Origin of the sequence: Paenibacillus agilis (assembly GCF_007786455.1) — a bacterium.
GTDB classification, from domain to species: domain Bacteria; phylum Bacillota; class Bacilli; order Paenibacillales; family Paenibacillaceae; genus Paenibacillus_B; species Paenibacillus_B agilis.
The window spans coordinates 519,041-576,711 of the sequence record NZ_VNJK01000001.1 but is presented as its reverse complement, the minus strand read 5'-3'; the positions used below and the strand labels follow the sequence as shown (position 1 = coordinate 576,711).

Sequence of the window (57,671 nt, the reverse complement as noted above, 5' to 3'; positions counted from 1 at the left end):
TCGGGCTCCACTGCGACATTACAGTACGGACAGATGCTTCCGTGCTTGCGTGTGCTAAACATGTGACCATTTGCGCATCTTCTCAAACTCATTGTGCTCATTCCCCCGTCTATTTCATTTGAAGCCGTGTATTTGCAATAAAAATGATATCTCCTTGCTCAAGCTTGTGAGGATGATCCTTCTCCAAACGCTGTTTACTGCCTGCTCCACGATGTTGGATGCCTGTTCCATTACGGGACTCAATATCCTCGATATACCAAACGCCAGATGCATAGTTAAGAACAGCATGTTCTTTACTAATCAGCGAGGCGTACTCAGATTCCGTCAAATCTATATCAACCTCACTCTGATTCGATCGTTTCCCAATCAGCAAGGACGTTTCCCCATTTATGTACCATTCCTTGACACTGTCTCCATCCTCATTTAGCAGTACAAGCTTCGTAATACCTACAGGCTCTACGATTGCTGATGTTGGCGGCTTCTGCTGTGCATACCTCCAGCCAACTCCGATCGCCGTACCAACGAGCATAACTCCTGCAGCTATCATGACACCCTGTGTCTGATTCATAACGAAGGCATAGTAGACAATACCAAGCATAATGACAACCAGCATTGCATTAATCACTTGAATCCAAGCGCTGCGTGAACGGGTTGACTCTTTCACATGGACTCCTCCTATCATTACTTCTCTCGTAGTCCTCAAGGATGTGCAACCGAATTAAGGATTATTTTTATCGCCCAAATAGAATCACTGATCTTGTGCTAGAAACCACAAATGATTATTTCTATATAGGGAAATAAAAAATCGCTCCAAATCTGGCTTTGTCATCACATCGTCGTTGTTCCGCCAAGAGAAAGAGCACTGCACTCCTCCCAATGGAGAGAAAGTCTAGTTGCCATATTTATTTTCATCTTCATTAACCAAAACTGATTAACTACCGTTTGCGTCCCCCGAAATAGCGTTCAAACAGCTCCGAAGTATCAATTGGATTGCTTTTCGTATTTCGATTTGGTTTTCCTTTGCCTTCCTTCGTTTTCGGATCAAATCCGAAAACCCGCTCAAAGTTCTGATGCATTTTCTGCATATCGAACTCCACTTTGCCAGATGCCGCATTACTGCCTTTTTGTCCGCCTGCTTGAGAAAACGATGACGATCCCGCCTGTGATTTTGCTGTTGCTCCAGTTCCTTTTCGAGTCAATTGCTCGTCGTAAGCTTGCCGTGACGTTTCATCCGACAGCACTTGATAAGCTGCTGCCAATGCTTTGAATCTAGCTTCGGCTTGCTCATTTCCGGGATTAACATCCGGATGATATTTTTTCGCCAAGCGACGATACGATTTCTTAATTTCATCTGCGGATGCAGTTGTTGCTACTTCAAGTCGTTCATAATAGTTTAGATTCATCGTATAATTCCTCGTTTAAAGGATTGATGTGGATATGAAAAAATAATCAAGATAATGGATGCACTCTTATTCACCAATGCAGGTGCACATTAAGGGGCATTGCGCCCCTTAACATGCGAATTCCCCATCGGGAGGCATCGTTACGCTTATACAGCGTAGCCGCCTTCGATTTTTGTGAATTCTGTTTTGTCTTTCTTTTGTTTGATATAAAGAGTGAATTTACCTACGCCCTCTGTATCGCCGAAAGACTCTGTGTAATCTACTACGAAAGCATTCGGAAGGTGGATTTTGCGAACCACTTGATCCGCAGCGATCACTTCCAATGTTACTTTGCGGTAGCAATCCGCTTTCTCAGCAGATACGAGCGACCAATTAGCCAATTTCAATGTGTCGTCAGCACTTTCACCGTCAACTGCTGTGATGATTTTTCCAGACAACTTGATTGTTGCACCTACGTCTGTGGAGCGAGCATTGGAATCATCCGGAGTGTCTGTTTCGTATTGAACAGTTTGGATGTTGTCCATACCCAATTCGATTGTTTCTGCACCTTCAACTTTTAATCTGAAGCCCATGAAAAAACCTCCTCTTAAATTAAATAATGGCTGTTCGAGGATGACCCTCGAAATATATGTGAAGAAATGTGACAATTAGTCACATCCCATGCACACGAATTAGTGTGCAGCAAAGAGAAGTGCTGCCTGTTATAGGCCCGTTCAGACTCTATTCCATTAAGCTTTGACTGGAGTAGTCGCTTTTGTAATCGACACTTCCAAGTTCTTCACATTGCCGTTGAATACAAGATCGATGTGACATAGATTGCTCTTCTCATCGATGATATAAGTCATGTCATCGCCTTCTTGAACGATAGAGTTCACAAAGCCTTTGGCGTTAAGCCACTTGCTCTTCTGACTGCTTGGATTGTTGCTGAAAAACTTAGCAATATTATCGTGCTTGAAGTCACCTGTCTGGAAGCGGAGAATGCGCTCGATGTATGTACTGACGAGTGTTTTATATAAAGAGTCGAAGCCTTCTTCAGCCGAAGCTAAGCTGCGAGCTTTATAGACTGTAATGCGTTTAATATCTTTTCCTTGCAGCTGCGCATTCTCAGATGAGAAGACGAAGCCAAAGTTTCGCTTATTGATGGCATCCTTAATGTTGTTCGTAAATCCGGAAATTTCTTTAGCCATCGTTGTAACGGTACGTAAACTATTGTCTGCTGCCTCTATATCGAAGCGCACACCTGGATAATCTTTGCTGACATTTTTGAATGATTCCTTCAAATAGTCAGGACATTGAGAAGCTGCAACAATCCCTGCCGCTACGTAAGATGCGCCCACGTAGACACCTTCAATCCAGAGCTTCAAGATATCTTCTTTTTCCTTGGAAAGCTGAACACCCTGCTCCGTTTGAAGCATACGGCTGTCGATAATGACACCCGATTTGTCCTTCGGAATAATCGTAAAGTTCGGAATACAAGGCACAACGAATTCACTGTAGTCTTTGCGAGTAAGAACACCGCACTTGTCGATATATTTTTCAATACCGGCTGTAGACATACTGTTGAACGTCGTCTCTTCACCAGTCTCGAAGCTAAAGAACACTTGCACTTTATAAGCTTTGATCGTATCGAGCAGGACAGACAACGATTCCATCGTATTACCATCCTGCTTAACCGTCTTCTCGTTTCCTCGGAAACGCTCACGGCTAACTCTCACTGCACTGGATGACCCCATATCAACAGAAGGCACAATACCGAACCAGATCGTCTCAGAGAAATCGTTTTTGGAATTAACCGTATTTAAGTACGCTTCGAGACGAGGCATATTACTGCTCTTTACCGTCATATCCAGCTTGCTGTTTGTAATGAGCATGGCAGGCAGCATGCCGCGATTTTTGGTCGTATATTGATCAAAGAACAACTTAATGCCTAATATTTTCTCTACGAGCGGCTTCACCGTTTTCACGAAGTCGTCTTTGGCATTTTTGTAGAATTCCAAATATGTGTTATAGTTCTGAACTTCCTTCTCAACGTTAATGTCTGATTGCACAGCAGGAAGCGGACAGAAGGTACGCACAACCAAATCCTTCACGTATGAAGAAGGCGACTCAGTAACCGAATCATAGTCATCTTCAAACACAGTAGCGAGTTCGTTATTGCCATTGTCATCTCTCAGCATGAGAGCCGTGCTGTCTACCTTCGGTGCTTCAATGATTTTCAACTCACCGTTATCACCGATCATCAACGTACCAATCTGGATGTTCTCGGATTGGTTCTCTTCTTGTGAACCTCCAAGTAGCAAACGAGTCTTAATATCTTCAATAGCCAAGGGCAGCAAAGCCATAACGTTGTTATAGTTTCTGCTCGCATCCTCGAACAGGCAGTTCAATTTGTCACCGACATCAAGCTTCTTCGGATCATGTTCATCCAGTTCTTCATACTGGTTGTACACATAATGAATTTCTTTGCGAACCTGACGAATATCATCCATCACTTTCTTTGGTGAGATCATATCGAGCAAGTTCTCAAACTTGAAGTCCACATTGGTAATGCCTTGACTTTTCTTCGTGTCAATTAACGTAAACAGCATTTTCAAAAAATCATTGTTTTGGTCAATACAAATTTCAGAAATACAATCATCGGAGATACCTTCAGGCTTACGCAGTGTATACAAAACACGTTGGTTCGAAGCGTTGTAGAATGAGTACACCGTTGGGGAAAACTTAGCAAGAAACTCGTCAAAGTTTCTAACTAGCAAATGCTGATTAATCTCTTTTATTTTGTCATCACTTAGGCTGTCGATTCCTCTTACATCGCCAACAATGGTCAAAAGGTCTAATTTCTCAGGATTAATCTCTTCGAATAGCATCGTTCGATTCGTCTGGTGAATGATGTCCACGGCTCGTTGCTATAAACGTGACAGATTGTAACCACAATGCCATAACGATAGAACAGGGCATAAAGCTGTCCGTTTACAGCCCCCTCCTCTCAACAATCTATTAGATTTAACAATACCTATTAGTCAATTCGTACATAGGCCTCCATAGTTCTTACTAAACATGGAAGACCATTTGTAGAATAGTTCCAATTACGCTTCCAACATCTTACATCGACCTAAATTATTTTGTCAAATACTTACTTTTGTATGACTTTATTCCTAATTAAGACCTATAAAACCCTATATTTCGACCTATTTTAAGATTGATTCTTTATTTTTCCAATTTACTATTATATGCTGGAATAATATTACCTTTAGCCTAAAATAATGTTATTTCATTCTATTACGTTCATACTAAAGGCCGCATTACTCATGTACACGGACGTTTAGCCTATCAGCTATCGGCTAGCTCTCTCTTAGTTGCAAACGCTCCTAGCGTAAGAAAAATCTGTAGAAAAGGGTGATAACGTATATGATTCATGCTCGTCATACTAGCAAATGGTTATGGCGAACTATCGCAACAGCGTTCCTACTATCGCTAGTCTCCATCCCAATATCCTCATCTAACTTGGATGCAGAGCCTATACGACCGCGAAACACCGACGCACTAATCGTATGGGATACGAGTTATTCAATGAGGAAGGCAGATCCTAACCAGAGTATTGCTGCATCGATTCCGATCCTGCTCGATCTGCATGAGCCTGGAAGTTTCCGATTAGGGATCGTAGCTTATAATCATCTTGCGAGTGACGCTATCTCGCTCTCAGCTTTTACTCCGACCATGAATAAGAAGAAATTAGAACAGCAATTACGAGGAATTTCTTATAGTGGGTACTCTGACCTAGGATTAGGGTTAAGCAGAGGGGTAAATCAACTTTCGGGACTTAAGAATCAATTTCAAAAAAATTCCTCAAATCCATATTTGATCGTTATATCTGACGGGAATATCGATCTTCCCACATCTGGGAAACGGCAGCTTAGTGACTCCCATCATGACATTCAACTCGCCGTGGCCCAGGCAAAAGAACATCATATTCCTATCTATACAATTACAATAGCTCAGAATGGAAATGCCATGAAGCAATTAGAACAAGCTGCTTCATCCACAAAGGGCACATCATTCCTTGCCCATTCTGTAGATGAGCTTCCTAAGTTGCTTGCGCAAATAGCAGCCGCTGAGCAACAGGCCTACGACATGACAGCGTCTCTCACAACTCCTTACACGACAATCAGTGAGCATATTCCGGTCACTTGGACAGCTCAGCTGTTAAGCGCGAGCAAAGAAGTCGTGACAGATAAGAGCATGTATACGGATCTACAGGCTGAACTGAGCGTAACTAATGAGCTTAGCAATAAATCTCGTACGATACCGCTAGAACATGCTAACAACGGTTGGTCCGCTTCTATTGTGTTCGAGGAGACAGGCACACACACGCTGCAATTAAAGTTGACAGGTGCAGAGTTCAATACTACCTATGTAAAGAACATTGATGTAACAGCGCATCAACCTATTACATCTTATGTCGGATCTATTTCCGTCATGAAGGAGCACGGCAGCATAGAGCATGACATCGCATCCTATTTCAAGCAAGATGCTACTAAGTACGACCATTATTATTTGTCACCAGGGGAGGACCTTCCGGAAGCAATAGGAGAAGCAGCATTGAAAAATGGGAATTTGTCATTCGTCCCACAAGCAACAGGAAGCTATCCGCTGTATATTGTCGCAGTAAACGAAGATGGGCGTGTTTCGAAGCTGCAATTAGATGTTCATATCGATACCATCTGGACACGATACGAACTTATTTTTGTAGTTGTGCTAGCCTTAATAGCTGCTGCGGCAGGATTGTGGCTGCGCAATCGCTCTCGCCAACCATTTTCAGGCCGAATCGAGCTGTGCTTCCTCTCTACTGCCAGCGGTGCCACGTATCCAGAGAAAGTATGGTCGCTTGCATCCTTTAACAACCAGGCTCGTATTGACCTACATCAACTGTTGATGCGCCTGGATACGAATGAACCTATTCCAGAGACGTCTCGTATCTTTTTTGAGCCAGGCAGAAATGGTCAATTACACTTTATTCATCAGACTAATTGTCGTGTTGTCTTTGGTATGAACACGATACCTGCACATACAAAAATAGCCCTCAACGCGAATGATCGAATCTACATCACGTTTGAGGACGCTAAGACTGAAGTGGAAATAAGTTATGTAAACAAGAGCATGAATTCAACATCCAGCTCTTTCACTGCACCTGCCGCAAGTTAAATTTAAGTTTGTATTTATGTAAGAGATGCTCCGCTTGGAAGGCGCAACGAAACCATCCAAGAGAGGAGCATCTCTTGTTAGGTTCAAGCGCCAAGCCCCAGCGTATGACGAACGACAGCAATCGTGTCATGTTCTTCTGTTCCAGCTTCTTACCCAGATGATCCTCGAATAATCGATCTGCCACATCGTCTGGAGCAGTACCATTTATAATAAAGTAGACGATCGCTGCCAGACTGTATATATCCGAAGATACGCCTTGCTTGGACTGCAAAGAATACAATTCTAAGGCTGAATAGCTGCGGCTTGTAAATATACGACGCTGTATCTGATCTTCGATATGGATAGCTGAGCCGAAGTCAATCAGTTTGGCGTGCCCATTGCTATTCACGATAATATTTTGCGGCTTCAAATCCCTATGTATGATGCCATGCTGGTGAATAGCTGAAATCGCATCCAGTAGAGGAAGCATGGTATGTGCGAGCAGCTCTCTAGAAGCTGTTGGCGTAAGATCTGTAGATTGAACAAGCTTATCCAGCGTCTTACCTTTGCACAATTCTGTCACTAAATAAGCCGTTCCATTGTCCTCAAAATGATCCAGCAGCTTCATAATGTTAGGGTGATGAACTTGGGACAAGATTGCTGCTTCCTGCATAAATGCTTGTTTTAATACATGAAAGGAAGATTGTTGAGCGGGCAAGCGACATAGGACCGTTCGTCGGTTCAAGTCGCGAATGGCTAACGATTGAGGGTAGTATTCCTTTATAATAACAGAATTACCTGACTGCATATGAACGCCTACATAAACATGAGACAACTCGCTGCTAGATACGTGGCGTTTAATCTTGTACGTTCGTCGCAGCTTCATATTCGTAAATAAGCCATTGTAACTTCGCAACGTTGTTGTCATAAGCCTCTCCTCTTATTGATGAGCCCACTGATTAACGATGTAGCAGGCTCACTATAATCCCCTCTATTGTAACATAATATTCCAACAGAGGAACAAGAGGCTCATCCTTCATGTCTTATGCGTTCGACAATGCACGTACTGCGTGGCGCCCGAACTCACGGCATACTTCTCTCTCATCTTGAGACGGAGAAAGCTCAACTTTAAGCCCTTCATGTACAAGCGTACAGCCGAGCTCACGCAGCTTGTTCGAGAGAATATCTACAGCAGCACCATATTGTGTATAGCTGGAATCACATGACCCAAATACAGCAGCACGCTTTCCTTCCAAATTCAGATCATTCATCTCATCATAGAAATCAAGGAACTCATCTGGAAGTTCGCCATCTCCCCATGTATAAGCACCAAGCAAAATCACATCATATGCCTCTAAATCAGAGCCTTGTGCATCCATAACATCCTTAACCGTTACATCTGCACCTAATTCACGGATCCCTTCTTCCACAGCATCCTTCATTTCCTCTGTATTGCCTGTCATACTTGCATAAATCAAAATAATCGATTGACTCATTCCATATTTCCCCCAATCCAAATATACAGCAAACTAGCTGTCAGTCATCCCTTATGAGAAAGATTATCATTATCACTAAAAAATGTCCACTACAACATTTTCTGAAGCAATAACTTCCAGCGATTATCGTTCTGCTTATTTTAAGCTATGCAGCTTATCCTAGATTTTTTCCTGATTATTTTTTGGCATATTCATCACTTTTGTATCCTGCATAAACATAGGGCGAAAATAAAAAATAGAGCTACATATGCAGCAGCTCTAGTGTTTGACCACAACTCCATACTCGCTCTAAAGAAAGTTGATTGGCTCTATATCGAATCACAAATACATCCATATACGATGTACCTTCCTCTCGGACATCATCCTCTTTGCCAAAATGATTCAAAAGGTGTGATACTTCATGGCCATTTGTCATAACGGCAACATTGTCAGCCTGCGTATCCAATGCATTGCTGAGTATGGATAACCCGCTAACTGATGTGGCCCCCTTAGTTGGCTCATCTATACGCTCGAACGCTGAATATGTAAACAGCTGGGCAAGCTGCTCCATTCCCTCTGACGAATCGCAAATAGTAAGCAGCCGTTCTTCTATTCGTTCATCGATCACAATCGGCTTGCGCAATTGTGCTGCAGTTGGCTTTAAACGATGTATCGCATGTAAAGATGGACTTGAAATTAATACATCAATGTCCAATTCACTCATGCAAGATGCTAGTTTGTTAGCTTGATTGTACCCTTCCGCTGTCAGTGGGATTAACGGTTCTTCACCCGCTCCTTGACAGTGCCTTATCAAAAATAGGTTCTTCATTCAGGATCCCCTTTGCCTGATTGTTGCTCTCTACATCAGCACGCCAACACTTCAAACTATGGCCTCGCAATCATTTCCGCCAACTCGACGATAACCCGCTCCCAATGCTGCTTCATCCCCTCACGACGATGTACATCTTCCAAATTCTCCTGATGGAAGCTTATTGTTGTTGTACCTTTCTTATTCGAGATCAACCGAATTTGAAGGGTAGAAGGTGAATTCCATGCATGTGGCTGCCAAGTCAGCCGCAACTGTTGAACAGGCTTAACAACGCGAAGTTCGCCTATTGTTCCATTCTCGCAGTGATACTGCTCTCCAGCTTCGGCGACAATTGACTCAATCGGACCCAGCCAAACATGCAGACCTTGCTTCGAGAGCAGTAGATTCCACATTTGCTCTGGCTGAACAGACAATGTCCTTCGAACACCTACTTGATATCCAGATGAAGCCGTAAGACCGGTTGGCTTATCGTTGCTGCGTTGTGACTGCACCATAACAAATCCTCCTAATTGTATTGAGCTCTATATCAATAAAGCACCATAACTTCCTTCACTGAAGTTATGGTGCTGCTCATGTAGATGCATCTCTTGGCATCGAAATCCACTATGAATGATTACGCTTACTTTTTTACAGGTATCCAAAGCTCAACTTTTTCTTGATTGTTATCATCATCTACATGGAACAACTCGATACAACTAGCTCCCCATTCTCGATCTAAATGCTTCTGGCCTATCCAACGGTATACAGCTTTGTACGCGTCCGATATCGATTCTCTTTTCCCTTGCACAATCGCATACAGCTGGGACGGTAAACGCAGTCCCACCATTCCATCTGGTACAGCTTCAAGGCTATCCACTTGCAAACAGCCCCAGTATGTCATAAATTGATCATTACCATAATAAGGGCTAACTATGAAATCCGTATGTGTAGCAGAAGCAATCTCATCTCTTCGCTTCCAAAATCGTTCATGCAGCTTAATGGACTCTCCTGGAAAACAATCTTTCGCAGGACCAGAGTAACTTATCCCAACCAGCTTCAACTCATCCTTTTGCATCAATTGACACTCATACATAAACATCGTCCTCCATTCGTGAAATGTGCTTGTTCACAAAACTGGTAGTCATGTTCTTGCCATACGATGTCTCTTGTTTCAGCCTTTTCTTATAAAATGGGCTACGTATGCTTCAAAAAAGAACATCAAGATCGTTGTCCTGATGTTCTACTTAGATGGCGTCGAATTTGGTTTTGTTTAACATTATACACAGGTTACTTAGAATCGGAAAGGTATTTTTGAACTTCCTTTCCAACACGAAACCGTTATTCTATCGTTCCCGTCCGAATTAGATTCACAGTGACTTTTGTATTAAACTTGGCTTTTGGGAACATATCCTGCCATCGGTCTTTCGTTAAGCGAGAATTTCTGACCGAACTTCTGTATACTTCACCAAACCCCACTGCATCCGACTTCAAACGCTTCAATTGATTAAGCGCATTCAATAGATCAATGCTCATCTGCTTGCTTAGTTCTGTCTCAAGCTGCTGGACAGCTCCTTTTTCCGTGAAATCGTAATCTTCAGATATTTCTTGCAGCTCAACATTCATTCGTATATGTATATCGAATTGAAGTTCATCCTTTGAAATAAGCTTAATGGATGACTTGCTTCCAAGATTACCAAGTGCTGTCTTAATCGTTTCGAACGGATGGTGTACATTTTTTACATACTTCGCCATTCCATCCTTCTGCATTTTTACTTCAAGCGATTCAGGCTGTTCTCGATCCAACAACAGCTTAATATACACCGCTTGCTCGGGTTCTATTTTTCCAACCATTACATCTTTTTGAAACAGCGCCAGCGCCGTTACATTTACCTCATTATTCGTTCTTTCTACGATCGGAAGCACCGCTTCCTTTCCTGCACTATAGAAGTCATTGCGAAAGTCATGCAATGTGCATGAAGGAACCCAGCTATCCTCGATATTATGTGCAATCAATCGTGTCAAATAGTTCCCTACATTCGAAATATTCGGGTACTTATAGGCCAATATATCTCTAATCGGCTTCTCCGTTACCGCCAAATACATCATATCTCCATAGGAAGGATCTCGACTGAGCGTATCAACGATACTAAGAATTCCATCTCGCGCTAGTTCCCCTTCATAAGCAATAAACCGGATCTGACCGCTAACTACCTTGTATCCCAGTTTCTGATTTAAATTCAGGCGGGCTCCTTTACTTGTTTCGCCCTCAACCGTTATCACTTGTGAACTTTCTTTCCCTTCTTTACTGGTCGCACCGTAAAGTACCGAGCTCGTCTGAATTTTTCCTTCTCCGATCTTATCGTATCCGACCGCTACACTTATAGAAGTACGTTCTAGCACATTGGAATGGAAGCAGCCTGACAGAAGAACGAGCATGATCACAACAGATATGGACTTAATTTGAAGTTTGTTCATGCTGACTTCCACCTTCACCCTTATTGGCTTGGCGTTGACGCCACGACCATACAACCGCCACAGCTATATTTAAAATAATGGGATACACAAAGCTGATTATTAGAGACATTTTACTAATCAGGTTATTCAACATATCGATTTGCTGCCTATTATGAAAAACAAGCGAAACAACGAAGACACCGATACTAAAGATAATCAGCACCTTCTTATGCTCGAAATTAAACAATCTTCGCATTCCCCTGCTTATGACCCAGGTTAGAATAATAATGCCAGGTACAACTGCAAACATCCACACTCCCATCGCAAGAACCTCAATCCGCTCCAAAAAAGGATATTTGACGATTTTGAGCATGTTAATCGAGCTCCATACCGAACGCAGCAATTGATCTTGACTGAAAAAGATCGTTGTCACAATCATGATGAATAAATACAGCGCATTCGTAAGCAGCATACTTAGCTGCATATACTTTTGCGACTTTTCTTTATCTTTGAGATACGGATATAAAAAGAACACAATCTCAAAACCCGACAAAGTGAAACCCATTGCAACGGCTCCATTAAACAACTGATAAGGTGAAGCCTCTGCGATTGGAAGCAGCCTGTTCCATTGTCCGTACTGGATCGGATTGTAGTACAACATCGAGAAGGCGAATATAACTAAGAAACCCATGAAACTCACACCCGCAATGACTCGCAAGCCGCTTATCCCTGCATACCATGACAAGAATAGCAAGACAACCGCAAGCAGCCATGTTGGAAACTCAGGAAATATCCATGATTGTACCGCCTCAATGTAAGTACGCAATATAGTAACCGTTACAATTACGTAGTACAGAATCAATACAATACTTAATGCCCCGCCTATCCAACGCCCAAATAGATCCTGATGTATCCCATACAAATCAGCAGACTCATAACGCCGCAGCACACGCAGAATCATCCATCCGGAAAAATGACAAACCAATCCTGCCAACAGCACAGAAATCCAAGCATCATGCCCCGCTTCGCGAGCTACGTATCTTTGAAATCCAAATACACCGATTCCAATTTGAACATTGCAGATGATAAACAAAAGGGCAAACGATTGTATCCTCTTGTTGGGTCTCGGTTTAATCCTTACATCCATGAGCTTCCCTCGTTCTACACTAGATTACGTTTCATTACTTGAAGAACTATTGCTGCTTGCCGTATCCGACTGTTGGTTATTTTCAGTCTCGTTGCTTTTTAGTCCGCTTTTTGTAGGCGTCACTCTATAGCTGTAATGCGCCCGAGGTGTTAACAGCATATCGACTGTCAAATCCTTGCCACGAAACGGAAAGATGGGAAACAAATAAGGTCTTCCGAGACTGGTCTGTCTCAGTAAGTGGATAAATATGACCATTGCCACAAATACAATGCCTAATATCCCCCATAAGCCAGCCATAAAAATCATAGGATAGCGAATCAATCGAATACTGGTGCCCATTAAATAGTTTGGTGTCGTAAAGGAACCTAATGCGGCCAAGGCAACTAGCATGATTAAAATATTACTTGTAAATCCAGCCTGTACAGCAGCTTGACCAATAACGATACCACCAACGATACCGATGGTTTGACATACTTTCGTCGGCAGCCTTACACCTGCTTCACGGAGTAGTTCCATCGTAATCTCTAACAACAACGTCTCAATTAGCGGTGGAAATGGAACTTTGGTACGAGTTTCAATCAGTGATACAATTAATGCCGGCGGAATCATCTGATAGTGAAAGGTTAACGCGGCTACATATACCGGCGTCAAAAAAACCGACATCATTAGTCCTATGAACCGCAGCATCCGGATAAAAAGACCTGTTCCCCAGCTCATATACCGATCTTCTACCGATAAGAAAAAATCGATAAAGGAGCTGGGCCCGATGATAACATGCGAATCTCCTTCCATGAAAATAACAACTTTCCCTTCCATTAAAGCCTGCACCGTTCGATCGGGACGCTCTGTCAGTGTCATTAAAGGGAAAATGGTATACGGATGATTTTGCAGCTTCTGCACAAGAAGTGCATTGCCTAACAAGCCGTCTGTTTTAATTTGCTTCAGCTTTGATTTTACATAGTCGACATATTGTTGATCTACATATTCGGACATGTAGGTGAGCTGAATACGCGTCTCCATTTTTGTACCGAGCATATGGGGCTCTGTCACTAGATCTGGGTCTTTTATGTAAGAACGAAGAATAGCGATATTAGAGCTTAACGATTCATTAAATCCTAATACAGGACCAAATATGACCGTTTCATTTTCTGAAGCGGAAATCGCTCTAGTTGGAAAGTTCGCTATGTTGCATAGCAGGCCCTCATACTCGTCCAAAACGGCAATATATACATGCCCTTGCAGCAGCTTCAAGGCGACTTGATCCAGATTGCCTTCCCGCTCAATTTCACAAATCGTTATCGTTTGCCTAATAAGCTCCGTATTCACTTCATCTTCATCGAGCATCGTCAATACACTAAGGATCGAAGAACTTAGAACCTTTGTATCAACTAATCCAGAAACGTAGCAAACTGCCACAGAAGAATTAATACCATGGACCACCAAATCTGAGCAGTTCGGCAGTAGCTGGTTGAGCTCTAATTTTAAATAAGAGGCAATATCTGAAAAGGCCATGTTTGCAGTTGTCATTATCACTGCTCCTCCTTCCAGTTGGCATTACCGGAAATTATCCCCCATTCGTTACAAAACCATGCAGATTATTGTGTTTGTAATGAAGTTCGTCAAAAAGAGCAGTATACTAAGAGCAGCATCTAACATCGAACGCTCATACATACAATTGCCAATCTATATAGATATAAAGAAATACGGAGGAACAACATGTTTAACCAACTGGAATCTTATAGTGATGTGGAAGACATATGCGGCAGAACTTCCTATCGCAGAGGACTTAAATATTACCTTTCTCGTCGCATCGTCGAATTTAAGCAAATAACCGAGCACCTATACGCAGCTCTCGTGCGCGGCAACGAGGATTACAGTGTTCAGGTCAGGCTGCCCACTGTAAAGGAAGTGGAAGCAAGCTGCACATGCCCTGCTTCCAACACTTATTTTCCTTATTGCAAGCATATCGCTGCCGTCATGCTAGCGGTTTGCGATAGCAGATTTGACAAAAAAACGGCTGATCAATATTTACCGAGTGCTCTCCAGAATAGGTATTCTGCCACGATTAGTTCCAAGGATACGGCATTAACACGCAATATGATTTCTATTTTTAGCAGCCAAGCTTATCAATCGGCGTCTCAAGACGACTATGATGCCTACGAGGACGATGATTATGCCCGCGAAACGCTGCAAGTAGAGTGGATCTGCCATGCCGTATCACATGCGCGCAGAAGTTACTTCGCGCTTGAGTTCCGGATCGGTCCGCAGCGGTTGTATATCGTGCCTAAGGTGAGGGAATTTTTGACGGCTTTTGCTCAAGCTCAACCGTTTGCCTTTTCTAAAAAATTCACTTACAGCCCTGATCAATACCGCTTCACCGCTCAAGATGAGGCCATCATTCGAAAGCTAATCGACATCGTTCGAATCGAAGAAAGTTATTACGACCTTATGTATGGCTTGAATAGCAGCGGAAGGCTTGGCACAGAACGGACAATTGTTATCCCCCCTCATATGTGGGAGGAAACGATCCCTTTACTGCTGCAAGTTCCGATACGAATCGAACAAGATACGAAGCAGTATGATCTTAGACTTGGCGAACAGGGTAAAGTCCCGCTCTCTTTTCGCATTAAGCAGGATGAAACGGATATTTATGAACTTGCTATTGAAGGCTTGCAAACAGCAGTGCCCATGGAGCAGTATGGCTATATATGTGCAGAGGGCATGCTCTGCCCTGTAAGCGATCTGCAGCTGGATCAGTTCACGGCACTGAAAAAGCTGTTCTATATGTCTCGAAGCAATGAGGTTCGCATTTCAGCTAATGAACTCCCTGCTTTTATTGAGCGTGCACTCCCAGGGATTAAAGCACTTGGTCAAGTTGCCATTGCACCTGAGATTGCCGATAAGATTGTAAGTCCAAGTCTTATCACGAAAATTTACATTGATAAAAGCGACAACAACTTATCTGTCTTGGTCGAATTCCTTTACGATGATAAAGTCATCTACCCGTTTCAACCTGAGCAGCTATCTACGGACCAGGACGTAGAACGCTATGTATTGCGCAGCTACGAACAGGAGAATGAGATTGTCCGTATCCTTGAGCAATCAGGCCTCCGCAACAACGGGAAGCAGCTGTATACCAATGACGAAGAAGCGATATACAGCTTTCTGTATCATTTGCTGCCCAAGTTGGAGCCAATTGCACAGATTTACTCCACGGAGGCGGTCAAATCTCTGATGTTCCAAGCACCGCAGCAGCCTAGAGCGATGCTGGACATGGATACTGCAACAGACTGGCTAGAGGTCAAGTTCGATATGGCAGGCATCGAGCAAGACGATATTCACGACATACTCTTTTCTATTTTGGAGAAGAGGAAGTATTATCGCTTGCCAAGCGGGGCTTTCGTCTCATTAGAGCAAGAAAGTTATCGTCAATTCGGTGATCTTATGCATGAGGTTGGCATGAGCCGTTCAGAGGTACAGCAAGATCGGATCTTCCTTCCTATAACGAGAGGTCTCAGCCTTATCGAAACAGGAGACGACTATCGTGCTCGCGGGGTTAAATTCGGCAAGCAGTTCCGCCAGATGCTGGATCATATGAAAAGTCCTGAGGACTTGGAATTTGAGGTTCCAGCTCCATTAGAGAATGTACTGCGGGACTACCAAACCTATGGCTTCCATTGGCTCAAAACGTTGTCCTACTACCGCTTCGGCGGCATTTTAGCTGATGATATGGGACTTGGTAAGACATTGCAGAGCATAGCCTATATTGTTTCGGAACGCGAAGCGCTTAGCCAACAGCAGACGGAAACCAACAAGCCCGTGCTCGTCGTAGCGCCTGCATCTTTGGTATACAACTGGCGCAATGAACTTCACAAGTTCGCACCCCAGTTAAGAGTAGAACTCGCAGCAGGGCTGAAAGATGAGCGCAGCCAAGTGATTGAATCCTTAGATGAAGTAGATGTGCTGATTACTTCCTACCCTTCTTTACGCAGGGACATTCACTTGTATGAAAATATTGTGTTCAGCATCTTGCTGTTAGATGAAGCTCAAACGATTAAAAATGAAGCGACGCAGGCTTCCAAAGCAGTCAGACAAATTACAGCCAGCCGCAGATTTGCCCTTACAGGTACACCGATTGAAAATTCCGTCGAAGAAGTATGGGCCATCTTTGAAGCTGTCTTCCCTGGCCTATTTACGAGCAAGAAATCATTCCAAGCCCTTTCTCGTGAAGAACTGGCGCGTAAAGTAAGACCATTTATTTTGCGGCGACTCAAGCAAGACGTGCTGAAGGAATTACCAGACAAAATTGAAACGTTGCATATGACAGAGCTGTCACTCGATCAGAAGAAGCTGTACCTAGCTTATTTGAGTCGACTTCAAGAGGAGACGCTGGAAGTTTTAGCAGCAGAAGGCTTCCAAAAAGGTCGGATGAAAATACTCGCAGGTATTACTCGCTTGCGCCAACTCTGCTGTCATCCTTCCTTGTTCATACAAGAGTACGAAGGAACATCCGGCAAGCTTGAGCAACTGCTAGAGCTTGTGGATGAATGCATGAGCAGCGGCAAGCGGATGCTTATCTTCTCACAGTTCACGAGTATGCTAACACTTATTCGCAGCGAACTTGAGGCTAGCGGCAGACCTGTCTTCTATCTGGACGGCAAGACGCCTCCTAGCGAGCGTGTTGAGCTGTGTCAGCGATTTAACGAGGGAGAACGCGATATATTCCTCATCTCGCTCCGTGCGGGAGGAACCGGGCTGAATCTAACGGGAGCAGACACCGTAGTTCTGTATGACTTATGGTGGAATCCTGCCGTCGAACAACAAGCTGCAGACCGTGCCCATCGTATCGGTCAAAAAAATGTGGTACAGGTCATTCGCCTCGTTACGCATGGTACGATCGAGGAGAAGATTTATGAACTGCAACAGCGCAAAAAAGATTTGATTCACGAGGTAATCCAACCAGGTGAGGAAACTATGTCTGCCATTACAGAACAGGAAATTCGTGAAATACTAAGCATCAATTGATGGCTGCATCGTTCAAGATTTCTCAAGAATTGAACATGCTAGCAAGCATTAGATATGCATACGAAAATAAAGAGGGCCTGTCCGCACTCCACTGTGCTGACATGACCCTCTTTATTTGTTTTGCATCTTTGGGTTTAGGTTGCAACGCTAAGGTCCTATGGTTACGTGTACCAGAATCTAGAGTCTATCTCATATATAGATACTCCTTACTCCTATGGGACTCATGACGATTGCAGGCTATATTGTTGTTGGCTTTCGGGTTGCGTTACTCTGTAACTCCGTTATACCGTAGCTAACGGGCATGGCAAATTAACTATCGCCCCTGGTACATCAGCTAACGGCCGTGGCATACCATCTATCAGTAATGACGCTTGACTTTCGCCTCAGCTGACGGCAGTGACACCTCTGCCTCAGCTAACGAGCATCATTGACGTTATTGGGGCGAAATCGTCTGTATTAGAATTTTAACGGTCTCAGTAGCGCTTATTTAAGTCAATATTAATGCTTATATTCGTTCCAGATGGCAAATAAGCTCTCTGGCATCCGTTACCTTTCAAAATAAGCAAAAATACGCCGAATAGCCACTATGGCACCCGTTACGCGTTAGTACAACTCACTCTTCCGAAAAAAGTTTGGCTTACTCCAGATATACCAATTTCCTTTTGCAACTTTGGTAGCTATTCTTCCTGCGAGAAATACACTTTATAATAATGAAGCTTGCGCTCTTCATCATAACCACGTTCCACATAAGGGAAGCTTTCACTTTTGAGCTTCAACTCGACCCCTGTGTCTGTCTTAATCACGTTGCGCAGCGTTTTCTTCGCTTTCTTCAAAGCCGTTTGTGAAATCGGCATCGCATCAAATGGAGGCAGCTCATTCATTTCGGTATAGGACTCTTTATATACTTTGAACATCTCACCCTGACTATGGTCCTGAAGCACGTTATGAATAAATTCCTCTTCCTCGAATTTGTCAGTGCGAGAGAAGTATTCCATCGAGCTGTTGATGAATTCCAGCTTCTCCTTTTTCTCTGGCTGCTCAGAAGCTGGAGCAATTACATTGTCATAAAACTCATTCACCATTTGAATCGCATGATCTGTATAGTAATTTTCATCTTCCATCAACGTAACGTCAAGGAAGTCCTCCATCCAATACATCGCCGCGTCTTGCGTCTTCCCAGCTGTCGCGTCAACTACGCCTACTACGAAGCCGCCGATCGCCTTCACATTCAAGATTAGACAGCCCTTGTCCAGCTTGCGAACGTTGACACCCTCTTCAATTAACAAACCTAGATCTTCCGTGTTCGGTTCATCAAGCTTTAAATACACATCTTTGTTCTCGGACTTAAACAATCCGATCGCATCAATACTGAAGTCATTATATAAAATGTTGTTCAAATGCACGACATAAAGCTCACCTGACTTAATTTGTGGATGTGAGGATTGCTCATACAAATGATTCAGTATGTGTACCGATTGCTCTTGAAACGTGTTCGGCTGATCGAACATGCGGCTCGCATACGTGTAAACCTCATTCATCGCCAGATCCGTTTCATGATGGAATCGATAAAACATATCGAACTTAAAGCTGGTCAAAAAATATTTTAACAACGTATCGCGAACTTCTTCACTCGGTACTTCATATCGAGTTTGCGAAATACGTACGCCCTCATCTCGAGATTTATTACCTACTTTGTGAACGACCATCTGGTGAATATCTACCTTAGACAGATCAATCATCCTGCTCACTCTCTCTTTCTCCAAACGTCACATCTCATCATTGTACCCTGATTACCACCCAAAGAAAATAGCTGACAACATTAACCTATAAAATTGGCTTAAGCATATGAACTGCTCTGTTTGATCAATCGAGGCAAGCCAAGCCCGCTCTGCATACGTTGTAAGCATGCCAATCATCCATCATCAGTAAAAGCAGAAGCAGAAAGGAGTTACCCATATGGCAAACATGTCTTCCTTTTTTCCATGGCAGAAATTTCAGGAGCAATTCGGTATTACGATGCCAATAAACCCTTCACAGCTATTAACGCAAAATGCCATCCAGAAATATATCGAGGAAGAAATTAAACGCTCCTTTTCCAAAGCATTTGATCAAGTCGAATACACTTCCGATACAACTGATTCTCCACCCTCAACTTCTCCAGCAGCTAGTGGTAAACCAGGATGGTCCTCACGAGAAACCGATCATGAAATTACGATTGAAGTAAAGATGTCTAAAAAAACGAAGCCTCAAGATGTTCGCCTGCAGATGAATCCAACACAGCTTCTTATCCAAAATACTAATACATCTCGCAAGCAGCTCATCCCCTTGTCTGCCCCAGTATTTCCAAAGAGTACACGCGCCACTATCCAAGACAACAAACTCCGTGTTGTTATGCGTAAACAAGCGGCAGGCAATATGCAAAATATCGATATCCAAATCATTGATTAGATTGTCCGCATGTTATATTTGATCACTTTTCAGTATTCATCATAGTCCAAGTTCCTTCTTCTAGGCGAATGACATAGAATACGGTTAGACGGATTACAGTCAAAGGATGGATGGATATGCCTAACGTATTTAACATTTTCAACATTCGTGTCAATGCCATATCCAGTAACGGGTCCGTTAATCTAGGGAATACTATTATAAAGGGCAATACAACGGAAACAAAAAGCGTAGGCGGTAACTCTGTCGTAGGTGATTGTACCTCTTCCGTTAACAATGAGACCAATCTGGTCAATAACCCCGATTTCACAGCAAATCCAAGTGTGGTCATATAGAGGTGTGTACGATGAATATTTGTATTAATCAAATACGCGTTAATGTGTTGAGCAACTTGGCTTCCATCAATATCGGTACTACATTTATGGGAAGCAATCAGAACACAACAAGCCAGTATGGGACACCTGAAGGCGAAACGGCTCCTGCGATGAACTCTGGTCATACCCATGCAGCCGAGCCTGTAGCCGTTCCAGAAGCCGAGCTTATGGAAGAGCCTATTATCCTTCCTCAGCTGGCAATGCCACCTTTTGAAATGCCGCCGATCGAACCTAGACCACCTGAATAAACCTAAAGAATGGAGGCGATTCGATGCAGCCTTACTCATCCTCACCTTCTACCTTCTACGTGTGGCAGGCCTTAGAAGAACGAATACGCGCGATGGAAGCTCGCATTTCACAATTAGAGACCCAAATCCAGCAGCAGAATAACGTATCTCAAGCGCTGCAAGAGAAGATAAAAGAAACCAAACCCATCTCGATCGGTACGATTAACTATAAAATTCAAGAACTGCATGTTAGTGAACTATCAGGTACCTTAAATGTCGGATTAACAGCACTTACAGATGAAAAAGAGCTACAGAAGTTAATGGGCTCGCTCAAAGAGCAAGGAGAAAAGCAAATGGAGAACATGGATACAACTTATTCGAACGAGACTAATGTGTATGATATGAAGAAGCTGGATGAAGAGAGCGAAAAAGAAAAAAATCAACAAGTTGATAAAAATCAAAATAACGGAAACAATAAACAACAAAAGAGCACCGCATTCGAATAGTTCGAGTGCAGTGCTCTTTATCGTATAACGCAAGCTACTATGCGTTGATTTTTTGTTTAGCTACTGTTGCCAAAGAGTTGAACGCGTTGATATCGTTCACTGCAAGATCAGCAAGCATTTTACGGTTGATGTTTACTTCAGCAAGCTTCAAGCCGTGCATGAATTTGCTGTAGGACAAGCCGTTCATACGAGCAGCTGCGTTGATACGAGCGATCCACAATTTGCGGAAATCGCGCTTCTTAACGCGACGATCGCGGTATGCATAAAGCAAGGATTTCATTACTTGCTCGTTAGCTGTCTTAAATAGACGGTGCTTAGAACCGAAGTAACCTTTAGCTAGTTTTAGTACTTTTTTATGACGACGACGTGTAGTAAATCCGCCTTTAACTCGTGCCATTCTAGTAACCTCCCAATCGAATCATGTATCCGAATTATTGCTTGAGCCGTTTGTGCGACTGCAAGTTCTTACGTTATTACTTCAAGTTAGCCAATTGCTGTTTCAAACGGTTCACGTCACCAGCAGCCATTACTGGGTTTCCAGCGAGAACGCGCTTTTGACGTCCGGACTTATGGGACAACAGGTGGTTTCTGTAAGCTTTGTAACGGCGAACTTTACCAGTACCTGTAATTTTGAAGCGGCCTTTAAGGCTGCTGTGCGTTTTCATTTTAGGCATAATCATTTCCTCCTCAATAATCAAATCCAATCCGCCACCTTCTCTGCGTGGCGGGAGGACTCGTTAGTTGCTCTTAGGCGCTAGAATCATTATCATGCTACGGCCTTCAAGCTTAGGCTGACGCTCGATTGTGCAAAGCTCTTCAACCTCTTTCTTAACGCGTTCCAACACGCGTTGACCGATTGCAGCATGTGTAATCTCACGACCGCGGAAGCGAACAGAGCATTTCACTTTGTCCCCATCTTTGAGGAACTTAACAACGTTACGAAGCTTCGTTTGGTAGTCATTTTCCTCGATGTTTGCGCGGAACCATACTTCCTTCACGTCAACAACCTTCTGGTTCTTGCGAGCTTCTTTCTCTTTCTTCTGCTGCTCATAGCGGAACTTTCCGTAGTCCATAATGCGACATACTGGCGGTTTCGCCTGTGGTGCCACGTTAACCAAGTCCAATTCTGCATCAATAGCCATTTGAAGAGCTTCACGGAAAGGTTTAATACCTAACTGTTCACTATCTGGTCCGACAAGACGAACTTCCTTAGCACGAATTTCTTCGTTGATCATATGTTCCTTGCTAATGACCTTCCACCTCCATCATTTATATCCCCAAATTCATCAAAAAAGGGATGCATGCTCCCAAAAGAGCCCACATCCCTCACTTATCATCACAGGTGAGTATCGCAATAATGCGATAAGTTTCATAAACCAGCCAACTCTGAGTCGGTCAGGTGAGAAGCGGGCGCTTCTGCTTTCGTATTAGTCGTACTCAAGTAATATATCATATGCGATGTACCCAGTCAAGTGCAGCAGCATGTAAATTTACACATTGACTGTAATTAACTGTGCAGGTTGAGCTTATGAAAAAGATGGGGAGCCTATAGGCTCCCCATCGAACATTTAACATCTTTATATTATGCTTGTTTGCCTTGCACATCTTCCAATCTCACAACACGTGTATGCTCTGTATGGCTCCATACTTTGTTGTTCTGTGTAAAGAACGCGTAGAACGTAATTGGCCACCAGGAAAGCAAGAAGATCGGGAAAGTAATCAAGGATGCATAGATACGCGGCGATCTAACACCTTCGAGTACTAGCGCAAGAATGAACGCTGCACATGTCATCACTATTGAGCCAACAAACAACCATGGAGGCAATATTTCAGTTAGCGTTGGGAAGTTCGGACCATTGAAGAACGCTGCGTCCACCCAAATGTAAGCAGTCAGCAAGAACGTGACCAATACCGTGTATACCGTCATGCTGTACAATGCTGTATCAAACTTCGCTAAGTTGCGCTCCTTAATACTTTGCCACATCAATGGGAAGAAGTAACGACGAGCTACTGTAAAGTGACCTTGCATCCAACGCAAGCGCTGGCGTGCAGAAGCTTTGAACGTAAGCGGCTTCTCATCAAATACACGAGCCTTGTAATTAAATACGGGATTAACGCCGTTCTTAACACAACGAACTGTAAACTCCAAGTCTTCTACTAGGCTTGTTGCTCCCCAGCCCATTTCTTGAAGAAGTTTGCTCTCAAAGCACATGCCCGTTCCACCCAAGAAGTTAGCCATCTTAAGGTTTGTACGGGACAACTGCCACAAGCGGTTGCAGTACCAGTAAGTTACACCATAAGCTGCTGTAATCCAAGAATCATGTGGATTCTTCGTATCAATGTAACCTTGAATAACACGTGCACCAGAGCACAGGTCATTATTCATTTCAGTAAGGAAATCTGTGCTAACCAAGTTGTCTGCATCAATCATAACGACTGCATCGAACTGGCGTTCCATTTCCCACAAGTTCTTCAACATCCACTCAATCGCGAAACCTTTACCGCGCTGTTGAGGGTTATGACGTTCGCAGGCTGTCCAACCATGCTCACGAACGATTTCTGCTGTATTGTCTGTACAATTGTCACAGATAACAAAAACATCATACATATCTTTCGGATAATCGAGCGTCTTCAAGTTCTCCATCAACGCATCGATAACCGTTGCTTCGTTATGTGCAGCTACGAGCACAGCGAATGTCTTCTTAGGCTCGTGTTGTGTATGCTTTTTCTTACGATAAATACCAAACAATGAAAGTGTGAATTGATAAACCCCGATAGTTGCCAGCAACAGTTGCATAACAACTAACCAATTTTCCACCATGCTAGGTGTCCCCCTTTAATCAAATACCCCTAATACATATCCTTTATCTCTCTCTACAGGCTTACATACGTTTGTTCATCATAACGATCTGCATTCCAAATTTCTCTCTTCGAATGTCAAACGAACGTCATCCAAGCGTAATAAAACGGTCGATCATGATTGTCTAACGTTTGCACTCTTTTGTCAAAACCTTTTATTGGCTTTCATTTGCTTCTGACTGCGCTATAAGCGGTTGGCGTGCAATTTATATGTAGCTGACGTCTATTCATGCTACTTTATACTCATTTTCAACCAAATCCAACGTTTTTACAGCTAAAGTCCCTCTTTCTCTTGATGCAACATCCTATTTTAGGACTACAAAGATGCATGGACAAGCAAACGACAGAATGAATGAAGCATAACGAAATGATCGACTCATTTGTTATGACGGGTTTGAACGATAAAAAGTTGCATCAACAAAAACTTTTTATTATTAGTTAAACCATGCCCATTCAAATGAATCAAACATGAAAGCTCAACTATTCATGTGTCACCCATTGTAGCAAATCAACCAACCAAATTCTACTTCAGTATACCCAAACGATGGTTACTTGAATCTAAATGACAAGCAACGAGGTGCACACTAATTTTACATGATCATCATGAAAAATTCACAAAATGATTATCTTCTGTTAATGTTACCTTGATACGATGTGTTCAAACTTCAGTCAAACCATAAATTGCTACTACGGAGGGGATATTATGACCCGTCTGCTCTCATGGTTATTGCAATGCGAACGACAGCTGTTTTTCTGGATTAATCATCGGATGCACCACCGCATCACGAGCTTTGTCCTATATTCATTTACCCACTTAGGTGGAGCAACATTTACAATAGCATGCTCATCGCTTATTGCATTGTTCAGCCCTGCACCTTGGAGTATGGCAGGCTGGCAAGCTTTACTTGCACTAGGCATTAGCCATATACCTGTAGTACTTATAAAAAAGGTATACCCGCGGCTCCGCCCGCATGTAGCTATGCCTGACATACGTACATTTAGGAAGCCGCTCGTCGATCATTCATTTCCTTCTGGACATTCAACAGCGGCATTTTCGATCATCGTACCCTTTATCGCATTGGTGCCTCAGCTAGGCTGGATTCTCATCCCTGCAGCCGGCATCGTAGCATTATCTCGAATGTATCTTGGATTGCATTATCCTTCAGACTGCTTGGCAGGTGCCATACTTGGTGCAGGAACTGCAGCATTAATTGTGTCGCTATGGCCTAGCAACTTAATGGATTACTCATTCGTTTAATGTGGTAAGAGAAATGAAGGGACAACGTAATTACGATTCGTCAGATTCAAAGTGGATTCAAAGTGGTATAAAATTCAATCGAGGAAAGGTGACAGGTATGGAACAACAAGCCTTGTCCATGTTCAACGATACTGAAGCACAATGGTTCGGCAGCATAACGGGTGAAAAGAAACGCATCTTGCTTTTATCCGAACGCTTCGGAGCAGGCCATACACAAGCTGCACATGCATTATCTGTAAGCTTGCGTAGAACTTCACCTCATGTCCAAACACGTGTAATGGAGCTTGGAAAGTTCTTGAACCCAATAATGGCACCGCTCATCATCGAAGCTTATCGCCATACCGTAACGACACAGCCAAAGCTTGTCGGCTACATGTACAAGAAACAATATCGTCGTTCTTTAAATCGTCTTACGACACTTGCCTTGCATCGTCTTTTCTACACGCATGCCATGTCGGTATTTCGACAATTAAAGCCAGATATGATCGTATGCACGCACCCAATCCCGAACGCCGTCGTCTCTCGACTTCGCCGTCAAGGTCTGAACGTGCCCTTATATACATTAATTACCGATTATGATGCACATGCTGCATGGGTATCGCCTATGGTCGATCGCTATTTGGTATCTACAGATGAAGTGAAAATGAAACTAGTAGAGCATGGTGTCCATCCTGGGCGTATTGAAATTACCGGAATACCGGTTCATCCAAAGTTCTGTGAACAGCATGACCGCAACAAGAAAGCGGACATCCGTAAGCAGTTCGGACTTAAGGAAATGCCGACTGTCATGGTTATGGGTGGTGGCTGGGGACTTATGGACCCCAATGATACGAACGAGTTGCTGACACGTTGGACGAATCATATTCAATTCGTTTTTTGTGTTGGTAACAACAGCAAACTGCGTGAGAAGCTGCTTAAAAACCCACGCTTTCAGCATGAGAATGTGCATATGATCGGTTACACGAATGAAGTGGATAAGCTGATGGATGTATCTGATCTGCTCGTAACAAAGCCAGGCGGCATGACATGTACAGAAGCACTCGCCAAAGGCATTCCTATGCTGTTCTACAGCCCACTTCCCGGACAAGAGGAAGAGAACTGTCAGTATTTCACGGCTAAAGGATATGGCGAGCCCATTGATTGCCCTCAAGCGGTGGCCAAATGGATGAGCAAGTTAGCTTATGAGTACGAAGAAGTGTCAGCAAGAAGGATGGCCTATGTACAAAATGCTTCACGTTATCATCCACAAGCATGTGCGGAGTCATTGCTGCATGACTTGTTAGGTGAGGAGCAAATACTCAGCCGTTTGTAAAAAGGTCAGGCCGTTATCGACAACATTCAGCAATTGCGAAATAAAGAACGCATCGTGGTAGATTTCATAAATAATAAAGTCATATTTTGCAAACTATGAATGTTATCGAATTTTACATTACAAAACAAACAGACCCTTCGAATCCGAACGAATGAAGTCACCGGATCTGAAGGGTCTTTATTATTAAAATGTAAAATATAATGTTGAGTTAAAAACTAGCAAGCTTAGTTCTCTTCCTGCTCGTCCTTTTCTTCAACAGCAGCACGACGCTTCTCCTGCTGTTTCTCTTCTCTATACTTGCGAATCGCCTCTTCACCTACAACAACTTCGACACGATGGATGTTCATCCCTTTACCCATGAACTTTTGCTCGTATTCTGTCATCACATGCTCTTCATTCATTCCGCCACGATGTAGATTCAATGAAATGCGACGCATAATAAGCTCCATATCTGCGAAGCTGTTCAGGGAAGATTCAAATAATGTCTCAGAATCCGTCTTAAAGTGAATCTCTCCCAGCTCGTTCATAATATGAATATATTTCTCGACGAAGCGGAAATGTGTCAACCGGCGGCGAGCATGGCGCTTCTTCGGCCAAGGGTCACTGAAGTTCAAGTACACGCGCTCCAGCTCATTTTCAGCAAATACATTTTCGATCGTTTCAACATTCGTGCGAACGAGCTTTAAGTTGGCTGGATGAGGAAGATCCGTCTCAAGTCCTTCCACTGCCTTCATCGCTTTTTCGCTTGCACGCGAGAGCAATTCGTCGTACATATCGATACCGATAAAGTTAATATGCGGATATTTCAAGCTCATTTGTGTAATGAACTGTCCTTTCCCCATGCCGAACTCTACCCAGATCGGGTTGTCATTTCCGAATAAGCTGCTCCATTTCCCTTTGTGGGCTTCTGGCTCCAAAACAACAAGTGAAGTCATTTGCTCCAGTTGTGAGAGAGCACCTTTTTTACCACGCAAACGCATAAATATAGGCCTCCATATCATGTTGGTCATTTTTTAATCAAAAGTAATACGGAACAACCGCAACAGCAGCGTACTGTACGAAACGAGCAACATACGCATGTGCTTGTGCAATGGTCCGAGTAACTAACTGAACTGGCAATGTACAGTAATCTCGATATTTTACAGGACAATGTCCTAAAAACAAGACAACTGTTCCGATTGTTAATTGTGCCAAAAAGACCATCCTTCTGTAAAGCACGAAAAAAAGGAATGCCGCGAAAGGCACCCCTTTTCCATAACTATCATCGTAATCGTGCATTAATTGCTGACAATTTCGTATTGACGCTCTACAGCTTGACGTACCTTTTGCTGAGCCGCAGCCTTTACTTCAGACCCATATGGGAATTGCTGCCCCATTAATGCCATCGCTTCCTTAATCGTCAACTCTACTGCAATCTTCTTTTCCCCTTGCGGAATCGTAAATAGATCGCCCATCGTTGTTCACCTCACCTAATATCGATGTCTTTACATTTGTAAGCATCGTCTGGATCAGTCCGACTTATTCTATACTATTCTACTAGTAAGCGCTTTCTTCCTCCTTGAAAATGTAACATTTTGTGTAAGTTTTATTGAAGCTGAACTTCGCATTTGTGCCCTATTTCTGTTACAATAAGTTGTGCATCTTTATGATGCTTATGGACGATTGGAAAGGGTTTAACATATACCTATGACACATACAGAACAACTTATTACTGAAGTCGAGTGCTGTGAAGAACAGCCTCTGTTATGGGCTGACAAACGGTTTCATACATGGAATTATGAGATGCGTGAACAGTTCGGGGAAAAAGTATTCAAAGTTATGCTCGATGCTGGCTTTACTTGTCCGAACCGGGACGGAAAGATTGCAATCGGTGGCTGCACGTTTTGCAGCGCGCGTGGTTCCGGCGACTTCGCTGGACGCCGTCGTGACGATCTCGTCTCTCAGTTCAATACGATTCGTGATCGCCAACATATGAAATGGCCAAATGCCAAATATATTGGCTACTTCCAAGCTTATACGAACACCTATGCACCAGTAGAAACACTGCGAGAGTATTTCGAGGTTATCTTAGAACAGCCAGGAGTCGTAGGGTTATCGATTGCAACACGACCGGACTGCCTGCCTGATGATGTCGTCGAATATTTGGCTGATCTCAATAAGCGGACTTACTTGTGGGTTGAGATGGGTTTACAAACCGTGCATGAATCCACATCCAATTTAATTAACCGTGCACATGATACTGCCTGTTATATAGAAGCCGTTGAGAAATTGCGGAAGCACGGCATTCGTGTGTGTACCCATATTATTTACGGCTTGCCGCAAGAGACACATGAAATGATGATGGAGACGCTGCGCCAAGTGTCTCTCATGGATGTGCAAGGCATCAAGCTGCATCTGCTTCACCTGATGCGCAAGACGCCGATGGTCAAGCAATACGAGGCAGGCTTGCTGCGCTTCTTGGAGCAGGATGAGTACATTAAGCTAATCGTAGACTCTTTGGAGCAATTGCCACCGGATATGATCGTTCATCGCGTGACAGGCGATGCGCCGCGCGATCTTCTAATTGGCCCAACGTGGAGCCAGAAGAAGTGGGAAGTGTTGAACGGCATCGACAGAGAGCTAAGACTCCGCCATACATGGCAGGGCAAGTATTGGAGGGGGAAGTAAGATGGGATTCCTTTCCGTGCTGAGCTTTGCCCAGCAAGTGGTGAAAGAGCGCGTCCAACTAGGCGATCGCGTAGTAGACGCAACGATGGGTACGGGCGTGGATACGTTGTTCCTTGCCCGGCTTGTTGGGGAACGCGGACACGTAGCCGCGTTCGACATTCAGGCGCAAGCGCTGGAGCTAACGCGCAAGCGCCTTCACAGCGGCCTGGGCCTGGACGCAGCAGCGCACGTGGACTTGCGGCTTGCAAGCCACGCCGACCTTGTCGGCGCGCTGCCCCCGGAGTGGCGCGGGCAGACGGCTGCCGTCATGTTCAATCTTGGCTTCCTGCCAACGGCAGAAGCCGACAAGGCTGTCATGACGGAGCCGTCCACGACGCTGGCTGCGCTGGAGGGGGCATTGGCTCTGCTGCGCCCTGGCGGCGTGCTTAGCGTCGTGCTGTACCCGGGCCACGACGGGGGCGACCGCGAAGCGGACGCCGTCCAGGCTTGGGCCGCAGGCCTGCCCCAAATTGTTGGGCAGGCATTAATCTACCGCATGCTGCAGCGACCGCATGCGCCTTATGTGATCGCCATCGAGAAGCGGCTAAGCTAGGCTAGCTACACTGGCTAAATTAGCGCTCTATCTCACTACCAAGTTCGCATCACGCTGGCGATGTCTAACGTGCCTTGATCCTAAATCTTAGATCTATGAAACCGTCCGTCCGTTGCTAGACATTGACCGACACCTGTACTTTAAGGATAAGTTGAAACTGCATGATTCACCCGACTCAGGTGTACCCTTCTTGCTGCTTACTTATCAAGCAGCAAGAAGCTACATATAGATCAAGTACAGATAGAACAAGACAAGATTACAACTGAAAAGGAGACGAAGAAGATGGGCATACGTAAGCTGGAACACACTGGCATTATGGTGCGAAATATGGAGGAATCCATTACCTTTTACACAGAAGTTATCGGCATGACGTTAAAAGATAAGTTTATTCATACGGATGGGATTATCGAGCTCGCTTTTCTTGGCTTTCCAGAACAAGATAGCGTAGAGCTTGAACTAATCCAAGGATACAATGACAATTTGCCTGCTGAAGGAAAAGTTCATCATCTTGCCTTCACGGTAGATGATATCGAATCCGAGTTTGAACGTATTCAAGAGCTGCAAATTGAGCTTATCAATCCAGAGATTATTACACTGCCAAACGGTAGCCGCTATTTCTTCTTCAAAGGACCTGACGGCGAACATCTTGAGCTGTTCCAATCAACTAGACCTTAACTAACATGGGAGTGAAGAGACATGACAGTACCATACCCACTGAAATTCCAACCCGAGTTCAAAGAACGTGTCTGGGGCGGACGTGCCTTGGAGCAATTCGGGCTTGAACTACCAGAAGGTCATATTGGCGAAGGCTGGATGATCGGTGACCATCCAAATGGCATTACACAAATTGTAAATGGTGAGCTTGCTGGAAAAGGATTGGATGAAGTTCGTGAACAATTTGGGCGCGAATGGTTCGGCACGAAAGGCTTCTCTGAAAAAAATGGACGCTTCCCGCTGCTTATTAAGCTGCTCGATTGCAACGATGACTTGTCTATTCAAGTTCATCCAACGGATGAATACGAAGGCCTGCCTAAAGGTGAGCTTGGAAAAACAGAAATGTGGTATGTGCTCGATGCAAAGCCAGGTGCCAAGATTATTTACGGTCTGAAGGAAAATGTGGATCGCACTGCACTAGCACAAGCAATCGAAGAAGGACACATTATGGATGCACTTCAAGAAGTTCCCGTTCAAGCCGGAGACTCCTTCTACATTCCTGCTGGTACCGTACATGCTCTATGTGCTGGCGTTGTGGTAGCTGAAGTGCAGCAAAATTCCGATACAACTTATCGTCTCTATGATTACAATCGTCCAGGTCTTGATGGCAAGCCTCGTGAGCTACATATCGAAGATTCCTTGAATGTCATTGCTTACGAAGGCGCAGGAGCAACTCGCATGAAGACAGATGATGCGAAACCTAATGAGTGGCTGCAGCTTGCACAATCGCCTTACTTCGTCGTGGAAAAAGGGATCGTCAGCACGCCTTGGGAGTTATCAACGACCGCTGAAAGCTTCGTCATTCTCGTTATCTGTGACGGTACAGGCACTCTTAGTTGGGAACAAGGTTCTATCGAGTTCCGCTCGGGCGAATGCTTCCTTTTACCAGCCAACTTGGGCAGCTATACACTTGATGGCAGCTGCACCGTACTTCGTTCAGTTGCACCTTAATGTTCATTAGAAAATAATTTAAAGTCGAATAAATCATCACACCCGTTTGTGCACTCATTTTGATATAGACCAAATAGCTGCATATTATTAGTTGAGAGATCCGTTTCTTTTGAGCGGGTCTCTTTTCTTTACATTGATTTTTAGACATTGAATATAACCTTCATACCGTGCTTATACCTATAACTTCCGTAAGCTTTAGCACGTCCCTAATGGAAATTAGCACTTACTGATTCTCATTCATAGACCGTAGAAATCACAAATTGTTCATGGCTATCGATAATATCGTGATTAAATTCACATTAATGGATTTTCAAACTATTTACGATGTAAGTGAGACCATTACACACGCAATATGATTAGTAAATTCAATTGGAATGAAGTAGACAAACGTTCTGAGCTGCATGTTGATGCTAGGATTGTAGTTCAACTATTAAGAAAGGATGATCGTAATGAAACGAACCGTACTCGTCTTTATCGCCATTTTGCTAACGATGGGCGTAGCATGGACGGCATATGGAGAAGAAGCACTTCCACCGCCAAAACGATTGACGACGAAACATATGATGGCTGATCTTAAACATGCGCACACGATGCTGCTGCAACACCATCCGCATTTCAAAGAGATGGATATTAACATGAAATCGGAATGGATTGATAGCTACAACCATTATTTACAACTGATTAAGCAAGCTTCTGACGAAGATCAATTCAAACAAGTCATACAAATTATGCTAAACGACCTACAAAATGAAGATACACGGTTATTAGCGAAGGATGAGTATGACAAATATTATGATCACTGTGAGAATGAACAGCACGCCGTTTATAAAAATGAATTAGAAAAAATGTCAGCGAAACGCCGATATGCCTACCAGCCAACGAACGGATCGGGTCATCACCATATGCATCGCAAACATCACCAAGAAAGCGATATGCACAGTGAAGAGAACGACTTGCAAATGTTCACACTGCCGAACAGCGGATACGTTCTACGTATCCCTAATTAGATGCAAGATGCATTACAGCGCTCCAAAACGTCACCTTTTAAAACTTGAAGCACCAGGTCGAACCTTACATTCAAAAAAAGGACCTCAACTCCCACTAATGTGTCCTCTCAGAATGCTCATCGGATCAATAATTTTTCCAATGTTCATTCTAAGAGGTGTATCACACTATAAAGTGGAGAGCGAGGTCCTTTTTTTATTGTCATTCTGGGCGTCTCCTATCGCGTGAAAACGATTGAAACATCTCAGTTCTGACCATTTAACGACTTCACGTATTTGTTTATCAGCCTAAAACTAAGCCAGCAACACCTTGTCGGACACAACGAAGACAAGTGGACGGCCATTTTCCTGCTGTTGGTATACAACGATTACAATGGATGACTCTATCTCCCCTGAAGGTGCAGCGTCTAGTGTTTGAACCGATGCAGTCACTTCCATTGAAGCAGTCTGTATATCTTGATTAGAAGGGTCGTTGGAATTTCCATCACCCACCGATCCTTGCCCTGTTGTCTGACCTACAACCATCCAGTAGGCCACATCGAATGGCATCCGTTCTACAACCGCATGCTTATGCAGATCACGCTCATTCAGCCCGAGCGCCGCGAAACCACTGCCCAATCGCTCCGGATGTTCTGCTGCTGCACGAAGAATACGAGCCGCCTCATCTTTATCAATAACGTCCTGCCACCATATTTTACGAGGCTTGTACTTGTGGTTCATAAAGTAGTCCAGCTTCATTAACCCTTGTGCAACCTCTGGATGCTTCAGCTCACGCTCTTCTAGGAAACCGCTTAGACGAACGAATAGATCTTCTAACTGATGGCCAATTTTCTGCCAACCTTGACCTTCCCAGTAGTCACCAAACGCTTGGAAGAAATCAAACGGTGAACCAAATTCACGTTCCATCAGATGCTCCATCGTCGTATCCAGACGATGCGAGTTCCAATATTTCTCCAATACATCTTCCAATCGCTTAAGACGGACAACATCATCAAATGGCAATAAATCATTGCTAAGCATTTCATACGGAGCATGATCCATATAAACGTAACCGTACTTCGCGGCATCAATGCGCAAGCCCGTTCCACGCAGCAGCTTCAAGAAACCAAGCTGAATTTCTTCTGGACGAAGCGCAAACACATCGTTAAAAGTAGTACGGAATATAGAATAATCTTCCAGCGGCAAGCCAGCTATTAAGTCAAGATGCTGGTCAATCTTACCGCTATTTTTAACCTTCGTTACTGTTCGAGTCAACTTCGCGAAGTTTTGACGACGCTTAACCAATTCATTCGTTGGATCGTTTGTCGATTGCACACCAATTTCAAAGCGGAATATGCCTGGAGGCGCATGTTCTGCTAAGAAATCAAGCACTTCCGGACGCATAATATCCGCCGTAATTTCAAATTGGAACACACAACCGTTATGGTTGTCGATTAGGAACTGGAAAATTTCCATCGCATAATCTCGCTTAATATTAAACGTCCGATCGACAAACTTAATCAGCTTCGCGCCATTATTAATGAGATACAACAAATCAGACTTCGTACGCTCCATATCGAAATAGCGAACGCCAACTTCGATACTGGAAAGACAAAACTGACAGCTGAATGGGCAGCCACGACTCGTTTCGAAATATACGACGCGACGACCCAAATCAGGCAAATCCTCCGCAAACCGATACGGGGTCGGAATTTGATTCAAATCCAACTTCGGACGCGGCGGATTAATAACAACCTCACTAGCTTTATTACGATACGCAACTCCGAACACAAAATGATACTTTTGATCCGTGCTCATTTCGCGCAGCAAGTGCAGCAGGGTTTCTTCTCCTTCACCTACGATAATAAAGTCAACATCTGGAAGTCGCTCCATCCAATACGTTGTGTCATAGGATACTTCGGGCCCGCCAAGCACTACTTTTACTTCCGGCAATACTTTACGCAGCATGCTAATGACTTTTATCGTTTCTTCGATATTCCAAATATAACAGGAAAATCCTATTACATCAGGCTTGCGCTGATATAGATCAGATACGATGTTCATAACCGGATCTTTAATCGTGAACTCTGCCAGCTCTATCGGAAACTCTGGTTCACAATGTGCTTTAAGGCACCTTATCGCGAGTGATGTGTGAATATATTTTGCATTTAACGTTGCTAGTACGACTTTCATAGTAGCTCCTTTCAACGGCTAAACAGCCAATCCTCATTATAACGATTTTCCGACCATTATTCGAGTTTCTGTATCTCTACTATAGCTATATAGCCAACTATATACTATAAAAGAAAAGACCGACCTTTATAGAAGGTCGATCCATTACGAAGTTCTGCCCATGAGAAATTTAACCTTCTCAAACATGCAAACGTTCACCTTGAAGTCTTCATAGAAAAATGAAACTTTGTTCTATTCTCTTTCTTGCTCACTTTTGTATCTCTTTATACTCGTAACATTTTTAATACCCTTCATCCTCATACCAACCGGATGGCTCATCCTGTGAAGCTTCCTGCTGCTCCAAATGACGGAACAAATCAAGGAATGGCTGTCCAAACTTCTGCACCTTCGCCTCACCGACACCTTTAACCTTCAGGAATGCATCAACGGTCGTTGGTCGCTTCTCCGTCATTTCCCGAAGCGTGCTGTCATTGAAGACGATATATGGTGGCACATTCGCTTTATTGGCAATATCACGACGCAATAGGCGCAGCTGCTCGAACAACGTTTCGTCTACTGCTGCTTCTACCTTAGGCTTAAGCTCGTTCGCAACCTTCTGGAACACCTGCTGTTGACCTTTTAGCACATCAGCCGCCGTAGGCAGCAAACGAACAACAGGATATTGGCCCTCACTCAGGCCTAAGTATCCATCAGCGATAAGTACATAAATAATATCGGAGATCGCCTTCTCGGTCAGATGACGCATCATACCATGCGTTGGCAGCAGATCGAAGCCATTTTGCACAACCTTTTTGTTTCGAGAACCTTTTAATACCGAGGCAACCATCGAAACACCCCAGCGCTCGCGCATCCGATAAATACACGAAAAGATTTTTTGCGCATCCAAGGTAATATCAACTTGTTCCCGCTCGTCCTTGCAATTACCGCACATGCCGCACGGTTGCTGGTCAATCTCACCAAAGTAGCGCTGCATATACGTCACGAGACATTCCGGTGTATAGCAAAAGTCGATCATAGACTGCAGCTTCTTATATTCATGGGCTTTTCGCTCTGGCAAAGCTTCACTCTGCTCGATAAAAAACTTCTGTGTCAAAATATCCTGCGGGTGGAACAACAGCACACATTCGCTTGCTTCTCCATCTCGTCCCGCACGGCCTGCCTCCTGCACATACGCTTCCATATGCTTCGGCATATTGTAATGCAGTACATACCTTACATTCGACTTATCTATCCCCATACCAAAGGCATTCGTCGCTACAATAACCCGAATGTCATCGTATAGAAATGCTTCCTGCATCTGCGCGCGCTCATCATCAGACAATCCTGCATGATAGCGCCCCGCTGGAATTCCTGCCTTCACCAGCATATTATGCAAATCTTCGACATCTTTGCGGGTTGAAGCATAAATAATACCGACCATATTCGTACGCTGACGAACATAGTTTAACGCGAAGTCTTTGCGATTCTCACCACGCAGCACCGTAAAAGCAAGATTATCGCGCTTGAAGCCAGTCACGATCAACTCTGGTTCTTGCAGCTCGAGCAGACGGATCATATCCTCTGTTACTTCTGGCGTTGCGGTAGCTGTGAACGCAGCGAGAAGTGGTCGCTCACCATAGTTATGCGCAGCCAGTTCACGTACAAATGGCGCGATTGCTCGGTAGCTCGTCCGGAAATCATGTCCCCAGTGGGACACACAGTGGGCTTCATCCACAGCGATAAAGGAAATACGAAGCTGTTTCGCGCGTTCACGGAACCATTCGCTTTCTAGTCTTTCTGGTGCAACGTACAATAGCTTCAATTGGCCTCGTTCAGCCTCATACAAAATCCGTCCTGCCTCAGATGCATCCTGTGTGCTGTTGATATAACCAGCTCTAACTCCCAAACTATGAAGCGCATCAACCTGGTCCTTCATCAGTGAAATTAGCGGTGAAATAACTAGCGTCAAGCCATGCTGAAGCAGCGCGGGCACTTGGTAGCAGATCGATTTACCTCCGCCGGTTGGCATGATGCCGACTGTGTCTTTACGTTCCAGCAAATGACCAATGATTCGAGTCTGTCCTTCCCGAAAATCATCATAGCCATATACTTTTTGAAGCGTCAAACGCGCTTCACTCATCGTTAATGTCATGCGATCAGATGCTCCTAACTTAAATTGATAAATGACTCAGCTGCAAGGTCTATTCGAAATTACCTTGTGATTCAATCCGTCCTTATGCGGAAACGCCTTACGAATAATTATAGCACGACTGTTTCCCTCGTGCTTTCGATAGCGTGAGATAGCTCTTTTTGATATGATGGGAGTATTCAATCCGTAATGATGAACGGAATTCATGATCGGCTTGCATTAACGCTGCATGAAGGAACAGAAAGAGGTCAACGATGAAGAAAAGAAACAGCTACGCTTCACCTACTGGAAAGCCAACTCAACAAAGAGGCGGCGGCTCCAATAGAAATAATAGCAAACACAGAAATCATGGTCTGGAACATGCAACATCATCTAAACCAACAAAGCATACGACAAATAAATCATCACAACATGCACCAATAAAAGCACCTGCAAAGCCGCAAGCTAAATCCTATACAGTTGAACAATCGTCTGAACTGCTAAACTTTTTGATTGCACATATAAACATGGGTCGCAACGCGGTTAAATCCGTACTAGCACGTGGACAAGTATCCGTAAATAACAAAGCGACAACCGTATATAACTTCCAACTTGAACCAGGCGACATCGTCACAGTGAGCAAAGAAAAAACGACCGATGCACCTGCATTCGTTGGCTTGCGAATCATCCATGAAGATGATCATGTGATCGTCATTAACAAAGATGCAGGCTTACTTTCCGTTGCTTCGCCACAAGAAAAAGAACTGACGGCTTACCGCCAGCTTACTGCACATGTACGCCAATCACATCCAGCGAATCGCATTTTCGTCGTCCATCGCCTTGATCGTGATACATCTGGTGTCATGATGTTCGCAAAGAGCGAGCATGTCCAACAGACGTTGCAAAATGCATGGAAGGAAAACGTACAAGAACGTATTTATGTAGCTCTTGTAGAAGGCACTGTTAATAAGCCGGAAGGTACGATTTCCTCATGGCTAAAAGAGAGCAAAACGCTGAAAATGTACTCTAGTCCATACCCAAATGACGGTCAGCATGCGGTTACTCACTACAAAGTGCTGCAATCTAACCGCCAGTATTCCTTGCTAGAAGTACAGCTTGAAACAGGCCGCAAAAACCAAATTCGCGCGCATATGGAAGACATCGGACATCCAATTGTAGGCGACAAAAAGTACGGCTCAAAAGTGAGAACGATTGGCCGTCTCGGCTTGCATGCTCGCGTTCTGTCCTTTACGCATCCGACAACAGGCAAAGTACTGCGCTTCGAGACGGACATTCCAAAGAAATTTACGAACCTATTTGCACCTGCTAATTCTTAAAACTTTCCATACAAGCAAAAAAGGGACAGTCATTTGATGACTTGTCCCTTTTCCATTTTATATATTATTGTGTATACCTCAGTCCATATGGGTGCAAAGATCATCCAATCACATAAAATTATTTGTTGTACCCTGCTTCACCATATGGCTGCAGCTCGTTCAACCACTTCTCTTCCAACTTCTTCAATTCTTCTTTCTCATCAAAGTAACCATGTTCTTTCTTTTTTAAAATTTCCAGTGTTTCGATTTCAAATGCCGCTTCTCCATACGTATTCCATTCTGCTTGCAGCGCTTTATTCATATGTCCGCCCATATTAAGCTGAAATTTCTTACCTTCAATGGTTCTCAAATTCGAAGTGCTCACCACAAGCCTTTTATTAGTAATCGTATTGCGGATCTCATAAACGCCCGCTTCCGTTTTTATTTCTTTGTATGCAGCTTTTAATTCTTCTCTGCGATTCATTTCTATCTTACTCCTTTCTGCTAGTAAACCTTCTATTTCATACACTCGCTCCTACTTGAGCCAATATTCACTGCCATCTTCTTTACGATCGAGAAAACCATATTCGATCAAATATCTGCGCAAAGTTACGTGATCATCGTAGACAGCTTTTAATACTTCATTAATCTCTTTCTCATTGTAAACGGTATCCGTTTGGAATCGCTTAGCGATCTCTCGCAGCACGACTAATTTGCTCTTCTCTTTCATGGAGAACGTCTTTAGCTTGCCATCTATTCCGTCTGGGAAATATTTTGTTAGAAGCTTATCATTCTCTTCTTGGGTTACATTATATCGCTCGTCTACCATCGTAGCCGTCTTATGATACTCAACAAAGGCAGGCGCGTGTTCATCCTTTTCCTTCAGCAGCTCCATTAACGTTAAGAACACCTTCGCTTGACGTTCTTTCTCCTTCAATACGAAGCGATGATTCCGAATCGTGGATGCACTCCCGATCCCCATTTGCTGCTGAATGTCGCGATCACTTTTTCCATCATAAAAACATTTGAGCAGACCATTCTGATGCTCGGTCAAACCGGTCATCTTCTTATCCATCTGAATGAGGTAGTGGAACACCGATTCGTGCTCACGCTCAATGTGAAGACGCGTATATCGCTCAGCTTCATACAACGTATCGCCTTGCTTATAGATAATGCCCTTCTCTACCGTCTTACCGCATAACAAACATACATATTGCTGTTCTTGCTCATGATACCCTTGCTTCAACTCATCTATAGAAGCATTCCAGAACAATTCTGATATATCCATGAAATAAACACATCCCATTTTCGTTTGTCTTATAATAGACATTATTAATCATCGTTTGAATATTGTCAAATAAAAAGCAAACAATTGATGTGTTTGTCTATGAGATACCCTATTTCCACTTTTCAGGCTATACTGAAATTAGCTCTGTATTTCCATATCCATAAAAAGGAGAGATCGTATTATGGCTTATTTTGCAGCAATCTTGAACATGAAAGATATTTCTAAAAATGCTACTTATCGCCCTGATCATTTAGCGTACCTTGAAAATCTGCATGCAGAGGGGAAAATTTTTGCTAGAGGTCCATTCGCGGATGGTTCAGGCGGCATGGTTATTTATATCGCAGATTCCTTCGAGGAAGCGAAGCAGTTGGCAGAGCAAGATCCATACATTATTGAAGATGTACGTCACTTGGACCTAAGAGAATGGGGTCTTATGTAAATCGTAACATTTAGTTTCTCAACAGCTGCCTTTTAAGCAAAGCTTGTGCTTAGAGGCAGCTGTTTCTGTAACAGAGACACTTCGAGAGACAGCCTTCATCTTGCCCCTCCACCTATCAAGCTATCTCCAAGGATTGTTTCTCCCTCTTCCTAACAAATATCGTTTATAATAAATAGCACATTGATGATCGGTATTAAGGAGGCTTTACATGTTTACCGCAATATTGTTGTTTATTGTCGCTGGACTTGCAGAGATTGGAGGCGGGTATCTTATTTGGCTCTGGTTAAGAGAATCAAAGCCGCTTTCCTATGGCATATGGGGAGGAATTATTCTCATCGCCTACGGAATCATCCCCACCCTACAATCATTCCCTTCATTCGGAAAAGTATATGCAGCATATGGAGGGGCATTTGTCATGCTTGCCATCCTTTGGGGCTGGATTGTGGACAAGCAGGCACCGGATAGATATGACATCATCGGTGGATTGATTTGTCTCATTGGCGTTGCCGTCATATTATGGGCGCCACGTTCTGCCTAAATGCTAATAGAGGAAGGAGATATCCCCTTCCTCTATTCTTCGCTATCATTTGCATTTTCCAATATGATTAACCTCTATTAGAAGCTTCTATTTCCCTCGATAATATTCCCTCTCATTCGACACTAATACCTCTTAATGTGGTTGTTAATTTCGACTAAAATGCCACTCTATTTACATCTGCATACAGATTAGCAGGAATAAAGTAACAAAAAAATTATTATTTCTCCACTTGAATTGTGTTACATTTATTTCAGATCAATCCGCAACATTCAACTACTATTTCGCGTCTATTAAGTATGGTAATTTTAAGTATTATATGATTGAAATGGATGATTTACTAACGAGGGATGGAGGATTATGTCGACTACCATGAAAAAATACGGTCTCTTGCTGATGTTACTGACGTTTTTATTTACCCTTCCTACTATTGCTCAAGCTGAGCAAAGTACAAAATCTACTAATCTTACACAATCTACAAAGAGTAAAAAAGCTACTAATGGAACTAATGATAAGAATACTACTGAAGTTCCACAACTTATCCAACCTACTCCAAGCACAAAGGATGCAAAGAGTACAAGCATTATAATAGACGATAAGAAACTTACGCTCCCTTCAAATGCTGAAGTAAAAAATATGAATCAATCTGTCATGATTCCGCTTCGAGTTGTTATTGAGCATCTTGGTTACGCTGTCGATTGGGAGAAAGAGTCCAAACAGCTCCATATTTCTGATGGTACAAACAAAATACAGCTAACCGTTGGAAGCAATGCCTCTATCGTAAATGGAACGGAAACGACATTAAGCAGTCCGCCTGTCGTTGAAGGTGGTACAGCGCTTGTACCTCTTCGCTTTGTAGGCGAGCAATTTGGCCTGAAAGTTCGATGGGATAATGCCAACAAGTCAGTCTTGATTCAAACTCCTCCTCCCAAAGAAGAGGTTAAGCCAGATCCAAACCAGAATGAAACCATACCTCCGGGAAATACAGGTTCTAACAAGGGTTCTACTTCCGGCACCGCGCAAATAAACAGTATTAACTATATGGATAATAAATTGATGGTCGAAGTGCAAGGAACGGTGAAGCCAAAAATAATTACACTGACTGACCCGAATCGTATTGTCATGGATATTCCTGCAACAGCCTTCACCACTGAATTTATTGATGGACAACTTACAAATGGAAAAGCTGGATTCCACGGGAAACTCGACTATATCGTGGACAACCCTCACATTGAGCAAGTACGATACTCATTATTTGACGAAAAGTCTTCTACGATTCGTATCGTACTAGATACAAAGGCGGATATCGGCTACACAATTACCGATGGCGGCAGTGAATCAGGCTTACTTACGTTGGAGCTGCATACTGGAGATCAAGTAGTGCCCCCGGCAGTTACGGATCCTCCGACTACTACTCCTCCGGTAACTACGCCGCCGACTACGATTGACGGCAAGAAAATAGTCGTCATTGATGCTGGTCATGGCGCGAAAGATTCAGGCACTGTCGGTGCTTCAGGTAAATACGAGAAAGACTTTGTACTGGCTCTAGCTCTAAAAGTGGAACAACTACTGCTCCAAGAAGAGAATATCCAAGTTATTATGACGCGAACAGATGATACATACATTCAGCGTTCAGAACGAATAGAGATGGCCAACCGCGTAAATGCAGCAGCATTCGTATCCATCCATGCAAATTCAGCAGCACCAAAGCGAACAGTTGGCGGAACCGAAACGTATTTCCATCACAAATCGCATCAACAATTTGCTGATATTATGCACAGGCATATACTAGGTGCTACTAAATTTAACGATCGCAAAGTGAAAAACAATTCATACGAAGTACTAACTAAAGCCAAAGTACCTGCCGTTCTACTAGAAATCGGGTTCCTATCGAATCCTCAAGAGGAACAACAAATGCTAACAGAAGAGTTCCAGCATCGTGTTGCTGCAAGTATTGTAAATGGAATTAAAGAATCTATAGGCGTCCAATAAATAAGATTACATCTCGAATCACCTCCCTTTCCACATCATTCGTGGCATCATGGAGGTGATTTTTTTTCTACCTTTTTATGTACAAAAAAAGTGCTTGCAGGACAAGCACTAGGCAGTATCCTGCACGCACAAATTAAACATTATTCAGAGCCGAATACTTTATGATGGCAGTCTTTGCGATGTCCATGATGTTTTTTGTGGCCATGGTGTTTCTTGTGGCCATGGTGTTTTTTGTGGCCACCGTGTTTCTTGTGTCCGCCACCGTGACTACGAGTACCCAAGTTTACTTTGAATTTCTTTATTTTCTTTACAGTGAAGACTTTCTTCTCAATAACTTTAACGATCTTTTTAGCGCTCTTTTTCACTCTAACCTTGATAAGTTTTTTGCGGCCGTGACCTTCGCCATGACCGTGTCCATGTTTACGTTTTTTGGATTTTTTATGATGGTGCTCAAATTCTCTACCCATACGTAATCCCATCCTTCATATTAAATATTTTGTCTTGCACCACATTATATGAACAGCAAACAGCAGACTCCACGGCGTGAGCCTGCTGCTATAAAAGATGGTGAGAACATATATTTCTATGAAAAATAGTATATTACAGGCATTATTTGTAACGCTTAATAAACTGTACAGCTTTACGGATATCTTCTGCTGGATCGGTTCCAACTTCTCGTTCAATCGTTAAATAGCCATTAAAGCCAATGTCTACAAGAGCTTGGAAATAACTATCGAAGTCAACGTTACCTTCTCCTAATGGCAATTCTTTGAATGGGCCATCTGTGGCCATTTCAGCAAGCTTCTCATGGCTCATCGGCTCAAAGCCCAACATCCCATACACTTCACGCGGATCAACTTCGCGTACACGAATGCCGTCCTTCACATGGGTGTGCACAATGTAATCCTTCAACGTATATACACCTTGCACAGGATCATCACCAGTTACCATGACCATATTCGCTGGATCGAAGTTAACAGCCATCCCTCTGCCAGTTAATGAATCTAGGAATTGTTTCAAATGTGCAGATGTTTCTGGCCCTGTCTCAATGGCAAAGTGCCCGCCTACACTATTCGCATATTGGCTAAGCTCCTCACAAGCACGCTGCATCGTCGCATATATAGGATGGTCATTATTAGGGACAATGCCAATATGTGTCGTTACAATATTTGAACCCAGATCAAGTGCCAAATCAAGAATGCGCTTCGATTTTTCAATTTTCCATGGGTTAGCCTCTGGATCTTGGAATCCATGTCCAGCCAAATCTCCTACCAGCGCCGATACTTCTAATCCTAAATCTTCAATATATGATTTCAATTCTTTGCGAGCAGTTGAAGATAGATTAGCAGGGTCCATTTCCCCTTCTACCGCATAAATTTGCACACCATTTGCGCCCACCTCTTGTGCCTTACGCAGTGCTTCTCTCAATGGCAATTTAAAGCTGTCTGTCATTACCCCGATCGGTTGATGGATCTTTACCATATTTACTGACTCCTTTCCCATCCTCAATGAATTCATAGCATCATTTAAAAAAATACCTAGTTCAATACTTTTTCAGCCTCATAAATAACCTCTTTGCCTGTTCGGCTTGATTCATAAATTCCGCACAATATTTTAAGCATTTCGACGCCATCCTCAACAGGACAAATCGTTTCTTCTCTACCTAAGCAAGTCTCAACGAAATGGGCAACTTCAGAAGCAAACCCCTTCTCAAAATCAAAGGAAAGCTCATCGATTTGCGGTGTAATATTTAACATCGTATTATGCTTCTCACTAACAATCGCAAGCTCAGGCTCCACCTCAGCTCCACCCTTATCTCCATACAACTTCACCGCAAGCTCCTCTTGCTTCGCATGAAGCGTAAAGCTTACATCTACAGCCAGTGAAGCTCCGTTTTCAAAACGAATCAGTGCATTGGCCATATCTTCAATTGTATTATGATTCGCATCATAATCAGCTGCTTGATAAAAGCTAAAGTTCTCAATGTGACCACGATTGCCCAGCTTATTGTACGTATTTCCGGTAACACTCTTAACCTTTGGCTTGCCCATCAAATACCAGCAAAGGTCGATGACGTGGACGCCAAGGTCAATCAATGGACCGCCGCCAGAACGCTGAATGTCGCTGAACCAGCCACCTGGATTGCCTAAACGACGAAGACAAGAAGCCTTTGCATAATAAATCTCCCCGAGTTCACCTGCATCTATAAACTTCTTCAACACTTTCGTATTTGTACCGAAACGGCGCACATAACCAATCTGCAATATTTTCCCGCTCTCTTGAACAGCTTCCTGAATCGCCAAAGCTTCTTCCACTGTACGGCATAATGGTTTCTCCACCAATACATGCTTGCCAGCCTTCAAAGCAGCGATACTATTTTCAGCATGTGTGTTATTCCAAGTACAAACGCTGACCGCATCAATAGCTTCGTCGCGCAAGAATTCTGCTACACTTGTATATACTTTGCTAGCACCAAATTCGGTCGCCTTTGCACGTGCCCGCTCCTCATTTAGATCACATACGGCTACAATTTCTACATCAGGGTGTTGGGCATAGCCCTTAAAATGAAACTCCGAAATAGATCCCGCCCCTATGACACCTACACGCAATTTGCTCATTGATTTACTTCCTCCCTATTTTGTCAGTCACTCACATCAACCATTTCGAATACATACTCACTTATTTTTTCTACGATCAAATCGTTACGCCTCATTCCATAATCGACGCAGATTGTCCAATGCAATTCGAGTCCCTTTTAAGCAATCTTCCATTCCTTCAAACTCAATGGATACATAGCCGTCATAGCCAGATTGCTTCACGATGGAAACGAGCTTCGGTATTGGCAAGTCCCCCTGGCCAACGATCGCTCCTCTTATATATTGACCATGCAACGATTGGAACCAGCCCTCTCCAGGATTGCAATCAGCAGGTCGTAAATAAAAATCTTTAAAATGGACCATGCTCGCTAAAGAGACGTTGGCGCGAACGGCTGGCTCAGTCGGCTCATCCACACAGACGAAATTACCGACATCCAGCGTTGTCCGGAAGTTGTCACGATTCACATCAAGCACGATGCGGCGCACTCGCTCGCTATGCTGGGCGTAGAAGCCGTGGTTCTCAATGCTTGTCGCAATACCATATTGGGAAGCATAGTCCGCAAGCTCACGGCAAGCCGCGACAATTTGAGCGTAATCCTGTTCAAAATAAGCCGTACCTGTCTCTTCCAACGGACGGGAAGCAACATCATGGCGCATGCGCTTCACACCAAGTTGATGAGCGATATCGATATGACCTTTGAGGCGTTCAATCTCAGCTGTATAAGCTTCCTCTGACAAGCCAGCCACATTTCCACCCACACAATAATTGGACAGTTCCAGTCCAATCTCATCTGCATACTGTCTGATTTGCTCCGCTAATTCTGGCTTCCCGTGCAGGTCGAATCCAATATCTAAAAGCTGAACGATCTCAGCATGTTCGCCTCCATTTTCCTTGATCCATTTCAGCACAGCGAATATGTCCATCTTCTGTTGTCCCATCGCTTGGTATAAACAATACGTACTAACTCCCAGCTTCATCTTGTTCCACTCCCAGCATGCCTGCCAACAAGGCGCCTCCGTTGGAAGCGGTTGCAGGTTGTAATGTATGTCACACTTTCATTATATGAAATCTGCCTTGGAAGCCATTGAACTATGTTCCACAGTTGTTGTACTTTCTTACAAACATTCGTGAAATGGGGTAAAAAAAGAAACAGTCCATAAAGACTGTCTCCTCTTCGTTCTGTATTATGACTTAGCCTGATGTGTAGAATGAGAATGAACAGCCAGCGCATTTCGCTTAAATTGGGATGGCGATACACCCGTATGCCGTTTGAATATTCGTGAAAAGTAAGCGATATCATTAAAGCCGACACCGTATCCGATTTCGGTAATGGTACTGTCCGTATTCAACAACATCTCTGCTGCTTTTCGGATACGCAAATCAATCAAGTAATCATTAAAGGTTTTACCCGTATAGCGTTTGAATAACGCGCAAAAATACGATTTTGATAAATTAAATTGACGGCATAACCCTTCCAAACGAAGCTCTTCCGGGTAATGTTCATGAATATAGTTTAACGCTCCCATCATAAGACCGCGGAATTTCTCCATACGATCTTCTTCCTCAGACCCTCCACCTCGCTGCTTGGCCATTTGACGAATAATGATGGACAGCAGCTTTAATAAGTTAGCCTTCAGAACTAGCTCATAGTAGTGTTCACCCTGTTGGAACTCAGCAAGCATCTCACTCAGCAGCCTTGTTACTTCCGCATCCACTTCTCCTAATAATGTTACTTTCGGTATCAATTCATCTTCACTGACCATAAATTGTTCAAGATAAGAATAATCGAAGCGATCCGTACCTTCATTTGGGCGCTGAAAATGTTCATTAATAAAATGAGGGAGAAACTCACAGCCGATAATCTCCATATCTTGATCAGGAATAAGATCAACCCGATGAACGGCATAGGGAGGGATGACAAATAAGTTCCCCTTCATCATTTGATACGTCTTATGATCAATTGTATGCTGGAAGGACCCTTTTACGACATACCAGATCTGGAAATAATCATGGGCATGGTCGCGACTGCTGCCACCAGCTTGTGTCCAACGATATACTTTGAACGGAAGCAAGGTTCCGATTTCTAGTTCACCACGATACAACGTCACGTCCGATGATAACGACGGTTGAGCGCTCTCATGTGCAGCCTGCATCGGATTTTCCATCTCGTACCTCCAAGTCCTTGTAATCCCTTGTGATGCTGTCGCTACTATTATATCATGAAGGTAAAGCGAACAGCAGGAGGAACAAGCTATGCACGTGGAACTTGTAGGACTCCAAGTCGGATTACCTAGTGAATCACTCACTCATAACGGCAAGCCTGTATTGTCCGGTATGATGAAATTTCCTGTAGATCATACGATAGCACTGCGTACGTTAGGCTTCGAAGGCGATGGTCAAGCGGATTTGAGATATCATGGGGGTCCGGAAAAAGCAGTGTGTGTCTATCCCATTGAGCACTATACGTATTGGCAGCAGCAGTGGGATTTCGATCTACCCATATCTGCATTTGGAGAAAATGTTACGACTCGCGGACTCATTGAAGATGATGTACATATCGGGGATATTTATCGCATCGGCACAGCTCGTGTTCAGGTGACGCAGCCGCGTCAGCCTTGCTTCAAGCTAGCAGCCAGATACAATATGGCTAACATTCCAATTTGGATGCAAGAGACCGGCTATACCGGGTACTATTGGCGCGTACTCGAAGAAGGCATCGTTTCACCAGATGATCAGATTGAGCTAATTCATATGGATGAACAGCGTTTGAGCATTCGCTTTGCCAACGAAGTGATGCATCAGAAGCTGCACGGGGAAGAAGGCATTCGTGCGCTGTTAAGCAACAAAGGGCTATCTACGAATTGGAGAGCTACCTTTACGAAGCGCTTAGAAGGCATCGAAACAGATACGTCCAAGCGGATTGAAGGAAACTAAATGGTCACACTCCACTTATTTCTAGGTTGTTATTGATTACGGATACGCTTCGGGACAGTAGTTATGTTAGTACCTGTACCCATCCAACATAAAAGGAATAGCCGCAGTAGAAAAATCCATTTCTACTGCGGCTATTCCTTTTTACGATCAAATCATTAACCACTTCTGTTCTAATGTAAAATGCAAATATTAGATAATATTAACTTGTACTAGGGCTCGACTTACGATCCGCAAAGTTCAGCTTGCGTTGGAAATATCCCAGTACAAGATCAGCCACGATAGCTATCAATGCCGCAGGGATCGCTCCTGCATAAATACGAAGTGGATTCTGATTGTTAATACCCGCATAAATTTCACGGCCCAAGCCCTCTCCTCCAACGAGTGGTGCTATCGTTACGACACCGATAGCGATGACAGCTGCAATCCTTAAGCCTGAAATGATGTACGGGAGAGATAGTGGAAAGCGCACCTTAACGAGTAGTTGAAACGGGCTCATCCCGATCCCTCTGCCTGCTTCGATATAGCTTGCGTCTACTTGCTTTAGTCCAATGTACGTATTTCGTACGATTGGGTTCAAGGAATAGAACAACAAACCAACAATGACCGTCTTGGAGCCTAATCCGAGCACAAGCATCAATAACACAAGCAAAGCCAAGCTCGGAATAACTTGCAGTATACTCGTTATGCCTAATATGACTTTGGCTAGCTTTTCATGACGCGTACAGAGCACGCCCAAGGGAATGCCTAGCACAATTGCTAAACCAACTCCACTAACCACCATGTATAGGTGTGAGAGAAAATGCTCCCATAGCAAGTCAGAATTTCGACTCATATACGAAAACAAGTCTGCTAACGACCATTGATAACTGTCCATCTTAGTTCCTCCCTTCTACTTTTCATTATTTTTCTCCAATAATCCTTGTTGCTGCAAATATTCGATAGCGACTTCGCGCTCACTTTTCTTCTCAATATCCACTTTGTAATTCAAGTCAATCATCGTCTGTTCATTTACCGTACCGATGAGCGGCTGAATCGCCTGTACGACCTCTGGATGTTTCTGTGCCAATTCATTCAACAGGACAGGAGAAGCATCATAGGGCGGGAAAAATTGCTTGTCATCCTCTAACGTTTTCAAATCATAAGCCTTGATCCTCGAATCTGTAGAGTAAGCAAGTACGATATCCACCTGATTATTTCCTACAGCTTCATAGACGAGGCTTTGTTCCATCGGAAATGCTTGCCCGAACTCTACGTTATACGCCTTGCGAAATGCTGGATAACCATCATTCGTCCGCTCCATCCATGTCGTGTCCACACCTAGCCGCAAGTTGCCAGCATCCTTAACCACATCTGAGATACGCTCATATCCTCGCTCATCCGCTAGCTGACTGCGCACGGTAAACGCATATGTATTTTCAAAACCCAATGAATCCATCCATGTAAAGCCTAAATACTTGTCAAAGCCCGCTTGCGCCTGCTTCAATACTTCTTGGCGATCTTTCGTTTCTTCTATTGGAAAGTGATTATTAAACAGCTCTCCGCTGTATAAAGTCGCCATATGTACTTCATTTTTCTTCATCGCATTAATAATGACGGCACTCGCAGCCAGATCAGGAATAATCTTTGCCTCCAAATCTGTCTGCTGTTCAATGAGTGCTTTATACATTTCAGCCATGATCTTTGATTCGGTAAACGTCTGCGTTCCGATAACAATCTGTTCTTCCTTGCCGCAACCAGACAGCAGCAAGGTCGTTGCGACAAGCACCCCGCTAAGAAGGAGCGCTGTTACCTTTTTAGCCGAAGCTTTTATCTGTATCATTCTCGTCCCTCTTTCCATCCACTCTATGCAGTAGTCGAACTCGTGCGACCATATCGCTTGGTGAGCATGCGCTCTAACCACCCAAACAGTGTATCCGCAATTAATACGAGCAATATTGCACCAACAGCTCCTACTACAACAAGCTCCAATTTATTAACACCAAGCCCGCCTACAATTAGTCTTCCTAGACCACCTGCACCGATCAAGGTAGCCAATGTAGCCCAACTAATAATGTAAATCGTCGTAATGCGAATACCTGACATGATGTAAGGCAGAGCTAGCGGCAGGCGAATGCGAAGAATCGACTGCATCGTGCTGTATCCCATCCCTCGTGCAGCCTCCAGCACGCTGTTGTCCACCGAACGAAAGCCATCATACGTATTGCGCATAATCGGCATAATCGAATACAAGAACAAGGCAACGATAGCAGGCTTCATCCCAATCCCTAAAAAAGGAATAAATATCGCTAATAACGCGAGACTCGGTATCGTCTGCATTAAGTTCGCCAAGAAGAAAACGGTATTCGTCAACCAGTTCCAACGGCTATAAACGAGTGCAATCCCTAACGGAATAGCTACCATACAGCCAAGTAACACAGAAATACCAGTAAGTGTGATATGTTCTTGCAATGCTGTTCCAATATCGGAACTCCGTTCTCGCAGGAAGGCTATCCATCCGTCCATCGTTACGCCTCCTCTCCTAAGCTCCAAGCAAACCTTTCTATCATTGCTGGATACACTTCATTTAAGTGTTTAACAATACTACCCCTTGTAATAAGCCCAACCAATCGTCCATTGTCATCGACGACAGCTAGATTCGTCAAGCGGTGGTTCGTCATTTGCTCAACCGCAATCGGAAGCGGGGTACCAGGCTCAACTTGATAGCCAATTGGCTTCATGACATCTTTCACCGTCAATGATTCGTCACCATAACTATTCAACACCCGGTAAATCGAAACGATACCTAACAGGGTACGGTTCTTGTCTACGACGAATAAGGAATCTACTTTGCGTGCTTCCATAATCTTAATCGCTTCAGCTAAGCCGCGATTTGGCGATGTTGTAGCAGGTTGTGTAACCATCACTTCATCAACAGTAGTCATAGAAAGGGAATCGTCTTCATTTTCAATTGCATTTGTATCTTTGTCATTCGTATGTATTCGCTTCTGGCCAATAAAGCTGCGCACAAAATCATTAGCAGGTCGCCGTAGAATCGCCTCGGGAGATCCAGACTGTACGATCTGTCCGTCTTTCATCAACACAATCGTATCTGCAATCTTAATCGCTTCATCCATATCATGCGTGACGAACACGATCGTTTTATGTACATCCTCCTGCAATCTGACTAACTCTTCTTGCAGCTGTTCTCTCGTAATAGGATCTAATGCACTGAAAGGCTCATCCATCAAAATAATGTCCGGGTCGGCCGCCAATGCCCGCGCTACACCAACACGCTGCTGTTGGCCTCCGCTAAGTTCAGACGGATAACGATCGCGGTACGTATCAGGGTCCAAATTAACCAGCTTCAGTAGCTCCGTTACTCTCGCATCAATCTTTGCTTTGTCCCAATTTTTCATTTGCGGGACAATGGCGATATTTTTCGCGATTGTCATATGGGGAAAGAGCCCGACATTTTGAATGACATAACCTATATTTCTACGAAGTTCTACCGGGTGATACTCAGATATATCTTTTCCATCAATGAAAATACGGCCGCTAGTCGGGGAAATCAAACGATTAATATGTTTCATCGTCGTCGACTTGCCACAGCCGCTCGGCCCGATAAACGCAGTGAGTTCACCTTTCTTAATCGTTAAATTGATATCGGTAAGGGCTTGAAAGCCATCATCGTATTTCTTATTTACTTGTTGAAATTCAATCATACTTGCGTTCACCTCATATAGATTAGAGTTATTACCTACGAACATATGTCCACTATGATATATAAACGTCTATGCAACGTTCTGAAACATCCATACAAGTATTGGAAAATGAATCAACTCATATACAATACCTTACCAGAGTAAATAAAAAGACCCACAAGCTATGTCTGCTTGTGGGCCTTGTCGATGTTGATTGCACGATGAATATTGCTTACGTATTCTTATTGTGTACCAACTCATTTGCATAAGTTGAGCACTAGTTCTAGACCATACTCCTGTTAACGATCCAACTGTTCGACGGTCACGCCCGCTGGCACGATTTGCAGCACTTTCTCTTTGATCGTTGGATCTTGCAGCTTCTCATCAAAGATCGTAATCGTACCTTTATCATCCTGCTTACGTATGAGTCGCCCAATTCCTTGCTTCAATCGAAGCAGCATATACGGCATATCCACATCTTCGAATGGATTCACTGCATCTTTACGGCGTGCTGCAAATACCGGATCATTCGACGGGAATGGCAATGACCACATAATTACTTGAGATAAGGATGGACCTGGAATATCAAGCCCTTCCCATAGCGTAACTGCGCACAGGCAGCTTATTTCGTTTTGCTGGAACTCGGCAATCAAGCTACTGATTTCACCTGTGCCCTCGTATAAGAATTGATAGTTCGCAAACTGAGGAATCCGATTCGCTCCCTGTTTAAATTCTGCCAATTCTTCTTTGGAACGGAAGAGCAGCAACGCTCTGCCTTCTGTTTGTTGAAGCATTTCAAGTGTCGCTGTCAGCTTCTTCTCCATATGCTGCTCAGAACTTAGCGGAGCGTATTGGATCTTCATCTGATTCTCGTAGTCGTATGGAGACTCTACCGAGAATGACAATGCCTGTTCAACCCCGAGGCTCTCTGACATATAATCAAAGTTACCTTGCACAGACAGCGTAGCTGACGAGAACACAATCGGCATTTTGCTGGAGAACAGCTGCTTCGTCAATATTTCTTTAACCCATTTCGGCATAATGACAAGCGTTAGTGCATCCTTATCCTCTGTAACCCAAGAAATAAGCTGATTGGACTTTTTAAATAATCCCAACGCAAGCTGAATCATCTCTAAGTGCTCTTCAACAATTTTTAACTGATACTCGTCTAGTGTGTACAAGCCACTCTCAAATACGAGCTCCTCCTCAATGGAAGCGATCATATCACAGAAACGATTTACTTCGCGCAGCAATTCATCGTTCCATGCAATCTCTCTTCGGTCTGATCCAGGTACCGGCGAACTATGAACATCGAGCAGAGCGAATAAGTTCTCACTCTGCACAATGGATTCTTCTACCGCTACCGCAAGAGATTCGCGCACTTCTCCTTCAAGCAAACGTGTAATAATACTTTCAAATACAGCGTGATTCAGCTTGTACGTCAACGCCTTCTGTGCCGCTGTCTCTAGCAGATGGCCTTCATCGAAGACAACGGAACTGTGCTCAGGCAGTAGCGGAAGCTGTCCTTCACGCTTACGAGCCTCATACGTCCAAATGTGCTCCATATAGAAGTCATGCGAGCAAATAATAATATCCGTAGACTTCCGATAATGTTCACGAGATAACGTCTGCCCGCAGCGATGGCGTTGGGAGCATACAAGACAGTCTTGGAACACATCCCAGCCTATCTTCTCCCACTGTTCATCATGAAGATCTGGATAGTCTTTGCGATCCCCATACGAATGAAACGCCTGCATCGTCTCCGGAGAATGAACAAACTTAGGCAAGCTGCGATACATCTCATCGTACAGCATCGCATCTTCATCCATGGATGCTCTAGCATCATCAAGCTTATTCAAGCAAATATACTGATCAGGCGACTTGCCCAATCTAGCATCAATCGTAAAGTCCAAATAGTTAGCAAGCTTCGCAATATCGCCTTCGGGCTTAACAAGCTGCTCGATCAGCGACTCGTCCGCACAAGCGATAATCGCTGGCTTTCTCGTATAACGTGCGTAGTTGATCGCGTACAGCAAGTAGACGAGCGTTTTTCCCGTTCCAACTCCCGCTTCTGCAAAGATCGTCTGCTTATCACGATAAGCGCGCTCCAACTGATAAGCCATATAAATCTGTTCGTCCCGCACTTCAAATCCGAATTCAGGAAGCTTGTCATAAAATACATCCGACACCCAGTCACTCACCTGCTGAACAAATGGCTCCTTGGGATCAAAGGAAAAAGGATAGTTGCTCAAAATCTCGTGCCCCCACATCAACATATATAGTTCAAAGCTATTAACGCTTCGATAATCATGAAAAAAGGTTGCGCCTATTTACGCAACCATAACAGTATTTATTATCATACAACAAAAATAAAATATATCATTTTTATATAGTAAACGTCAAAAATCAATTACCTGCTTCATACGACTGAACATCTTATTGCAACGCTTTGTTCAATCGAGTTACCTGATAGTTCACGTATGCCTCATATTTCTTTATATCTTGTGATAGTTTATCTCGTTCCGCCTCTACCAAACGGAGGCGCTCTTCAAGGTTCGATTGTAATACGTCAATTTCCTTCTCATAACGCTTAATTTGGTCGGACATCTCATCGAATTGCTGTTGCTGCGTATTATATTTTCGATATAAATCCAAAAATACCTGCATCGCATCACGCATTACATATTCGACCCAGGCTTGTTTCTCCTTTTCCGACCAATCCGACCATTGCTCATGACCCACAAGTGCTGGCTTGGCTGCTCGGCCTGCTTTAAACGTTTCCAGACTTTCCAGCACATAGTTATACAAAGAACCTTCGTCCCGCTGTATCGGCTGATACAAACTACGATCGCTATCCGGCATGCGTTTCCCCACAAATTGCTTGCTATGATTCAAATCGTATGCAGACATGTTCTTTTCAACGCATTGTTGAATCGCTTGTGATAGGGTTGCATCATACTGCATTTCTCCAAATGGTTGACTATTCAGCTCAAATATATCTTTTTTCCATTTCAGCTCCATAGACAAAATCCTCCCCGCTCCCGATGTACTTCTACGATGCTTACGCATAGTAACTGAAATCTTGTCTGTAGTATGGTCTCCTAAACGAAGTAAACCACTTTCCTCCAAAGCAGCTTACTTTATTTAAACCTGCCAAGTCTCTTGCTTCTTGCATAAAATTTTGAAAAAGTTACATGGATAACTCAATATGAATCTACTTAAAAAATAGAAAATAATAGGCAACTACATTCCCAATCATCTGTGCCACATCATAATAAAAATAGAAAAACTATGACTTTTATCCTATAAATTAATATCTTATTACCCATTTATTAATGTTATCATGAACTTTCAAATATGTAATGTTTATTTTTGTATTTTTCCATTTTTCTTTCTTCCCTTGATTACAATGAAGGGCTAACGATATGATGAACGTAATTCCAATTAATAGATTAGGGAGGCTATCAACTTGACTCACTTGACGAAGCACCTCTGGATCAATGGACAATGGACAGAAACGCAAACCTACTATGAACTTCATGCTCCTTATGATAGACAGCTCATTGCAAACATCGCCAAAGCGGACGCCTCACATGTGCAGGTAGCGATTGATGGCGCACATAGAGCTGCTTCTGTAATGCGGGCAAGGCCTGCTTATGAGCGGGCAGCAATTCTAGCGAAGGTAGCACTGCTGCTGCAAGCCCGCAGAGAAGAAATGGCGAGGCTATGCGCCATGGAAGCTGGTAAGCCTATACGTGCCGCACGTGCGGAAATTGATCGCACGATTACGACGTATCAGTTCGCCGCCGAGGAAGCGAAGCGCATCTACGGCGAGACGATTCCGATGGATGCAGCCCCTGGCGGCAGTAATCGACTTGGCATGACGTGGCGCGAACCACTTGGGATTGTTGTGGCGATTACGCCATTCAACTTCCCATTTAATCTTGTCGCGCATAAGCTTGGCCCTGCCTTTGCGGCAGGCAATACAGTTGTGCTAAAGCCTGCCAACCAAACACCACTCAGCGCGCTTGCTATTGCGGAGCTGTTTGACGAAGCGGGTCTGCCTGCAGGAGCGCTTCATGTACTTACAGGCAGTGGCCGTGAGCTGAGCGATGAGCTGCTCCGTGATGAGCGCGTACGGAAAGTAACCTTTACAGGCAGCCCTGAAGTAGGTAAAGCGATCAAATCGAAGGCAGGCTTACGCAAAGTTACGCTTGAGCTTGGTTCCAATTCGGCCCTCATTATTGAGCCTGATACGAACATACCTAATATTATCGAACGCTGTGTCGATGGAGCATTTGCCTATGCAGGACAAGTCTGCATATCACTACAGCGCATCTATGTGCACGAGCATGTATATGACGAATTCTGCGAACGATTTATTGCACAAACAGCGCAGCTTCGTGTCGGTGACCCATTAGAAGAAGAAACAGATATTAGCACGATGATTCATACTCATGAAGTAGACCGAATCGAAGAATGGGTGCAAGAGGCGATTGCACAAGGCGCTCGGATCGGCTGTGGAGGACAGCGGGACGGTTCGGCATGGGAGCCAACGGTCCTTCTCGATGTTACACCTGAGATGAGTGTATCGTGCAAGGAAACGTTTGCTCCCGTTGTATCTATTGTGAAATACCGTGAGCTGGATGATGCCATTGCGCTGACTAACGATTCAGCTTACGGACTCAATATCGGCATTTATACGAGCAATATTGACCGTGCTTTCTATGCGGCAAGAGCATTAGAGGCAGGCGCCGTTATTATTAACGACATTCCTACCTTTAGGCTCGACCATATGCCTTATGGTGGCGTGAAGGATAGCGGATACGGCAGGGAAGGCGTAAAGTACGCAGTCGAGGAAATGACCGAGCTAAAATTCGTCTCCATTCGCCTAAATACGTAAACTTAACTACATCAATACGGAGATAGGGAGTGTAACATGTAAGATGACTTCCAACCTTAACAATGCCAAGACCACTACTAACGGGACGGTTAAAAATAAAGACAAGAGCAAAAACAAAGATAAAGATAAGGACATCTCACAGCATAAACGCACGGCGCCAAAGCTTCCACAGGCGCTTGATCGTTTGCCCGCTTCTGAATTATGGCTGGACGACGAGCAAACGCACTCTTATGCTCTCTATCAAGACGGGATCATCGAACACCAAAGCGCTGCCAGCGTTTCCTTTGAGAAGGTCATCTTTCAAAATGTGACGTTCCGTGACGTGTCACTGCCCAAGCTTGAGCTGACGGATGTTCGCTTCGACAATTGCGACTTATCCAATATAGACTTTAGCGGTGTCATCGCTCATCGCGTAGAATTCCACAATTGCAAGTTGATGGGTATCGACTTATTAAGTTCAACCCTACGTCATCTATCTTTTCAACGATGTTTAGGAGATTATGCTACTTTTCGTTTTGCCAACATCAAGCATACGGAATTTATTGAGAGTTCTTTCGTAAAGTCAGACTTCTACCATAGCGTGCTGTCTGATATTTACTTCAGGGAAACCAATATCGATCAGTCGCAGTTTTCCAGCACCAAGTTAGCAGGGATCGATATTAGCGGCTGTCACTTCTTCAACTTAGGAGTCACATTGGAAGATTTAAAGGGATGCATCATCTCCCCTGCCCAAGCGATGGCACTTTCGAAAATATTCGGATTGATCATTAAAGAATAAAAGGAAGTCTATAAATTTATAAATATAAAAAGGCAGCCCTTTCCCCTCTAAATATGGGAGAGAGCTGCCTTCCTTCATTGCTGTGATTTATTACTAGTTATAATCTACTTCCTATTTCAGCCACAGAATCCTGTTTAGTATAGATTAAATAGGGTTCCTCTCCAAAGGTTCCCCTTATGGCAAGTGCATTAACCGTTATCAATCTCTACTACCCGTGTTACAATTATTGCTCGGTAATTCGCTTCGTTATACTCCACTTCGCATCACCTCTCCTTTGTGGAAGGACAACAGGTAAATCTTTCAATGGTGGTGCTACAAGTAATTCCATAGGTATTACTATAATTGTTTCAATAGGTTCGTTGGCATTAAACGGCTGCGGCAGCGTCACACAAGTCTGTACCGTAACACAAGTCTGCAAAGGCCAACTTACCAGACCTTTCTTATCCTTCGCCCTTACCTGCAGACGATACGACTTGCCTGGATTAAGCCCTGTCGACCACGTATAGGAATTGATATTCCCTGCAACC

The 57,671-nt window shown here is 43.7% G+C and carries 57 protein-coding genes (2 of these 57 running past the window's edge); 20 read left to right on the top strand and 37 right to left on the bottom strand.

Features of this window, described 5'->3' with window-relative positions; all coding sequences use genetic code 11:
- The 5 genes from FPZ44_RS02570 to FPZ44_RS02550 all read right to left on the bottom strand — a co-directional run.
- Nucleotides 1–92, bottom strand: the 5' portion of a protein-coding gene (locus tag FPZ44_RS02570; RefSeq protein WP_144987100.1) for an FHA domain-containing protein. 427 nt of this gene lie to the left of the window's left edge; the window shows 92 of its 519 coding nt (coding positions 1–92); it begins with the start codon at nucleotides 90–92; its stop codon lies beyond the left edge, outside the window.
- Nucleotides 93–109: 17 nt separating this feature from the next.
- Entirely contained in the window at nucleotides 110–664 is a 555-nt protein-coding gene (locus FPZ44_RS02565) for an FHA domain-containing protein (protein WP_261378179.1), read from the bottom strand.
- 271 nt (nucleotides 665–935) lie between these two features.
- Nucleotides 936–1,403, bottom strand: coding sequence for a J domain-containing protein (locus tag FPZ44_RS02560; RefSeq protein WP_144987099.1), 468 nt, complete (start codon nucleotides 1,401–1,403; stop codon nucleotides 936–938).
- A 146-nt stretch (nucleotides 1,404–1,549) separates the two neighbouring features.
- A complete protein-coding gene (locus FPZ44_RS02555) occupies nucleotides 1,550–1,975 on the bottom strand; it encodes a membrane-associated protease 1 (protein WP_144987098.1) in 426 nt (141 codons plus the stop codon).
- Nucleotides 1,976–2,131: 156 nt separating this feature from the next.
- On the bottom strand, nucleotides 2,132–4,300 hold the full coding sequence (locus FPZ44_RS02550; protein ID WP_144987097.1) for a transcriptional regulator: 2,169 nt from the start codon (nucleotides 4,298–4,300) through the stop codon (nucleotides 2,132–2,134).
- A gap of 511 nt (nucleotides 4,301–4,811) precedes the next feature.
- Here FPZ44_RS02550 and FPZ44_RS02545 point away from each other — a divergent pair.
- On the top strand, nucleotides 4,812–6,605 hold the full coding sequence (locus FPZ44_RS02545; RefSeq protein ID WP_144987096.1) for a vWA domain-containing protein: 1,794 nt from the start codon (nucleotides 4,812–4,814) through the stop codon (nucleotides 6,603–6,605).
- Here the strand turns inward: FPZ44_RS02545 and FPZ44_RS02540 are convergent.
- The 8 genes from FPZ44_RS02540 to FPZ44_RS02505 all read right to left on the bottom strand — a co-directional run bounded on the left by FPZ44_RS02540 (nucleotide 6,583) and on the right by FPZ44_RS02505 (nucleotide 13,995).
- Complete coding sequence (locus FPZ44_RS02540) at nucleotides 6,583–7,512, bottom strand: serine/threonine protein kinase (RefSeq protein WP_144987095.1); 930 nt, start codon at nucleotides 7,510–7,512, stop codon at nucleotides 6,583–6,585. The two genes, FPZ44_RS02545 and FPZ44_RS02540, sit on opposite strands and share 23 nt — an antisense overlap.
- A 115-nt stretch (nucleotides 7,513–7,627) precedes the next feature.
- Nucleotides 7,628–8,080: a flavodoxin gene (locus FPZ44_RS02535; protein WP_144987094.1), complete on the bottom strand. Its 453-nt coding sequence runs from the start codon at nucleotides 8,078–8,080 to the stop codon at nucleotides 7,628–7,630.
- 241 nt (nucleotides 8,081–8,321) lie between these two features.
- On the bottom strand, nucleotides 8,322–8,888 hold the full coding sequence (locus FPZ44_RS02530) for a histidine phosphatase family protein (protein ID WP_144987093.1): 567 nt from the start codon (nucleotides 8,886–8,888) through the stop codon (nucleotides 8,322–8,324).
- 56 nt (nucleotides 8,889–8,944) lie between these two features.
- Entirely contained in the window at nucleotides 8,945–9,382 is a 438-nt protein-coding gene (locus tag FPZ44_RS02525) for an SRPBCC domain-containing protein (protein ID WP_144987092.1), read from the bottom strand.
- 125 nt (nucleotides 9,383–9,507) lie between these two features.
- A complete protein-coding gene (locus FPZ44_RS02520) occupies nucleotides 9,508–9,960 on the bottom strand; it encodes a GyrI-like domain-containing protein (RefSeq protein WP_186785884.1) in 453 nt (150 codons plus the stop codon).
- Between the two features lie 245 nt (nucleotides 9,961–10,205).
- Nucleotides 10,206–11,342: a Ger(x)C family spore germination protein gene (locus FPZ44_RS02515; RefSeq protein ID WP_144987090.1), complete on the bottom strand. Its 1,137-nt coding sequence runs from the start codon at nucleotides 11,340–11,342 to the stop codon at nucleotides 10,206–10,208.
- Nucleotides 11,323–12,468, bottom strand: coding sequence for a GerAB/ArcD/ProY family transporter (locus tag FPZ44_RS02510; RefSeq protein ID WP_144987088.1), 1,146 nt, complete (start codon nucleotides 12,466–12,468; stop codon nucleotides 11,323–11,325). The genes FPZ44_RS02515 and FPZ44_RS02510 overlap by 20 nt, the downstream gene beginning before the upstream one ends.
- 24 nt (nucleotides 12,469–12,492) lie before the next feature.
- On the bottom strand, nucleotides 12,493–13,995 hold the full coding sequence (locus tag FPZ44_RS02505; RefSeq protein WP_144987086.1) for a spore germination protein: 1,503 nt from the start codon (nucleotides 13,993–13,995) through the stop codon (nucleotides 12,493–12,495).
- 189 nt (nucleotides 13,996–14,184) lie between these two features.
- On the opposite strand from FPZ44_RS02505, the gene FPZ44_RS02500 reads away from it, so the two are divergent.
- The gene (locus tag FPZ44_RS02500) at nucleotides 14,185–17,493 is read left to right on the top strand and encodes a DEAD/DEAH box helicase (protein ID WP_144987084.1); all 3,309 of its coding nucleotides are present in this window, start codon (nucleotides 14,185–14,187) and stop codon (nucleotides 17,491–17,493) included.
- A 677-nt stretch (nucleotides 17,494–18,170) separates the two neighbouring features.
- Here FPZ44_RS02500 and FPZ44_RS02495 read toward each other — a convergent pair.
- Complete coding sequence (locus FPZ44_RS02495; RefSeq protein WP_144991643.1) at nucleotides 18,171–19,232, bottom strand: nucleoid-associated protein; 1,062 nt, start codon at nucleotides 19,230–19,232, stop codon at nucleotides 18,171–18,173.
- A 217-nt stretch (nucleotides 19,233–19,449) separates the two neighbouring features.
- On the opposite strand from FPZ44_RS02495, the gene FPZ44_RS02490 reads away from it, so the two are divergent.
- The 4 genes from FPZ44_RS02490 (at nucleotide 19,450) to gerPC (ending at nucleotide 21,045) form a co-directional block, all read left to right on the top strand.
- Nucleotides 19,450–19,941 (top strand): CS domain-containing protein, encoded by a 492-nt coding sequence (locus FPZ44_RS02490; protein WP_144987082.1) that lies wholly within the window; start codon nucleotides 19,450–19,452, stop codon nucleotides 19,939–19,941.
- A gap of 116 nt (nucleotides 19,942–20,057) precedes the next feature.
- Nucleotides 20,058–20,273, top strand: coding sequence for a spore germination protein (locus tag FPZ44_RS02485; protein ID WP_186785883.1), 216 nt, complete (start codon nucleotides 20,058–20,060; stop codon nucleotides 20,271–20,273).
- An 11-nt stretch (nucleotides 20,274–20,284) separates the two neighbouring features.
- A complete protein-coding gene (locus tag FPZ44_RS02480) occupies nucleotides 20,285–20,560 on the top strand; it encodes a hypothetical protein (protein WP_144987078.1) in 276 nt (91 codons plus the stop codon).
- Between the two features lie 23 nt (nucleotides 20,561–20,583).
- On the top strand, nucleotides 20,584–21,045 hold the full coding sequence (gerPC, locus tag FPZ44_RS02475) for a spore germination protein GerPC (RefSeq protein WP_144987076.1): 462 nt from the start codon (nucleotides 20,584–20,586) through the stop codon (nucleotides 21,043–21,045).
- A gap of 37 nt (nucleotides 21,046–21,082) precedes the next feature.
- Here gerPC and rplT read toward each other — a convergent pair whose 3' ends face one another.
- The 4 genes from rplT to FPZ44_RS02455 all read right to left on the bottom strand — a co-directional run bounded on the left by rplT (nucleotide 21,083) and on the right by FPZ44_RS02455 (nucleotide 23,866).
- Complete coding sequence (gene rplT, locus FPZ44_RS02470; protein WP_028593099.1) at nucleotides 21,083–21,442, bottom strand: 50S ribosomal protein L20; 360 nt, start codon at nucleotides 21,440–21,442, stop codon at nucleotides 21,083–21,085.
- Between the two features lie 76 nt (nucleotides 21,443–21,518).
- Nucleotides 21,519–21,719 (bottom strand): 50S ribosomal protein L35, encoded by a 201-nt coding sequence (rpmI, locus tag FPZ44_RS02465; RefSeq protein WP_144987074.1) that lies wholly within the window; start codon nucleotides 21,717–21,719, stop codon nucleotides 21,519–21,521.
- A 63-nt stretch (nucleotides 21,720–21,782) separates the two neighbouring features.
- A complete protein-coding gene (gene infC / locus FPZ44_RS02460; RefSeq protein ID WP_144987072.1) occupies nucleotides 21,783–22,280 on the bottom strand; it encodes a translation initiation factor IF-3 in 498 nt (165 codons plus the stop codon).
- 347 nt (nucleotides 22,281–22,627) lie between these two features.
- Complete coding sequence (locus FPZ44_RS02455; RefSeq protein WP_144987070.1) at nucleotides 22,628–23,866, bottom strand: glycosyltransferase family 2 protein; 1,239 nt, start codon at nucleotides 23,864–23,866, stop codon at nucleotides 22,628–22,630.
- Between the two features lie 741 nt (nucleotides 23,867–24,607).
- On the opposite strand from FPZ44_RS02455, the gene FPZ44_RS02450 reads away from it, so the two are divergent.
- Both FPZ44_RS02450 and FPZ44_RS02445 read left to right on the top strand, forming a co-directional pair.
- Nucleotides 24,608–25,162: a phosphatase PAP2 family protein gene (locus FPZ44_RS02450; protein WP_144987068.1), complete on the top strand. Its 555-nt coding sequence runs from the start codon at nucleotides 24,608–24,610 to the stop codon at nucleotides 25,160–25,162.
- 118 nt (nucleotides 25,163–25,280) lie between these two features.
- A complete protein-coding gene (locus FPZ44_RS02445) occupies nucleotides 25,281–26,474 on the top strand; it encodes an MGDG synthase family glycosyltransferase (protein WP_144991642.1) in 1,194 nt (397 codons plus the stop codon).
- Nucleotides 26,475–26,698: 224 nt separating this feature from the next.
- Here the strand turns inward: FPZ44_RS02445 and trmB are convergent, their stop codons facing one another.
- The 3 genes from trmB to FPZ44_RS26300 all read right to left on the bottom strand — a co-directional run bounded on the left by trmB (nucleotide 26,699) and on the right by FPZ44_RS26300 (nucleotide 27,928).
- Nucleotides 26,699–27,454: a tRNA (guanosine(46)-N7)-methyltransferase TrmB gene (gene trmB, locus FPZ44_RS02440; RefSeq protein ID WP_144987066.1), complete on the bottom strand. Its 756-nt coding sequence runs from the start codon at nucleotides 27,452–27,454 to the stop codon at nucleotides 26,699–26,701.
- Nucleotides 27,455–27,491: 37 nt separating this feature from the next.
- On the bottom strand, nucleotides 27,492–27,668 hold the full coding sequence (locus FPZ44_RS26305; RefSeq protein WP_186785882.1) for a hypothetical protein: 177 nt from the start codon (nucleotides 27,666–27,668) through the stop codon (nucleotides 27,492–27,494).
- 83 nt (nucleotides 27,669–27,751) lie between these two features.
- On the bottom strand, nucleotides 27,752–27,928 hold the full coding sequence (locus FPZ44_RS26300) for a hypothetical protein (RefSeq protein ID WP_186785881.1): 177 nt from the start codon (nucleotides 27,926–27,928) through the stop codon (nucleotides 27,752–27,754).
- A 232-nt stretch (nucleotides 27,929–28,160) separates the two neighbouring features.
- On the opposite strand from FPZ44_RS26300, the gene mnmL reads away from it, so the two are divergent.
- The 5 genes from mnmL to FPZ44_RS02415 all read left to right on the top strand — a co-directional run bounded on the left by mnmL (nucleotide 28,161) and on the right by FPZ44_RS02415 (nucleotide 32,405).
- Nucleotides 28,161–29,141: a tRNA modification radical SAM protein MnmL/YtqA gene (mnmL, locus tag FPZ44_RS02435; protein ID WP_144987064.1), complete on the top strand. Its 981-nt coding sequence runs from the start codon at nucleotides 28,161–28,163 to the stop codon at nucleotides 29,139–29,141.
- A gap of 1 nt (nucleotide 29,142) precedes the next feature.
- Nucleotides 29,143–29,733 (top strand): tRNA 5-(aminomethyl)-2-thiouridylate-methyltransferase MnmM, encoded by a 591-nt coding sequence (mnmM, locus tag FPZ44_RS02430; RefSeq protein ID WP_144987062.1) that lies wholly within the window; start codon nucleotides 29,143–29,145, stop codon nucleotides 29,731–29,733.
- Between the two features lie 282 nt (nucleotides 29,734–30,015).
- Complete coding sequence (locus FPZ44_RS02425) at nucleotides 30,016–30,408, top strand: VOC family protein (protein WP_144987060.1); 393 nt, start codon at nucleotides 30,016–30,018, stop codon at nucleotides 30,406–30,408.
- 21 nt (nucleotides 30,409–30,429) lie between these two features.
- Nucleotides 30,430–31,398, top strand: a complete 969-nt coding sequence (locus FPZ44_RS02420) for a type I phosphomannose isomerase catalytic subunit (RefSeq protein WP_144987058.1) — start codon at nucleotides 30,430–30,432, stop codon at nucleotides 31,396–31,398.
- Between the two features lie 449 nt (nucleotides 31,399–31,847).
- The gene (locus tag FPZ44_RS02415; RefSeq protein WP_144987056.1) at nucleotides 31,848–32,405 is read left to right on the top strand and encodes a hypothetical protein; all 558 of its coding nucleotides are present in this window, start codon (nucleotides 31,848–31,850) and stop codon (nucleotides 32,403–32,405) included.
- 291 nt (nucleotides 32,406–32,696) lie between these two features.
- Here FPZ44_RS02415 and FPZ44_RS02410 read toward each other — a convergent pair whose 3' ends face one another.
- Together FPZ44_RS02410 and recQ are read right to left on the bottom strand one after the other, a co-directional pair.
- Nucleotides 32,697–34,574 (bottom strand): B12-binding domain-containing radical SAM protein, encoded by a 1,878-nt coding sequence (locus FPZ44_RS02410; RefSeq protein WP_144987054.1) that lies wholly within the window; start codon nucleotides 34,572–34,574, stop codon nucleotides 32,697–32,699.
- Between the two features lie 280 nt (nucleotides 34,575–34,854).
- On the bottom strand, nucleotides 34,855–36,705 hold the full coding sequence (gene recQ, locus FPZ44_RS02405) for a DNA helicase RecQ (RefSeq protein WP_144987052.1): 1,851 nt from the start codon (nucleotides 36,703–36,705) through the stop codon (nucleotides 34,855–34,857).
- 251 nt (nucleotides 36,706–36,956) lie between these two features.
- Here recQ and FPZ44_RS02400 point away from each other — a divergent pair, with 251 nt between their 5' ends.
- Nucleotides 36,957–38,018 (top strand): RluA family pseudouridine synthase, encoded by a 1,062-nt coding sequence (locus FPZ44_RS02400; RefSeq protein WP_144987050.1) that lies wholly within the window; start codon nucleotides 36,957–36,959, stop codon nucleotides 38,016–38,018.
- 118 nt (nucleotides 38,019–38,136) lie between these two features.
- Here the strand turns inward: FPZ44_RS02400 and FPZ44_RS02395 are convergent, their stop codons facing one another.
- Together FPZ44_RS02395 and FPZ44_RS02390 are read right to left on the bottom strand one after the other, a co-directional pair.
- Nucleotides 38,137–38,481: a GIY-YIG nuclease family protein gene (locus tag FPZ44_RS02395; RefSeq protein ID WP_144987048.1), complete on the bottom strand. Its 345-nt coding sequence runs from the start codon at nucleotides 38,479–38,481 to the stop codon at nucleotides 38,137–38,139.
- A gap of 51 nt (nucleotides 38,482–38,532) precedes the next feature.
- Nucleotides 38,533–39,285, bottom strand: a complete 753-nt coding sequence (locus FPZ44_RS02390) for a DUF2087 domain-containing protein (RefSeq protein ID WP_144987046.1) — start codon at nucleotides 39,283–39,285, stop codon at nucleotides 38,533–38,535.
- A gap of 181 nt (nucleotides 39,286–39,466) precedes the next feature.
- Between FPZ44_RS02390 and FPZ44_RS02385 the strand changes: the two genes are divergently transcribed.
- The 3 genes from FPZ44_RS02385 to FPZ44_RS02375 all read left to right on the top strand — a co-directional run bounded on the left by FPZ44_RS02385 (nucleotide 39,467) and on the right by FPZ44_RS02375 (nucleotide 42,251).
- Nucleotides 39,467–39,724: a YciI family protein gene (locus FPZ44_RS02385; protein WP_144987044.1), complete on the top strand. Its 258-nt coding sequence runs from the start codon at nucleotides 39,467–39,469 to the stop codon at nucleotides 39,722–39,724.
- A 208-nt stretch (nucleotides 39,725–39,932) separates the two neighbouring features.
- Nucleotides 39,933–40,262, top strand: a complete 330-nt coding sequence (locus FPZ44_RS02380) for a YnfA family protein (RefSeq protein WP_144987042.1) — start codon at nucleotides 39,933–39,935, stop codon at nucleotides 40,260–40,262.
- A 357-nt stretch (nucleotides 40,263–40,619) separates the two neighbouring features.
- Nucleotides 40,620–42,251, top strand: coding sequence for an N-acetylmuramoyl-L-alanine amidase family protein (locus FPZ44_RS02375; RefSeq protein WP_144987039.1), 1,632 nt, complete (start codon nucleotides 40,620–40,622; stop codon nucleotides 42,249–42,251).
- A gap of 140 nt (nucleotides 42,252–42,391) precedes the next feature.
- On the opposite strand, the gene FPZ44_RS02370 is transcribed toward FPZ44_RS02375, so the two are convergent.
- From FPZ44_RS02370 to FPZ44_RS02350, 5 genes are all read right to left on the bottom strand, one after another.
- Nucleotides 42,392–42,718, bottom strand: coding sequence for a hypothetical protein (locus tag FPZ44_RS02370; RefSeq protein ID WP_144987036.1), 327 nt, complete (start codon nucleotides 42,716–42,718; stop codon nucleotides 42,392–42,394).
- 142 nt (nucleotides 42,719–42,860) lie between these two features.
- Nucleotides 42,861–43,733 (bottom strand): sugar phosphate isomerase/epimerase family protein, encoded by an 873-nt coding sequence (locus FPZ44_RS02365; RefSeq protein ID WP_144987034.1) that lies wholly within the window; start codon nucleotides 43,731–43,733, stop codon nucleotides 42,861–42,863.
- 56 nt (nucleotides 43,734–43,789) lie between these two features.
- On the bottom strand, nucleotides 43,790–44,869 hold the full coding sequence (locus FPZ44_RS02360) for a Gfo/Idh/MocA family protein (RefSeq protein WP_144987032.1): 1,080 nt from the start codon (nucleotides 44,867–44,869) through the stop codon (nucleotides 43,790–43,792).
- An 84-nt stretch (nucleotides 44,870–44,953) separates the two neighbouring features.
- A complete protein-coding gene (locus tag FPZ44_RS02355; protein WP_144987030.1) occupies nucleotides 44,954–45,826 on the bottom strand; it encodes a sugar phosphate isomerase/epimerase family protein in 873 nt (290 codons plus the stop codon).
- Between the two features lie 207 nt (nucleotides 45,827–46,033).
- Nucleotides 46,034–47,014: a helix-turn-helix transcriptional regulator gene (locus FPZ44_RS02350; protein WP_261378178.1), complete on the bottom strand. Its 981-nt coding sequence runs from the start codon at nucleotides 47,012–47,014 to the stop codon at nucleotides 46,034–46,036.
- 88 nt (nucleotides 47,015–47,102) lie between these two features.
- Between FPZ44_RS02350 and FPZ44_RS02345 the strand changes: the two genes are divergently transcribed.
- Nucleotides 47,103–47,783, top strand: coding sequence for an MOSC domain-containing protein (locus FPZ44_RS02345; RefSeq protein ID WP_144987028.1), 681 nt, complete (start codon nucleotides 47,103–47,105; stop codon nucleotides 47,781–47,783).
- 199 nt (nucleotides 47,784–47,982) lie between these two features.
- Here the strand turns inward: FPZ44_RS02345 and FPZ44_RS02340 are convergent, their stop codons facing one another.
- The 6 genes from FPZ44_RS02340 to FPZ44_RS02315 form a co-directional block, all read right to left on the bottom strand.
- Nucleotides 47,983–48,657: an ABC transporter permease gene (locus FPZ44_RS02340; protein WP_144987026.1), complete on the bottom strand. Its 675-nt coding sequence runs from the start codon at nucleotides 48,655–48,657 to the stop codon at nucleotides 47,983–47,985.
- A 15-nt stretch (nucleotides 48,658–48,672) separates the two neighbouring features.
- Complete coding sequence (locus FPZ44_RS02335) at nucleotides 48,673–49,602, bottom strand: glycine betaine ABC transporter substrate-binding protein (RefSeq protein ID WP_144987024.1); 930 nt, start codon at nucleotides 49,600–49,602, stop codon at nucleotides 48,673–48,675.
- 23 nt (nucleotides 49,603–49,625) lie between these two features.
- A complete protein-coding gene (locus FPZ44_RS02330; RefSeq protein WP_144987022.1) occupies nucleotides 49,626–50,285 on the bottom strand; it encodes an ABC transporter permease in 660 nt (219 codons plus the stop codon).
- 2 nt (nucleotides 50,286–50,287) lie between these two features.
- Nucleotides 50,288–51,484 (bottom strand): ABC transporter ATP-binding protein, encoded by a 1,197-nt coding sequence (locus FPZ44_RS02325; protein ID WP_144987021.1) that lies wholly within the window; start codon nucleotides 51,482–51,484, stop codon nucleotides 50,288–50,290.
- Between the two features lie 278 nt (nucleotides 51,485–51,762).
- On the bottom strand, nucleotides 51,763–53,715 hold the full coding sequence (locus FPZ44_RS02320; protein ID WP_144987019.1) for an ATP-dependent DNA helicase: 1,953 nt from the start codon (nucleotides 53,713–53,715) through the stop codon (nucleotides 51,763–51,765).
- A 184-nt stretch (nucleotides 53,716–53,899) separates the two neighbouring features.
- Nucleotides 53,900–54,484: a hypothetical protein gene (locus tag FPZ44_RS02315; RefSeq protein WP_144987017.1), complete on the bottom strand. Its 585-nt coding sequence runs from the start codon at nucleotides 54,482–54,484 to the stop codon at nucleotides 53,900–53,902.
- Between the two features lie 448 nt (nucleotides 54,485–54,932).
- Here FPZ44_RS02315 and FPZ44_RS02310 point away from each other — a divergent pair, with 448 nt between their 5' ends.
- Nucleotides 54,933–56,366 (top strand): aldehyde dehydrogenase family protein, encoded by a 1,434-nt coding sequence (locus FPZ44_RS02310; RefSeq protein ID WP_144987015.1) that lies wholly within the window; start codon nucleotides 54,933–54,935, stop codon nucleotides 56,364–56,366.
- A 43-nt stretch (nucleotides 56,367–56,409) separates the two neighbouring features.
- Nucleotides 56,410–57,144, top strand: coding sequence for a pentapeptide repeat-containing protein (locus FPZ44_RS02305; RefSeq protein ID WP_144987013.1), 735 nt, complete (start codon nucleotides 56,410–56,412; stop codon nucleotides 57,142–57,144).
- A gap of 223 nt (nucleotides 57,145–57,367) precedes the next feature.
- Here FPZ44_RS02305 and FPZ44_RS02300 read toward each other — a convergent pair whose 3' ends face one another.
- On the bottom strand, nucleotides 57,368–57,671 hold the 3' portion of the coding sequence (locus FPZ44_RS02300; protein WP_144987011.1) for an FG-GAP-like repeat-containing protein. 3,278 nt of this gene lie beyond the right edge of the window; 304 of the gene's 3,582 nt are visible here — the last part of the coding sequence; the start codon falls outside the window, past its right edge; it ends in the stop codon at nucleotides 57,368–57,370.

Coding starts and splice junctions, on each gene's coding strand:
- FPZ44_RS02545 (WP_144987096.1), top strand. CDS start 4,812: ATGATTCATGCTCGTCATACTAGCAAATGGTTATGGCGAACTATCGCA.
- FPZ44_RS02370 (WP_144987036.1), bottom strand. CDS start 42,718: ATGGGTAGAGAATTTGAGCACCATCATAAAAAATCCAAAAAACGTAAA.
- FPZ44_RS02385 (WP_144987044.1), top strand. CDS start 39,467: ATGGCTTATTTTGCAGCAATCTTGAACATGAAAGATATTTCTAAAAAT.
- mnmM (WP_144987062.1), top strand. CDS start 29,143: ATGGGATTCCTTTCCGTGCTGAGCTTTGCCCAGCAAGTGGTGAAAGAG.
- infC (WP_144987072.1), bottom strand. CDS start 22,280: ATGATCAACGAAGAAATTCGTGCTAAGGAAGTTCGTCTTGTCGGACCA.
- FPZ44_RS02490 (WP_144987082.1), top strand. CDS start 19,450: ATGGCAAACATGTCTTCCTTTTTTCCATGGCAGAAATTTCAGGAGCAA.
- FPZ44_RS26300 (WP_186785881.1), bottom strand. CDS start 27,928: ATGGGCGATCTATTTACGATTCCGCAAGGGGAAAAGAAGATTGCAGTA.
- FPZ44_RS02530 (WP_144987093.1), bottom strand. CDS start 8,888: ATGAAGAACCTATTTTTGATAAGGCACTGTCAAGGAGCGGGTGAAGAA.
- recQ (WP_144987052.1), bottom strand. CDS start 36,705: ATGACATTAACGATGAGTGAAGCGCGTTTGACGCTTCAAAAAGTATAT.
- FPZ44_RS02500 (WP_144987084.1), top strand. CDS start 14,185: ATGTTTAACCAACTGGAATCTTATAGTGATGTGGAAGACATATGCGGC.
- rpmI (WP_144987074.1), bottom strand. CDS start 21,719: ATGCCTAAAATGAAAACGCACAGCAGCCTTAAAGGCCGCTTCAAAATT.
- gerPC (WP_144987076.1), top strand. CDS start 20,584: ATGCAGCCTTACTCATCCTCACCTTCTACCTTCTACGTGTGGCAGGCC.
- FPZ44_RS02395 (WP_144987048.1), bottom strand. CDS start 38,481: ATGAATCGCAGAGAAGAATTAAAAGCTGCATACAAAGAAATAAAAACG.
- FPZ44_RS02340 (WP_144987026.1), bottom strand. CDS start 48,657: ATGGACAGTTATCAATGGTCGTTAGCAGACTTGTTTTCGTATATGAGT.
- FPZ44_RS02525 (WP_144987092.1), bottom strand. CDS start 9,382: ATGGTGCAGTCACAACGCAGCAACGATAAGCCAACCGGTCTTACGGCT.
- FPZ44_RS02335 (WP_144987024.1), bottom strand. CDS start 49,602: ATGATACAGATAAAAGCTTCGGCTAAAAAGGTAACAGCGCTCCTTCTT.
- FPZ44_RS02345 (WP_144987028.1), top strand. CDS start 47,103: ATGCACGTGGAACTTGTAGGACTCCAAGTCGGATTACCTAGTGAATCA.
- FPZ44_RS02410 (WP_144987054.1), bottom strand. CDS start 34,574: ATGAAAGTCGTACTAGCAACGTTAAATGCAAAATATATTCACACATCA.
- FPZ44_RS02420 (WP_144987058.1), top strand. CDS start 30,430: ATGACAGTACCATACCCACTGAAATTCCAACCCGAGTTCAAAGAACGT.
- FPZ44_RS02330 (WP_144987022.1), bottom strand. CDS start 50,285: ATGGACGGATGGATAGCCTTCCTGCGAGAACGGAGTTCCGATATTGGA.
- mnmL (WP_144987064.1), top strand. CDS start 28,161: ATGACACATACAGAACAACTTATTACTGAAGTCGAGTGCTGTGAAGAA.
- FPZ44_RS02355 (WP_144987030.1), bottom strand. CDS start 45,826: ATGAAGCTGGGAGTTAGTACGTATTGTTTATACCAAGCGATGGGACAA.
- FPZ44_RS02450 (WP_144987068.1), top strand. CDS start 24,608: ATGACCCGTCTGCTCTCATGGTTATTGCAATGCGAACGACAGCTGTTT.
- FPZ44_RS02505 (WP_144987086.1), bottom strand. CDS start 13,995: ATGACAACTGCAAACATGGCCTTTTCAGATATTGCCTCTTATTTAAAA.
- FPZ44_RS02365 (WP_144987034.1), bottom strand. CDS start 43,733: ATGGTAAAGATCCATCAACCGATCGGGGTAATGACAGACAGCTTTAAA.
- FPZ44_RS02495 (WP_144991643.1), bottom strand. CDS start 19,232: ATGATTGATCTGTCTAAGGTAGATATTCACCAGATGGTCGTTCACAAA.
- FPZ44_RS02305 (WP_144987013.1), top strand. CDS start 56,410: ATGACTTCCAACCTTAACAATGCCAAGACCACTACTAACGGGACGGTT.
- FPZ44_RS02455 (WP_144987070.1), bottom strand. CDS start 23,866: ATGGTGGAAAATTGGTTAGTTGTTATGCAACTGTTGCTGGCAACTATC.
- FPZ44_RS02560 (WP_144987099.1), bottom strand. CDS start 1,403: ATGAATCTAAACTATTATGAACGACTTGAAGTAGCAACAACTGCATCC.
- FPZ44_RS02350 (WP_261378178.1), bottom strand. CDS start 47,014: ATGGAAAATCCGATGCAGGCTGCACATGAGAGCGCTCAACCGTCGTTA.
- FPZ44_RS02380 (WP_144987042.1), top strand. CDS start 39,933: ATGTTTACCGCAATATTGTTGTTTATTGTCGCTGGACTTGCAGAGATT.
- FPZ44_RS02515 (WP_144987090.1), bottom strand. CDS start 11,342: ATGAACAAACTTCAAATTAAGTCCATATCTGTTGTGATCATGCTCGTT.
- FPZ44_RS02480 (WP_144987078.1), top strand. CDS start 20,285: ATGAATATTTGTATTAATCAAATACGCGTTAATGTGTTGAGCAACTTG.
- FPZ44_RS02520 (WP_186785884.1), bottom strand. CDS start 9,960: ATGTATGAGTGTCAATTGATGCAAAAGGATGAGTTGAAGCTGGTTGGG.
- FPZ44_RS02390 (WP_144987046.1), bottom strand. CDS start 39,285: ATGGATATATCAGAATTGTTCTGGAATGCTTCTATAGATGAGTTGAAG.
- FPZ44_RS02555 (WP_144987098.1), bottom strand. CDS start 1,975: ATGGGCTTCAGATTAAAAGTTGAAGGTGCAGAAACAATCGAATTGGGT.
- FPZ44_RS02360 (WP_144987032.1), bottom strand. CDS start 44,869: ATGAGCAAATTGCGTGTAGGTGTCATAGGGGCGGGATCTATTTCGGAG.
- FPZ44_RS02510 (WP_144987088.1), bottom strand. CDS start 12,468: ATGGATGTAAGGATTAAACCGAGACCCAACAAGAGGATACAATCGTTT.
- FPZ44_RS02375 (WP_144987039.1), top strand. CDS start 40,620: ATGTCGACTACCATGAAAAAATACGGTCTCTTGCTGATGTTACTGACG.
- FPZ44_RS02325 (WP_144987021.1), bottom strand. CDS start 51,484: ATGATTGAATTTCAACAAGTAAATAAGAAATACGATGATGGCTTTCAA.
- trmB (WP_144987066.1), bottom strand. CDS start 27,454: ATGCGTTTGCGTGGTAAAAAAGGTGCTCTCTCACAACTGGAGCAAATG.
- FPZ44_RS02425 (WP_144987060.1), top strand. CDS start 30,016: ATGGGCATACGTAAGCTGGAACACACTGGCATTATGGTGCGAAATATG.
- rplT (WP_028593099.1), bottom strand. CDS start 21,442: ATGGCACGAGTTAAAGGCGGATTTACTACACGTCGTCGTCATAAAAAA.
- FPZ44_RS02445 (WP_144991642.1), top strand. CDS start 25,281: ATGTTCAACGATACTGAAGCACAATGGTTCGGCAGCATAACGGGTGAA.
- FPZ44_RS02415 (WP_144987056.1), top strand. CDS start 31,848: ATGAAACGAACCGTACTCGTCTTTATCGCCATTTTGCTAACGATGGGC.
- FPZ44_RS02400 (WP_144987050.1), top strand. CDS start 36,957: ATGAAGAAAAGAAACAGCTACGCTTCACCTACTGGAAAGCCAACTCAA.
- FPZ44_RS02315 (WP_144987017.1), bottom strand. CDS start 54,484: ATGGAGCTGAAATGGAAAAAAGATATATTTGAGCTGAATAGTCAACCA.
- FPZ44_RS02540 (WP_144987095.1), bottom strand. CDS start 7,512: ATGACAACAACGTTGCGAAGTTACAATGGCTTATTTACGAATATGAAG.
- FPZ44_RS02535 (WP_144987094.1), bottom strand. CDS start 8,080: ATGAGTCAATCGATTATTTTGATTTATGCAAGTATGACAGGCAATACA.
- FPZ44_RS02485 (WP_186785883.1), top strand. CDS start 20,058: ATGCCTAACGTATTTAACATTTTCAACATTCGTGTCAATGCCATATCC.